Source organism: Enterobacter cloacae complex sp. S3 (genome assembly GCF_014930495.1).
Lineage (GTDB): Bacteria > Pseudomonadota > Gammaproteobacteria > Enterobacterales > Enterobacteriaceae > Enterobacter > Enterobacter asburiae_B.
In genome coordinates this window covers 1-57,671 of the sequence record NZ_JADBRD010000007.1, presented here as the reverse complement: position 1 = coordinate 57,671, position 57,671 = coordinate 1, and the positions used below count along the sequence as shown (strand labels likewise).

General features: G+C 55.1%; 50 protein-coding genes, 1 tRNA gene and 1 rRNA gene (1 of these 52 running past the window's edge). 30 read left to right on the top strand and 22 right to left on the bottom strand.

All coding sequences use genetic code 11. The features are described 5' to 3' along the window. Together gltB and gltD are read left to right on the top strand one after the other, a co-directional pair. Window positions 1–3,946, top strand: the 3' portion of a protein-coding gene (gene gltB / locus IM317_RS02335; protein ID WP_033146761.1) for a glutamate synthase large subunit. It extends 515 nt beyond the left edge of the window; 3,946 of the gene's 4,461 nt are visible here — the last part of the coding sequence; its start codon lies beyond the left edge, outside the window; its stop codon occupies window positions 3,944–3,946. 9 nt (window positions 3,947–3,955) lie between these two features. Continuing rightward, on the top strand, window positions 3,956–5,374 hold the full coding sequence (gltD, locus tag IM317_RS02330; RefSeq protein ID WP_033146762.1) for a glutamate synthase subunit GltD: 1,419 nt from the start codon (window positions 3,956–3,958) through the stop codon (window positions 5,372–5,374). Between the two features lie 29 nt (window positions 5,375–5,403). On the opposite strand, the gene sspB is transcribed toward gltD, so the two are convergent. The 5 genes from sspB to zapE form a co-directional block, all read right to left on the bottom strand. Beyond that, on the bottom strand, window positions 5,404–5,901 hold the full coding sequence (gene sspB / locus IM317_RS02325) for a ClpXP protease specificity-enhancing factor (RefSeq protein ID WP_029740078.1): 498 nt from the start codon (window positions 5,899–5,901) through the stop codon (window positions 5,404–5,406). Window positions 5,902–5,906: 5 nt separating this feature from the next. Continuing rightward, window positions 5,907–6,545: a stringent starvation protein SspA gene (gene sspA, locus IM317_RS02320; RefSeq protein WP_014885418.1), complete on the bottom strand. Its 639-nt coding sequence runs from the start codon at window positions 6,543–6,545 to the stop codon at window positions 5,907–5,909. A gap of 308 nt (window positions 6,546–6,853) precedes the next feature. Then, window positions 6,854–7,246, bottom strand: coding sequence for a 30S ribosomal protein S9 (gene rpsI, locus IM317_RS02315; protein WP_003860436.1), 393 nt, complete (start codon window positions 7,244–7,246; stop codon window positions 6,854–6,856). Window positions 7,247–7,261: 15 nt separating this feature from the next. After that, window positions 7,262–7,690 carry a 50S ribosomal protein L13 gene (rplM, locus tag IM317_RS02310; RefSeq protein ID WP_006178824.1) on the bottom strand — a complete coding sequence of 143 codons (429 nt, stop codon included), beginning with the start codon at window positions 7,688–7,690 and terminating at the stop codon, window positions 7,262–7,264. Window positions 7,691–7,981: 291 nt separating this feature from the next. Further along, window positions 7,982–9,106, bottom strand: a complete 1,125-nt coding sequence (zapE, locus tag IM317_RS02305; protein WP_033146763.1) for a cell division protein ZapE — start codon at window positions 9,104–9,106, stop codon at window positions 7,982–7,984. Between the two features lie 189 nt (window positions 9,107–9,295). Here zapE and zapG point away from each other — a divergent pair, with 189 nt between their 5' ends. The 3 genes from zapG (at window position 9,296) to degS (ending at window position 12,392) form a co-directional block, all read left to right on the top strand. Next, window positions 9,296–9,694: a Z-ring associated protein ZapG gene (gene zapG / locus IM317_RS02300; RefSeq protein WP_008502832.1), complete on the top strand. Its 399-nt coding sequence runs from the start codon at window positions 9,296–9,298 to the stop codon at window positions 9,692–9,694. A 171-nt stretch (window positions 9,695–9,865) separates the two neighbouring features. Beyond that, window positions 9,866–11,233 carry a serine endoprotease DegQ gene (gene degQ, locus IM317_RS02295; protein WP_023309385.1) on the top strand — a complete coding sequence of 456 codons (1,368 nt, stop codon included), beginning with the start codon at window positions 9,866–9,868 and terminating at the stop codon, window positions 11,231–11,233. 91 nt (window positions 11,234–11,324) lie between these two features. After that, the gene (gene degS / locus IM317_RS02290) at window positions 11,325–12,392 is read left to right on the top strand and encodes an outer membrane-stress sensor serine endopeptidase DegS (protein ID WP_023309386.1); all 1,068 of its coding nucleotides are present in this window, start codon (window positions 11,325–11,327) and stop codon (window positions 12,390–12,392) included. Window positions 12,393–12,449: 57 nt separating this feature from the next. On the opposite strand, the gene mdh is transcribed toward degS, so the two are convergent. Further along, a complete protein-coding gene (mdh, locus tag IM317_RS02285; RefSeq protein WP_023309387.1) occupies window positions 12,450–13,388 on the bottom strand; it encodes a malate dehydrogenase in 939 nt (312 codons plus the stop codon). Between the two features lie 397 nt (window positions 13,389–13,785). Between mdh and argR the strand changes: the two genes are divergently transcribed. From argR to yhcN (IM317_RS02270), 3 genes are all read left to right on the top strand, one after another. Then, window positions 13,786–14,256 carry a transcriptional regulator ArgR gene (argR, locus tag IM317_RS02280; protein ID WP_023309388.1) on the top strand — a complete coding sequence of 157 codons (471 nt, stop codon included), beginning with the start codon at window positions 13,786–13,788 and terminating at the stop codon, window positions 14,254–14,256. A gap of 375 nt (window positions 14,257–14,631) precedes the next feature. Next, window positions 14,632–14,895 carry a peroxide/acid stress response protein YhcN gene (gene yhcN / locus IM317_RS02275; protein WP_023309389.1) on the top strand — a complete coding sequence of 88 codons (264 nt, stop codon included), beginning with the start codon at window positions 14,632–14,634 and terminating at the stop codon, window positions 14,893–14,895. Between the two features lie 110 nt (window positions 14,896–15,005). Next, complete coding sequence (gene yhcN / locus IM317_RS02270) at window positions 15,006–15,272, top strand: peroxide/acid stress response protein YhcN (RefSeq protein ID WP_032659672.1); 267 nt, start codon at window positions 15,006–15,008, stop codon at window positions 15,270–15,272. 61 nt (window positions 15,273–15,333) lie between these two features. Here the strand turns inward: yhcN (IM317_RS02270) and IM317_RS02265 are convergent, their stop codons facing one another. The 5 genes from IM317_RS02265 to aaeX form a co-directional block, all read right to left on the bottom strand. After that, window positions 15,334–15,606, bottom strand: coding sequence for a barstar family protein (locus tag IM317_RS02265; RefSeq protein ID WP_023309391.1), 273 nt, complete (start codon window positions 15,604–15,606; stop codon window positions 15,334–15,336). 45 nt (window positions 15,607–15,651) lie between these two features. Next, on the bottom strand, window positions 15,652–17,106 hold the full coding sequence (locus tag IM317_RS02260) for an NAD-dependent succinate-semialdehyde dehydrogenase (RefSeq protein WP_032659670.1): 1,455 nt from the start codon (window positions 17,104–17,106) through the stop codon (window positions 15,652–15,654). 90 nt (window positions 17,107–17,196) lie between these two features. After that, complete coding sequence (gene aaeB / locus IM317_RS02255) at window positions 17,197–19,164, bottom strand: p-hydroxybenzoic acid efflux pump subunit AaeB (RefSeq protein WP_033146764.1); 1,968 nt, start codon at window positions 19,162–19,164, stop codon at window positions 17,197–17,199. 5 nt (window positions 19,165–19,169) lie between these two features. Beyond that, entirely contained in the window at window positions 19,170–20,102 is a 933-nt protein-coding gene (gene aaeA, locus IM317_RS02250) for a p-hydroxybenzoic acid efflux pump subunit AaeA (protein WP_023309394.1), read from the bottom strand. A 7-nt stretch (window positions 20,103–20,109) separates the two neighbouring features. After that, window positions 20,110–20,313, bottom strand: coding sequence for a p-hydroxybenzoic acid efflux pump operon protein AaeX (gene aaeX, locus IM317_RS02245; RefSeq protein ID WP_003860416.1), 204 nt, complete (start codon window positions 20,311–20,313; stop codon window positions 20,110–20,112). A gap of 179 nt (window positions 20,314–20,492) precedes the next feature. Here aaeX and aaeR point away from each other — a divergent pair, with 179 nt between their 5' ends. Next, window positions 20,493–21,419: an HTH-type transcriptional activator AaeR gene (gene aaeR / locus IM317_RS02240; protein ID WP_023616809.1), complete on the top strand. Its 927-nt coding sequence runs from the start codon at window positions 20,493–20,495 to the stop codon at window positions 21,417–21,419. Window positions 21,420–21,496: 77 nt separating this feature from the next. On the opposite strand, the gene tldD is transcribed toward aaeR, so the two are convergent. The 8 genes from tldD to csrD all read right to left on the bottom strand — a co-directional run bounded on the left by tldD (window position 21,497) and on the right by csrD (window position 33,768). Next, window positions 21,497–22,942, bottom strand: a complete 1,446-nt coding sequence (tldD, locus tag IM317_RS02235) for a metalloprotease TldD (RefSeq protein ID WP_033146765.1) — start codon at window positions 22,940–22,942, stop codon at window positions 21,497–21,499. 84 nt (window positions 22,943–23,026) lie between these two features. Beyond that, the gene (yhdP, locus tag IM317_RS02230) at window positions 23,027–26,830 is read right to left on the bottom strand and encodes an AsmA2 domain-containing protein YhdP (protein ID WP_033146766.1); all 3,804 of its coding nucleotides are present in this window, start codon (window positions 26,828–26,830) and stop codon (window positions 23,027–23,029) included. A gap of 42 nt (window positions 26,831–26,872) precedes the next feature. Continuing rightward, a complete protein-coding gene (gene rng, locus IM317_RS02225) occupies window positions 26,873–28,342 on the bottom strand; it encodes a ribonuclease G (protein WP_010436156.1) in 1,470 nt (489 codons plus the stop codon). After that, window positions 28,332–28,925, bottom strand: a complete 594-nt coding sequence (locus IM317_RS02220; RefSeq protein ID WP_023309398.1) for a nucleoside triphosphate pyrophosphatase — start codon at window positions 28,923–28,925, stop codon at window positions 28,332–28,334. Before IM317_RS02220 ends, rng begins: the two co-directional genes overlap by 11 nt. A gap of 9 nt (window positions 28,926–28,934) precedes the next feature. Next, on the bottom strand, window positions 28,935–29,423 hold the full coding sequence (gene mreD, locus IM317_RS02215; RefSeq protein ID WP_023309399.1) for a rod shape-determining protein MreD: 489 nt from the start codon (window positions 29,421–29,423) through the stop codon (window positions 28,935–28,937). Next, window positions 29,423–30,439 (bottom strand): rod shape-determining protein MreC, encoded by a 1,017-nt coding sequence (gene mreC / locus IM317_RS02210; RefSeq protein WP_033146767.1) that lies wholly within the window; start codon window positions 30,437–30,439, stop codon window positions 29,423–29,425. The genes mreD and mreC overlap by 1 nt, the downstream gene beginning before the upstream one ends. Window positions 30,440–30,501: 62 nt before the next feature. After that, window positions 30,502–31,545, bottom strand: a complete 1,044-nt coding sequence (gene mreB / locus IM317_RS02205) for a rod shape-determining protein MreB (RefSeq protein ID WP_000913396.1) — start codon at window positions 31,543–31,545, stop codon at window positions 30,502–30,504. Window positions 31,546–31,827: 282 nt separating this feature from the next. Then, the gene (gene csrD, locus IM317_RS02200) at window positions 31,828–33,768 is read right to left on the bottom strand and encodes an RNase E specificity factor CsrD (protein ID WP_033146768.1); all 1,941 of its coding nucleotides are present in this window, start codon (window positions 33,766–33,768) and stop codon (window positions 31,828–31,830) included. 182 nt (window positions 33,769–33,950) lie between these two features. On the opposite strand from csrD, the gene IM317_RS02195 reads away from it, so the two are divergent. The 14 genes from IM317_RS02195 (at window position 33,951) to IM317_RS02130 (ending at window position 46,867) form a co-directional block, all read left to right on the top strand. Continuing rightward, window positions 33,951–34,925, top strand: a complete 975-nt coding sequence (locus IM317_RS02195) for an MDR family oxidoreductase (protein ID WP_032659658.1) — start codon at window positions 33,951–33,953, stop codon at window positions 34,923–34,925. Between the two features lie 77 nt (window positions 34,926–35,002). Beyond that, window positions 35,003–36,004 carry a protein-methionine-sulfoxide reductase catalytic subunit MsrP gene (gene msrP / locus IM317_RS02190; RefSeq protein WP_029741739.1) on the top strand — a complete coding sequence of 334 codons (1,002 nt, stop codon included), beginning with the start codon at window positions 35,003–35,005 and terminating at the stop codon, window positions 36,002–36,004. After that, window positions 36,005–36,604, top strand: coding sequence for a protein-methionine-sulfoxide reductase heme-binding subunit MsrQ (gene msrQ, locus IM317_RS02185; protein WP_033146769.1), 600 nt, complete (start codon window positions 36,005–36,007; stop codon window positions 36,602–36,604). A 234-nt stretch (window positions 36,605–36,838) separates the two neighbouring features. Beyond that, the gene (aroQ, locus tag IM317_RS02180; RefSeq protein WP_023309405.1) at window positions 36,839–37,291 is read left to right on the top strand and encodes a type II 3-dehydroquinate dehydratase; all 453 of its coding nucleotides are present in this window, start codon (window positions 36,839–36,841) and stop codon (window positions 37,289–37,291) included. Window positions 37,292–37,312: 21 nt separating this feature from the next. Beyond that, window positions 37,313–37,774 (top strand): acetyl-CoA carboxylase biotin carboxyl carrier protein, encoded by a 462-nt coding sequence (accB, locus tag IM317_RS02175; protein WP_010436174.1) that lies wholly within the window; start codon window positions 37,313–37,315, stop codon window positions 37,772–37,774. A 10-nt stretch (window positions 37,775–37,784) separates the two neighbouring features. Further along, window positions 37,785–39,134 (top strand): acetyl-CoA carboxylase biotin carboxylase subunit, encoded by a 1,350-nt coding sequence (gene accC, locus IM317_RS02170; protein WP_023333644.1) that lies wholly within the window; start codon window positions 37,785–37,787, stop codon window positions 39,132–39,134. Window positions 39,135–39,242: 108 nt separating this feature from the next. Then, the gene (locus IM317_RS02165; protein ID WP_006178860.1) at window positions 39,243–39,485 is read left to right on the top strand and encodes a YhdT family protein; all 243 of its coding nucleotides are present in this window, start codon (window positions 39,243–39,245) and stop codon (window positions 39,483–39,485) included. Next, window positions 39,475–40,926, top strand: coding sequence for a sodium/pantothenate symporter (panF, locus tag IM317_RS02160; RefSeq protein WP_033146770.1), 1,452 nt, complete (start codon window positions 39,475–39,477; stop codon window positions 40,924–40,926). Before IM317_RS02165 ends, panF begins: the two co-directional genes overlap by 11 nt. An 11-nt stretch (window positions 40,927–40,937) precedes the next feature. Continuing rightward, the gene (gene prmA / locus IM317_RS02155; protein ID WP_033146771.1) at window positions 40,938–41,819 is read left to right on the top strand and encodes a 50S ribosomal protein L11 methyltransferase; all 882 of its coding nucleotides are present in this window, start codon (window positions 40,938–40,940) and stop codon (window positions 41,817–41,819) included. A gap of 128 nt (window positions 41,820–41,947) precedes the next feature. Beyond that, on the top strand, window positions 41,948–42,688 hold the full coding sequence (locus IM317_RS02150; protein WP_033146772.1) for a carbonic anhydrase: 741 nt from the start codon (window positions 41,948–41,950) through the stop codon (window positions 42,686–42,688). A 330-nt stretch (window positions 42,689–43,018) separates the two neighbouring features. Then, the gene (dusB, locus tag IM317_RS02145) at window positions 43,019–43,984 is read left to right on the top strand and encodes a tRNA dihydrouridine synthase DusB (RefSeq protein WP_023309409.1); all 966 of its coding nucleotides are present in this window, start codon (window positions 43,019–43,021) and stop codon (window positions 43,982–43,984) included. Window positions 43,985–44,007: 23 nt separating this feature from the next. Beyond that, on the top strand, window positions 44,008–44,304 hold the full coding sequence (gene fis / locus IM317_RS02140; RefSeq protein WP_000462905.1) for a DNA-binding transcriptional regulator Fis: 297 nt from the start codon (window positions 44,008–44,010) through the stop codon (window positions 44,302–44,304). A gap of 177 nt (window positions 44,305–44,481) precedes the next feature. Beyond that, window positions 44,482–44,646, top strand: a complete 165-nt coding sequence (locus IM317_RS02135) for a DUF2556 family protein (RefSeq protein WP_023309432.1) — start codon at window positions 44,482–44,484, stop codon at window positions 44,644–44,646. A 139-nt stretch (window positions 44,647–44,785) separates the two neighbouring features. After that, entirely contained in the window at window positions 44,786–46,867 is a 2,082-nt protein-coding gene (locus tag IM317_RS02130) for a bifunctional diguanylate cyclase/phosphodiesterase (protein WP_033146773.1), read from the top strand. On the opposite strand, the gene envR is transcribed toward IM317_RS02130, so the two are convergent. Next, the gene (gene envR / locus IM317_RS02125) at window positions 46,783–47,502 is read right to left on the bottom strand and encodes an acrEF/envCD operon transcriptional regulator (protein ID WP_060568791.1); all 720 of its coding nucleotides are present in this window, start codon (window positions 47,500–47,502) and stop codon (window positions 46,783–46,785) included. The genes IM317_RS02130 and envR overlap by 85 nt on opposite strands. Before the next feature lie 386 nt (window positions 47,503–47,888). Between envR and IM317_RS02120 the strand changes: the two genes are divergently transcribed. The 7 genes from IM317_RS02120 (at window position 47,889) to IM317_RS02090 (ending at window position 57,305) form a co-directional block, all read left to right on the top strand. Beyond that, window positions 47,889–49,028 carry an efflux RND transporter periplasmic adaptor subunit gene (locus IM317_RS02120; protein ID WP_033146774.1) on the top strand — a complete coding sequence of 380 codons (1,140 nt, stop codon included), beginning with the start codon at window positions 47,889–47,891 and terminating at the stop codon, window positions 49,026–49,028. Between the two features lie 11 nt (window positions 49,029–49,039). Continuing rightward, on the top strand, window positions 49,040–52,153 hold the full coding sequence (locus IM317_RS02115; protein ID WP_033146775.1) for an efflux RND transporter permease subunit: 3,114 nt from the start codon (window positions 49,040–49,042) through the stop codon (window positions 52,151–52,153). Window positions 52,154–52,456: 303 nt separating this feature from the next. Next, window positions 52,457–52,678 (top strand): lipoprotein, encoded by a 222-nt coding sequence (locus IM317_RS02110; protein WP_008502867.1) that lies wholly within the window; start codon window positions 52,457–52,459, stop codon window positions 52,676–52,678. A gap of 473 nt (window positions 52,679–53,151) precedes the next feature. After that, on the top strand, window positions 53,152–54,177 hold the full coding sequence (locus tag IM317_RS02105) for an amino acid ABC transporter substrate-binding protein (protein ID WP_033146776.1): 1,026 nt from the start codon (window positions 53,152–53,154) through the stop codon (window positions 54,175–54,177). Window positions 54,178–54,244: 67 nt separating this feature from the next. Continuing rightward, on the top strand, window positions 54,245–55,426 hold the full coding sequence (locus IM317_RS02100) for an amino acid ABC transporter permease (RefSeq protein WP_032639774.1): 1,182 nt from the start codon (window positions 54,245–54,247) through the stop codon (window positions 55,424–55,426). Between the two features lie 9 nt (window positions 55,427–55,435). Continuing rightward, a complete protein-coding gene (locus IM317_RS02095; RefSeq protein WP_033146777.1) occupies window positions 55,436–56,539 on the top strand; it encodes an amino acid ABC transporter permease in 1,104 nt (367 codons plus the stop codon). Window positions 56,540–56,546: 7 nt separating this feature from the next. Continuing rightward, complete coding sequence (locus tag IM317_RS02090) at window positions 56,547–57,305, top strand: amino acid ABC transporter ATP-binding protein (RefSeq protein WP_023309440.1); 759 nt, start codon at window positions 56,547–56,549, stop codon at window positions 57,303–57,305. 104 nt (window positions 57,306–57,409) lie between these two features. Here IM317_RS02090 and rrf read toward each other — a convergent pair. Both rrf and IM317_RS02080 read right to left on the bottom strand, forming a co-directional pair. Beyond that, window positions 57,410–57,525, bottom strand: a 5S ribosomal RNA gene (rrf, locus tag IM317_RS02085). A gap of 43 nt (window positions 57,526–57,568) precedes the next feature. Beyond that, window positions 57,569–57,644, bottom strand: a tRNA-Thr gene (locus tag IM317_RS02080). Window positions 57,645–57,671: the final 27 nt, after the last annotated feature.

Genomic DNA, 57,671 nt, shown 5'->3' with positions numbered 1-57,671 from the left:
AGAGTTCTACGTTTGTAGCCTCTCTAACCTGGTGAACATCTATAAGGGTCTGTGTATGCCGGCTGACCTGCCGCGCTTCTACCTGGACCTGGCGGACCTGCGTCTGGAATCGGCCATTTGCCTGTTCCACCAGCGCTTCTCCACCAACACCGTTCCACGCTGGCCGCTGGCTCAGCCGTTCCGCTACCTGGCGCACAACGGCGAGATCAACACCATCACCGGTAACCGCCAGTGGGCCCGCGCCCGTACCTATAAGTTCCAGACGCCGCTGATCCCCGATCTGCACGATGCCGCGCCGTTCGTGAACGAAACCGGCTCTGACTCCAGCTCCATGGATAACATGCTGGAACTGCTGCTGGCGGGCGGGATGGACATCGTGCGCGCCATGCGTCTGCTCGTGCCACCGGCCTGGCAGAACAACCCGGATATGGACCCTGAGCTGCGCGCGTTCTTCGACTTTAACTCCATGCACATGGAGCCGTGGGACGGCCCGGCGGGCATCGTCATGTCCGACGGCCGCTTCGCCGCCTGTAACCTGGACCGTAACGGTCTGCGTCCGGCGCGCTACGTTATCACCAAAGACAAGCTCATCACCTGCGCCTCTGAAGTCGGTATCTGGGATTACCAGCCTGACGAAGTGGTCGAGAAAGGCCGCGTCGGCCCGGGCGAGCTGATGGTGATCGACACCCGCGGCGGGCGCATTCTGCACTCTGCCGAAACCGATCACGACCTGAAAAGCCGCCATCCGTACAAAGAGTGGATGGAGAAAAACGTCCGTCGCCTCGTGCCGTTCGAAGATTTATCGGATGAAGAAGTGGGTCGCCGCGAACTGGACGACGATACGCTTGCAAGCTTCCAGAAACAGTTTAACTACAGCGCGGAAGAGCTGGACTCCGTTATTCGCGTGCTCGGTGAAAACGGCCAGGAAGCGGTCGGCTCCATGGGTGATGACACCCCGTTTGCCGTGCTCTCCAGCCAGCCGCGCATCATTTACGATTACTTCCGTCAGCAGTTCGCGCAGGTGACCAACCCGCCGATCGACCCGCTGCGCGAAGCGCATGTGATGTCGCTGGCCACCAGCATCGGTCGCGAGATGAATGTCTTCTGCGAGGCCGAAGGCCAGGCGCACCGTCTGACCTTTAAATCACCGATCCTGCTGTACTCCGATTTCAAACAGCTCACCACCATGAAAGAGGAGCACTACCGCGCCGACACGCTCGATATTACCTTCGACGTGACCGAAGCGAGCCTCGTAGAGACGGTGAATGCGCTGTGTGACAAAGCCGAACAGATGGTGCGTAACGGTACCGTTCTGCTGGTGCTGTCCGACCGCAATATTGCGAAAAACCGTCTGCCGGTGCCTGCCCCGATGGCGGTTGGCGCTATCCAGACGCGTCTGGTCGACAAGAGCCTGCGCTGCGACGCCAACATCATTGTTGAAACCGCCAGCGCCCGCGACCCGCACCACTTTGCCGTGCTGTTAGGCTTCGGCGCGACGGCGATCTACCCGTATCTGGCCTACGAAACGCTGGCACGCCTGGTGGATACCCGCGCGATCGACAAAGATTACCGCGCGGTGATGCTGAACTACCGTAACGGCATCAACAAAGGCCTGTACAAGATCATGTCCAAAATGGGCATCTCGACCATTGCCTCCTACCGCTGTTCGAAGCTGTTTGAAGCGGTCGGCCTGCATGACGAGGTCGCCAACCTCTGCTTCCAGGGCGTGGTCAGCCGCATCGGCGGCGCCGGTTTTGCTGACTTCCAGCAGGATCTGGTGAACCTGTCCAAACGCGCCTGGCTGGCACGTAAGCCGCTGGATCAGGGCGGTCTGCTGAAATACGTTCACGGCGGCGAATACCACGCCTATAACCCGGACGTGGTGCGCACGCTGCAGCAGGCGGTTCAGAGCGGTGAATACAGAGACTACCAGCAGTACGCTGAGCTGGTAAACAACCGTCCGGCGGCAACGCTGCGCGACCTCATTGCCCTCAATCCAGGCGATGAAGCGGTCAGCATTGACGACGTTGAGCCTGCATCGGAACTGTTCAAACGCTTCGATACCGCAGCGATGTCCATCGGCGCGCTGAGCCCGGAAGCCCACGAAGCGCTGGCGGAAGCCATGAACAGCATCGGCGGTAACTCCAACTCCGGCGAAGGCGGTGAAGATCCGGCGCGTTACGGCACCAACAAAGTGTCCCGTATCAAGCAGGTGGCATCCGGTCGCTTTGGCGTGACGCCTGCGTACCTGGTCAACGCCGACGTGATCCAGATTAAAGTCGCTCAGGGTGCTAAACCGGGCGAAGGCGGCCAGCTGCCGGGTGATAAAGTTACCCCGTACATCGCCAAACTGCGCTATTCCGTGCCGGGCGTGACGCTGATCTCCCCGCCGCCGCACCACGATATCTACTCTATCGAGGACTTAGCGCAGCTGATTTTCGACCTGAAGCAGGTCAACCCGAAGGCGATGATCTCCGTGAAGCTGGTTTCCGAACCGGGCGTCGGCACCATCGCTACTGGCGTGGCGAAAGCCTATGCGGATCTCATCACCATCGCCGGCTACGACGGCGGCACCGGCGCAAGCCCGCTCTCCTCCGTAAAATATGCGGGCTGTCCGTGGGAGCTTGGCCTGGTGGAAACCCAGCAGGCGCTGGTGGCTAACGGTCTGCGTCACAAGATCCGTCTGCAGGTGGACGGCGGCCTGAAAACCGGCCTCGACATTATCAAGGCGGCAATCCTCGGCGCGGAAAGCTTCGGCTTCGGTACCGGCCCAATGGTTGCGCTCGGCTGTAAATACCTGCGTATTTGCCACCTGAACAACTGCGCAACCGGCGTTGCTACCCAGGACGAGAAGCTGCGTAAGAACCACTATCACGGGCTGCCGTTCAAAGTGACCAACTACTTTGACTTCATCGCCCGCGAAACCCGCGAGCTGATGGCGCAGCTGGGCGTGAAGCGTCTGGTGGACCTGATTGGCCGCACTGACCTGCTGAAAGAGCTGGAAGGCTTCACGGCTAAGCAACAGAAGCTTGAGCTGTCTAAGCTGCTGGAAACCGCGCAGCCGCACCCTGGCAAAGCGGTCTACTGCACCGAGAACAACCCGCCGTTCGATAACGGCGTGCTGAACGCGCAGCTGCTGCAGCAGGCGAAACCGTACGTGGACGACAAGCAGAGCAAAACGTTCTGGTTTGATATCCGCAACACCGACCGCTCCGTGGGTGCCTCCCTCTCCGGCTACATCGCGCAGACGCACGGTGACCAGGGTCTGGCAGCGGATCCGATTACCGCGCACTTCAGCGGTACCGCGGGTCAGAGCTTCGGCGTATGGAACGCAGGCGGCGTTGAGCTGTATCTGACCGGCGATGCCAACGACTACGTCGGTAAAGGCATGGCGGGCGGTCTGCTGGCGGTGCGTCCTCCGGTCGGCTCAGCCTTCCGCAGCCATGAGGCCAGCATCATCGGTAACACCTGCCTGTACGGCGCGACCGGCGGTCGTCTGTTTGCAGCAGGCCGTGCGGGCGAGCGTTTTGCGGTGCGTAACTCCGGTGCTATCACCGTGGTGGAAGGCATTGGCGATAACGGTTGTGAATACATGACGGGCGGGATTGTTTGCGTTCTGGGTAAAACCGGCGTGAACTTCGGCGCGGGCATGACGGGCGGTTTTGCGTACGTCCTGGATGAAGACGGTGAGTTCCGCAAACGCGTGAACCCGGAGCTGGTGGAAGTGCTGGACGTTGATACGCTGGCTATCCATGAAGAACACCTGCGCGGTTTGATTACCGAACACGTGCAGCATACCGGTTCTTCGCGCGGCGAAGAGATCCTGGCGAACTGGCCAGCGTTCTCTGCGAAATTCGCGCTGGTTAAGCCGAAGTCCAGCGATGTTAAAGCCCTGTTGGGTCACCGTAGTCGTAGCGCAGCAGAGCTGCGCGTGCAGGCGCAGTAAGGAATTTAGATGAGCCAGAACGTATACCAGTTTATCGACCTGCAGCGTGTTGATCCGCCAAAGAAACCGCTGAAGATCCGCAAAATTGAATTTGTTGAAATCTACGAGCCGTTTTCAGAAGGCCAGGCCAAAGCACAGGCAGACCGCTGCCTGTCCTGCGGTAACCCTTACTGCGAATGGAAATGCCCGGTACACAACTACATCCCGAACTGGCTGAAGCTGGCCAACGAAGGGCGTATATTTGAAGCCGCCGAGCTGTCTCACCAGACCAACACCCTGCCGGAAGTGTGCGGCCGCGTGTGCCCTCAGGACCGTCTGTGCGAAGGCTCCTGTACGCTGAACGACGAGTTCGGCGCGGTGACCATCGGCAACATTGAGCGCTATATCAATGATAAAGCGTTCGAGATGGGCTGGCGTCCGGATATGACCGGCGTGAAGCAAACCGACAAGCGCGTGGCGATCATCGGCGCGGGCCCGGCGGGCCTGGCCTGTGCGGACGTGCTGACCCGCAACGGCGTGAAGGCGGTGGTCTTTGACCGTCATCCGGAAATCGGCGGCCTGCTGACCTTCGGTATCCCGGCCTTCAAGCTGGAAAAAGAGGTCATGACCCGTCGCCGTGAAATCTTCACCGGCATGGGCATTGAGTTCAAACTGAACGTGGAAGTGGGCCGCGACGTGCAGCTCGACGACCTGCTGAAGGATTACGACGCCGTGTTCCTTGGCGTGGGCACCTATCAGTCCATGAGCGGCGGTCTGGAGAACGAAGACGCGCCGGGCGTGTACGACGCGCTGCCGTTCCTGATTGCCAACACCAAGCAGTTCATGGGCTACGGTGAAACCGCCGATGAGCCGTTCGTCAGCATGGAAGGCAAACGCGTGGTTGTGCTGGGCGGCGGTGATACCGCGATGGACTGCGTGCGTACCTCCATTCGTCAGAATGCGGCACACGTGATCTGCGCCTACCGTCGTGACGAAGAGAACATGCCGGGCTCTAAACGCGAAGTGAAAAACGCGCGTGAAGAGGGCGTGGAGTTCCAGTTCAACATCCAGCCTCTGGGTATTGAAGTGAATGCCAACGGTAAAGTGAGCGGTGTGAAGATGGCGCGCACTGAGATGGGCGCACCGGATGCGAAAGGCCGTCGTCGCGCCGAGATCGTCGCCGGTTCTGAGCACGTGATCCCGGCCGATGCCGTGGTGATGGCGTTCGGCTTCCGTCCTCACAGCATGGAATGGCTGGCGAAGCACAGCGTTGAGCTGGATTCGCAGGGCCGCGTGATTGCGCCAGAAGGCAGCGACAACGCATTCCAGACCAGCAACCCGAAAATCTTCGCCGGTGGCGATATTGTTCGCGGTTCTGACCTGGTGGTAACGGCGATTGCCGAAGGTCGTAAAGCGGCTGACGGGATCCTGAACTACCTGGAAGTGTAAAAAAAAACAGGCCCGATTGGGCCTGTTTTTTATTTCACGACGCGAAGAGCCGGACGACCACCGCGCGGAGGCGGATCGTCATCAGGGTCATTGTCGTCGTGACGATCGGGTTTATCACCATCGATAAGTGACATCACCGTGTCGCTTTCGCGCTCATCGGATGCGTTGTCATCATTCAGGCTGGCAACATCTTCATCATACGCCGCTTCCGGCTCGAACATGGTACCCGCACCGTTTTCACGCGCGTAGATAGCCAGCACGGCTGCCAGAGGTACGGAAACCTGACGCGGCACGCCGCCGAAACGCGCGTTGAAGCGCACTTCATCGTTTGCCAGCTCCAGGTTACCCACCGCACGCGGCGCAATGTTCAGTACGATCTGCCCGTCACGCGCATATTCCATAGGAACCAGCACGCCCGGCAACGTCACATCCACAACCAGGTGCGGCGTGAGCTGGTTATCCAGCAGCCATTCATAGAAGGCGCGCAGCAGATAAGGACGGCGTGGGGTAAGTTGTGACATTTCCACAGTCATTAGCCTCGGCCGAGACGCATTTCACGTTCCGGTTCAGTTAAGGATGCCAGGAAAGAGTCGCGTTCAAATACGCGAGTCATATAGCCCTTCAGCTCTTTCGCGCCAGGACCGCTGAACTCTACGCCCAGGGTTGGCAGACGCCACAGCAGTGGTGCCAGGTAGCAATCCACCAGGCTGAACTCATCGCTCAGGAAGAATGGTTTCTGACCAAACACAGGAGCGATCGCCAGCAGCTCTTCACGCAGTTGTTTACGTGCAGCGTCAGCTTCAGAAGCAGAACCGCTGGTAATCACGTTCATCAGCGAGTACCAGTCTTTTTCGATACGCTGCATGTACAGGCGGCTTTCACCACGCGCGACAGGGTAAACAGGCATCAGTGGCGGATGCGGGAAACGCTCATCCAGATATTCCATAATGATACGGGATTCCCACAGGGTCAGCTCGCGATCCACCAGCGTCGGTACGCTTTGGCTCGGGTTGAGATCGATCAGATCCTGAGGCGGGTTATCCTTTTCCACATGCTCGATCTCAAAACTGACACCCTTCTCGGCCAGCACGATACGAACCTGATGGCTATAAATGTCAGTAGGACCAGAAAACAGCGTCATTACCGAACGTTTGTTGGCAGCGACAGCCATGAAAACCTCCAGGTATATTCAGAATTTTTACTGCTACCAGCCCAACAGGGGCCAGCCAGATGTTGTATCGCCCATCCCAGAGAAAACACATTGTTCAAGAAACGAACAAAAATCGAGTATTCACCGATATTTGGGCAGAAAATTGGATGATAGTTTACCAGATTTTGATGGCTTTGTGGTGAGGGGATTCTGGAAATGTGGAAAAAGAGAAGATATATGCATGGATATTGTGGATAACCTGCGCATTATCCATAAAAAAACCCGCCGAAGCGGGTTTTTCGCCAATCGTTCTGCGTAAGCAGAATGGATTAACGTTTGGAGAACTGTGGACGACGACGTGCTTTACGCAGACCCACTTTCTTACGTTCAACCTGACGCGCGTCACGAGTAACGAAGCCAGCTTTACGCAGTTCAGAACGCAGGGATTCGTCGTACTCCATCAGAGCGCGGGTGATACCGTGACGGATCGCACCTGCCTGACCGGAGATACCACCACCTTTAACGGTGATGTACAGATCCAGTTTTTCTACCATATCAACCAGTTCCAGCGGCTGGCGAACTACCATGCGGGCAGTTTCGCGACCGAAGTATTGTTCCAGAGAACGCTGGTTGATTACGATTTTACCACTGCCCGGTTTGATGAAAACGCGAGCTGCGGAACTTTTGCGGCGACCAGTGCCGTAGTATTGATTTTCAGCCATTGCCTATAATCCCGATTAGATGTCAAGAACTTGCGGTTGCTGTGCCGCGTGGTTGTGCTCGTTGCCTGCGTAAACTTTCAGTTTACGGAACATAGCACGACCCAGCGGGCCTTTTGGCAGCATGCCTTTAACCGCGATTTCAATCACACGCTCAGGACGGCGGGCAATCATCTCTTCAAAGGTCGCTTCTTTGATACCACCGATGTGGCCGGTGTGGTGATAGTACACTTTGTCAGTACGCTTGTTGCCGGTTACAGCAACTTTATCAGCGTTCAGAACGATGATGTAATCACCGGTATCAACGTGCGGAGTGTATTCCGCTTTATGCTTACCGCGCAGGCGACGAGCCAGTTCAGTAGCCAGACGGCCCAGAGTTTTACCGGTCGCGTCAACAACATACCAGTCGCGCTGTACGGTTTCTGGTTTAGCTGTAAAAGTTTTCATTAAAAGCTTACCCAAATAATAAGTTACACGTTGGTGAACACCCAAACGTTTAGTCAGTTGAGGTTCACACGACAAAGTCCGGCAAACCTACCCCTTCGAATAGCACATGCCGACACATAGAAAGTTTCGGGAAAAAAACCTTCTCGTAACGTGGGGTCGCAAGATTATAGAGAAGTTGAGGTCAAAGATCGACCCTTAAATGTGATTTGGAATGGGTTTTTCGAGGGTGGGTATTGTGCGGTCTGGTGCCCTCACCCCCAGCCCCTCTCCCACGGGAGAGGGGGGCATTTGTTACGGCATATGCTCCAGCTTCAGGTATTCTTCGCTCTGCATCTCCTGCAGGCGCGACAGGCAGCGCTGGAACTCAAACTTCAGCCGCTCGCCCTGGTAAATCTCATATAAAGGTACCTCAGCGCTGACCACCAGCTTGACGTGGCGCTCATAAAACTCGTCCACCAGCGCAATGAAGCGCCGTGCTTCGCTCTCCATCAGCCGCGTCATCACCGGTACGCCCAGCACCATCACGGTGTGGAACAGACGCGAAAGCGCAATGTAGTCGTGCTGGCTGCGGGCATCCACGCAGAGCGTCGTAAAGGAGACCGCCAGCGTTTGGTTTTCGACGCCAAGGGTGGGTAGCGGGCGATGGTTAATCTCGAGTTCCGGGGCGTGCTCGCGTTTTGCTCCCGCCAGCGCCAGCCAGAGTGTATCCATCTCGCGGGTGGTCTCTGCATTTAACGGCGAAAGCCACAGGTGCGCCTGGGTCAGCGTGCGCAGACGATAATCGACACCGGCATCGACGTTCATGATATCGCAGTGCTGCTTGATGGCATCGATGGCGGGCAGGAAGCGTGCGCGCTGCAGGCCGTTACGATAGAGTTCATCCGGCGGGATATTCGACGTGGCCACCAGCGTGATCCCGCGGGCAAATAGCGCCTTCATCAGGCCGCCTAGCAGCATGGCATCGGTGATGTCAGACACAAAAAACTCGTCGAAGCAGAGCACGTCCGTTTCCGCCTTGAACCTGTCGGCCACAATCTCCAGCGGATCGCTTTTGCCCTGCAGTGCGGTCAACTCTTCATGCACCCGCAGCATAAAACGATGGAAGTGCAGACGCTGTTTACGTGCGCCAGGCAGGCTTAGATAAAACAGGTCCATCAGCCAGGTTTTTCCGCGACCGACCCCGCCCCACATATATAAACCGCGCACCGGCGCGTGAGCCTGTGGCGCTTTTTTACCGAGCAAGCGCCCAAACGCCGCCTTTAGCCCACTGTTCTGTTCGACTTCAGCGGGTTTTGCCGTGAGCTCCTGATAAATCATCTCCAGGCGGTTTACCGCCTCACGTTGAACGTCATCAGGCTGATGAGTGCCCTCGTTAAGGGCCAGTTGATATCGCGATGCAGGGGACAGGTTTTGCATAATCTTATTGTTATTCCTTCAATTAACGCTCACCAGCAGACGTGACTGATGAAAAAAAGGCCGTTCTACACTACGCGATGATACGTCAGGATTCCACTTCTGCAGAAATAGCGGTTATAGTGGCATTATCAGGCACAGGCAGGAGCCGAGCCAACACCCTACGGAACAACAAGACAACGGGAGAAGTTCATGACCTGGGAATATGCGCTAATCGGTTTAGTCGTCGGCATCGTCATCGGTGCTGTGGCCATGCGTTTCGGTAATCGCAAATTGCGTCAGCAGCAGTCACTGCAGTACGAACTGGAAAAGAACAAAGCCGAGCTGGAAGAGTATCGTGAAGAGCTGGTCAGCCACTTTGCCCGTAGCGCCGAGCTGCTGGACAACATGGCAACCGACTATCGTCAGCTTTATCAACATATGGCAAAAAGCTCCAGCAGCCTGCTGCCGGAAATGACCGCGGAAACCAACCCATTCCGCAACCGTCTGGCTGACTCTGAAGCCGGTAACGATCAGGCGCCCGTTCAGATGCCTCGCGACTATTCCGATGGCGCGTCCGGCCTGCTGCGCGGCGGTGTAAAACGCGATTAATCGCACAACCTGAATATATTTTACGGGCGCAGCGATTGCGCCCGTCCTTTCCTGATGACCCCAGCTATCATTTAGTTAAACACCTCATTGTTCAGCAGTTTAAAATTCAATAACATCAACGTGTTTTTAGGGCCGTTTTTCCTTTATTCCAGGTTACGAGAGTCAACATCGATGAAGAAAAAAAACCAGCTGTTGAGCGCTATCGCGTTAAGTGTCGGGTTATCTCTCTCGGCGTCCGTTCCTGTATTTGCCGCCATTCCCTCCCAGGTGCCTGGCCAGGCGGCCATTCCAAGCCTCGCGCCTATGCTGGAAAAAGTGTTGCCGGCGGTCGTCAGCGTTCAGGTTGAGGGCACCGCAGTACAAAGCCAACGCGTCCCTGAAGAACTGAAAAAATATTTTGGCGATGAGTCTCCCGACCAGCAGGCTCAGCCTTTTGAAGGCCTGGGTTCTGGCGTCATTATTGATGCGGCAAAAGGCTATATCCTGACCAACAACCACGTCATCAGCCAGGCCGATAAGATCAGCGTCCAGCTGAACGATGGCCGCGAATTTGATGCCAAACTGATCGGCGGCGATGACCAGAGCGACATCGCGCTGCTGCAGGTGCAAAACCCAAGCAACCTGACCCAGATTGCCATCGCGGATTCCGACAAACTGCGCGTCGGCGATTTTGCCGTCGCCGTAGGCAACCCCTTTGGCTTAGGGCAGACCGCCACCTCCGGGATCGTCTCGGCGCTCGGGCGCAGCGGCCTCAATCTGGAAGGGCTGGAAAACTTTATCCAGACCGATGCCTCAATCAACCGGGGTAACTCCGGCGGAGCGTTGCTCAACCTTAACGGCGAGCTGATTGGGATTAACACGGCGATTCTGGCCCCGGGCGGCGGCAGCATCGGGATCGGTTTTGCTATCCCCAGCAATATGGCCAAAACCCTGGCGCAGCAATTGATCCAGTTCGGTGAAATCAAACGCGGGCTGCTGGGTATTAAAGGTATGGAGATGAGCGCGGATATCGCAAAAGCGTTCAATATCAACGTACAGCGCGGGGCGTTTGTCAGTGAAGTGCTGCCAAACTCCGGCTCGGCAAAAGCGGGCGTGAAATCGGGGGATGTGATCGTCAGCCTGAACGACAAACCGCTGAACAGCTTTGCAGAACTGCGCTCACGGATTGCCACGACGGAACCTGGCGCCAAAGTGAAGCTGGGCCTGATACGTGACGGTAAGCCGCTTGACGTTGAAGTGACGCTGGATAAGAGCACTTCATCCTCGGCCAGTGCGGAGCTTATCGCCCCGGCGCTACAGGGGGCTACGTTGAGCGACGGGCAGCTGAAGGACGGTACGAAAGGCATCAGCATCGACACCGTCGAGAAGAGCAGCCCTGCCGCACAGGCCGGATTGCATCAGGATGACGTGATTATCGGTGTAAACCGCAACCGCGTGCAGTCTATTGCCGAACTGCGCAAGGTGCTGGAAAGCAAACCAGCGGTTATTGCCCTGCAGGTCATGCGTGGCAATGAGTCCATCTATATTCTGTTGCGCTAAGCATTTGCGACCCGGACATCACCGCTGCGTGTGATGTCCGGATAACTCATGTTATGCTGCAAATCGTTCCTTTTTTAACGACACGCGCATCATGCTTTTAAAGCTCTTACGTTCTACTGTCATCGGTTTGATTGTCGCTGGCCTGCTGCTGCTGGCGCTGCCGTCTTTACGTCAGTTCAATAAACTGTCGGCTCCCCAGTTCGATAGCACGGATGAAACGCCGGCCACCTATAACCAGGCCGTCCGCCGTGCCGCACCTGCCGTGGTTAACGTCTATAACCGTGGTCTGAATACCTCAGCCCATAACCAGCTGGAGATCCGTACCCTCGGCTCCGGCGTAATCATGGACGAGCGCGGCTACATTATTACCAACAAGCACGTGATTAACGATGCTGACCAGATCATCGTCGCCCTGCAGGATGGCCGCGTGTTTGAGGCGTTGCTCGTTGGGTCTGACAGCCTGACCGACCTGGCCGTTCTGAAAATTAACGCCACGGGCGGTTTGCCGGTCATCCCGATCAACCGTAAACGAACCCCGCATATTGGTGACGTCGTACTGGCTATCGGTAACCCTTACAACCTGGGCCAGACCATCACCCAGGGGATTATCAGCGCGACCGGTCGTATCGGTTTGAACCCCTCCGGGCGGCAGAACTTCCTGCAAACCGATGCCTCCATCAACCACGGTAACTCCGGCGGGGCGCTGGTCAACTCGCTGGGCGAGCTGATGGGCATCAACACCCTCTCGTTCGATAAGAGTAACGACGGTGAGACGCCGGAAGGGATCGGCTTCGCCATTCCGTTCCAGCTGGCGACCAAAATCATGGATAAACTGATCCGCGACGGACGCGTGATCCGCGGCTATATCGGTATCGGCGGGCGCGAAATTGCACCGATGCATACCCAGGGCGGCGGTATCGATCAGATTCAGGGTATTGTGGTTAACGAGGTGGCACCGGGTGGTCCGGCGGCTAACGCAGGGATTCAGGTAAACGATGTCATTGTGTCGGTCAACGGCACGCCAGCGGTCTCTGCGCTGGAGACGATGGATCAGGTGGCAGAAATTCGCCCGGGTTCTATCATCCCTGTTGAGGTCATGCGCAACGATAAGAAACTGACGCTGCACGTGACGATTCAGGAATACCCGGCCACTAACTGACAGGCATAAAAAAACGGAGCGATAAGCTCCGTTTTTTTTACCGGGAGACGGTTCGTATTACTTGTTAACGAACTCTTCGCCCAGGGTGATATCTTTCTTCAGCGTATCCAGCATGCCTTCCATCGCGTGTTGTTCAAACGCGCTCAGCGTACCAATGGATTTACGCTCTTCGATACCGTTTTTACCCAGCAGCAGCGGCTGAGAGAAGAAGCGAGCGTGTTCGCCATCGCCTTCAACGTAAGCGCATTCAACAACGCCTTTCTCGCCCTGCAGAGCGCGAACCAGTGACAGACCAAAACGCGCAGCCGCCTGGCCCATAGACAGGGTTGCAGAACCGCCACCCGCCTTCGCTTCCACCACTTCGGTGCCCGCGTTCTGGATGCGTTTAGTCAGGTCAGCCACTTCCTGCTCGGTGAAGCTCACGCCTGGGATCTGCGACAGCAGAGGCAGGATGGTGACGCCAGAGTGACCGCCGATTACCGGTACTTCCACTTCTGTTGGCTGCTTGCCTTTCAGCTCAGCAACAAAGGTGTTGGAACGGATGATATCCAGCGTGGTTACGCCGAACAGTTTGTTTTTGTCGTAAACACCCGCTTTCTTCAGCACTTCTGCCGCGATAGCCACGGTGGTGTTCACCGGGTTAGTGATGATCCCGATGCATGCTTTCGGGCAGATTTCTGCAATCTGCTGCACCAGGTTTTTCACGATGCCCGCGTTGACGTTGAACAGGTCTGAACGATCCATGCCTGGCTTACGCGCCACGCCTGCAGAAATCAGCACCACGTCGGCACCCTGCAGCGCAGGACGTGCATCTTCACCGGAGAAGCCTTTGATTTTTACAGCAGTCGGGATGTGGCTCAGGTCAACCGCCACACCTGGGGTTACCGGAGCAATATCGTACAGGGAGAGTTCTGAGCCTGAAGGCAGTTGGGTTTTCAGTAGTAGGGCAAGCGCCTGGCCGATACCACCAGCAGCGCCGAGGACTGCGACTTTCATCCTAAACTCCTTATTATGGTTAACTTAAGTATCTGTAAATCCGTTGCGGCGACCATAATTCAGCAAGTAAATAATTACAATTTTCGTAGCTAAAGAATTTGAGGTCACGCGACTTTATCTCTCACCAGAAGACTATCTGACGACAGAGGGCAACGCATTAAGAGGTGGTTACAATACACCCTGCCCCGCCACCAAAACAACATCATTTTGATAACATTTAATTTACTTTTAAGCTTATTTGCGCGGCGTGACCCAGGCATGTTTTCTGATAACGAAATCTGATAAAATCACTCCCTTTCATAACATTATTTCAGCCTGGCGCTGAGTAGATAATTTGCATAAAAATTCATCCACATGCATAATAATGTTGTTTCTATCGTCATATTCCGGGTGACTTATGCGAAGCTCGTCTAAGCAAGAAGAATTAGTAAAGGCGTTTAAGGCGCTACTCAAAGAAGAGAAATTCAGTTCTCAGGGAGAAATTGTTCAGGCGCTGCAGGAACAAGGCTTCGATAACATCAACCAGTCGAAAGTCTCCCGCATGTTAACGAAATTTGGCGCGGTGCGTACGCGTAACGCCAAGATGGAGATGGTCTATTGCCTGCCGGCAGAACTTGGCGTGCCGACCACCTCCAGCCCGCTCAAAAACCTGGTTCTGGATATCGATCATAACGATGCCGTCGTGGTGATCCACACAAGCCCGGGTGCCGCGCAGCTCATTGCCCGCATGCTGGACTCGCTGGGTAAAACGGAAGGTATCCTCGGGACTATCGCCGGTGATGACACCATCTTTACCACACCGGCTAGCGGTTTCTCTGTGAAAGATCTCCACGAAGCCATTCTGGTACTGTTCGAACAGGAACTCTAATCCCCTCTCCCCGTAGCGCCGCTGCGGGGATCGTTCTGCTTCCGCTGCGTTCTCCCCTCTTTTCTACTGCCCTTCACTTTGACAAATAGTGCTTTTTACCACCTATTAACATTCATCTGGTGAATGCTAAATCAAAAAATCGCACAAAAAATCAAAAGCTGATATCCATATGATTTTATTAGATATAAACAACCAAAATGAACAAAAAACGCCCAATATTATGCGATTTGGTTATAAAAAACAGACTGGTTAACACGTAATAACAATAGAAACCATTAGCCTGGTATTAATTTTTACCGTTATTAGTGTATACTTGATTTTGTGATGAGGGTCACGAAACAAGACCCCACTAAAAAATTCGACGAGGTAAAAATCATGAAAATCAAATCAACTGTAGCGGCGCTCAGCGTCCTGTCCGTCCTGTCATTCGGTGCTTTCGCAGCTGACTCTATCAATGCTGACCAGGCGCAATCCCGTCAGGCCATCGGTACGGTTTCTGTCGGCGCGGTCGGCACATCGCCAATGGACATGCATGAGATGCTGAACAAAAAAGCGGAAGAACAGGGTGCGTCATCCTATCGCATCATCGAAGCGCGTTCCGGTGACCACTGGCACGCCACCGCTGAGCTGTACAAATAAGTTTTAGTAATAACTGAAGACGTAAATCTCCACTCAACGGCACCAGGCATAAAAATAGCGGTTCAACCCTTCTCGCCGTTGAGTAAAAACCCTATTCAGGAGTAAAGACTATGAAAACCAAATTGATCATCGCAACCCTCGGTCTGGCATCCGTTCTCTCTTTCGGCGCGAGCGCAGCCGTACAGCAGGTAAATGCCGACCAGGCACAAAATCTACAGCGTATGGGCAGCGTCTCCGTAACGTCTGTCACCGGCTCACCGATGGATATTCGTCACGAACTTGCCGCCAAAGCTGAAAAAGCAGGCGCCAGCAGCTATCGCGTCACCGAACTGAATCAGGGTGACCACTGGCATGCAACGGCAGAACTGTATAAATAAACCCTCGTCGTATCTCATCATACGACTTGCCCCTGGCCTTATGGTCAGGGGCTTTTTTCATTCAATGCCGCGCGTTAAAGCGCAGCTGCCCTTCAAGCTCTTCTTCCGCTTCATCGAACAGCAATATCAGTGCGCCAAAACGTCTTCGCAGCTTATCGGGCAAATGGATGAACTCAATTTCCAGCGGTAGCGGCAACTGACTGCCGGTGACCACGTCCCACAGCGTATCCAGATTCGTCACGCTTTCCCGTTCAAGATCAAACGCCCGGATAAATTCACGGTAGAAGTCTTCCTGACTGTCGATCTCGTCAAAATCAAACGTATAGGTTTTCATTGCCAGCCACCCAGTCCAGGCGAGCGGCAGATGCCGCCCTGTCTATTATAATCCCCCAATATGCAGGGTTTTAACTTCCAGATACTCTTCCAGTCCCAGCACGGAGCCCTCTCGTCCAAGACCTGACTCTTTTACGCCGCCAAAGGGCCCAAGCTCCGTGGAGACGGCGCACTCGTTGATGCCGATCATCCCGCTCTCGATGGCCTGTGAAACGCGGAAGACCCTTGAGAGATTCTGGGTGTAGAAGTAAGCCGCCAGCCCATAGGGCGTGTTGTTGGCGCGCTGGATGACTTCATCTTCCGAGGTGAAACGGAAGCACGCCGCCACCGGGCCAAACGTCTCTTCTTCTGCCAGCTTCATGCCTTCATGGCAGTCGCCCAGCACGGTTGGCATCCAGAAATTTCCGCCAAGCGGATGGGGCTTACCCCCAGCCAGTACGGTTGCGCCCCGGGCAACGGCGTCGTCGACATGCTCACGCACCTTGTTGACCGCCGAAGGTTCAATCAGCGGCCCGACGACCACCCCCTCTTCGAGACCATTACCCACCTTCAGCGCCTTCACCGCATCGGCAAGTTTATTCACAAATTTGTCGTAGACGGTTTCCTGAATATAAAAACGGTTCACGCTGACGCAGACCTGCCCGGCATTGCGGAACTTGTTGGCGATCGCGCCCTTAACCGCTGCGTCGATGTCCGCATCCTCAAAAACGATATACGGGGCATTTCCCCCCAGCTCCATCGAGACTTTTTTCATGGTTTCTGCGGCGTTACGCACCAGCGTTTTGCCGACGGAGGTTGAGCCGGTAAAGGAGATTTTACGCACGTCGCGGCTTGCCATGATCGCATCGCTGATTTCATGCGTATTCCCGGCGACGGCGTTGAGAACACCGTCGGGCACACCGGCCTGTTTCGCCAGCGTAAGCAGCGCAAATGCGCTGAGCGGCGTGTTATTGGCCGGTTTAATGACCCCGGTGCATCCTGCTGCCAGCGCCGGGCCTAACTTGCGGGTGAGCATGGCCATCGGGAAGTTCCACGGCGTAATCGCCGCGACCACGCCAATGGGTTCACGGGTCGCCAGAATGCGTGAGCCGGGTTTTATCGGCGGAATAATTTCACCGTTCGCGCGTTTGGCCTCTTCGGCAAACCACTGGATAAAGCTGGCGGCGTACTCGACTTCTCCCTCCGCTTCTTTCAGGGGTTTGCCCTGTTCGGTGGTCATCAACCGCCCGAGCCAGCTTTTATTCTCAATAATCAGTTCGTACCAGCGGTAGAGAATCGCCGAGCGTTCTTTCGCGGTTTTGGCACGCCATGCCGGGAAGGCCTGGGTAGCCGCTGCAATAGCGTCTTCGGTTTGCGCTTTACCCGCTTTTGCGACTTTAGCAATGACCTCGCCGGTCGCGGGATTCAGCACATCAAAGGTTGTATCCAGCGTTTTCCAGATTCCGTTGACCAGATAACCGGTCTGAAAAAGGATGTGGTCCTGAAGCGCCTGGGTCGTCATGTGTTCTCCCTTTCTGAAATGTAAGAACGTGCTGGAATAAGTATAGCCACAAAAAAACCGACGCTTTTGGCGTCGGTTTTTTTACTTCAGTCAGTTATCCGTGAGGGCATTCTGGTAGCGATGCAGCATAAACACCAGCCGTCCTACCGGCTCGGTCACCTGAGGCGGCGCCTCCCAGTGCTTGAGCTTTTCCTGATAGGTATCGAGCTCTTCAAGCAGCTGTGTAAAGTAGCGACGCCGTTTGTCATCGCTGCTGGCAGAAAGCACGTGATCGGCGGTACGACGCAGCTGGCGGTGGTATGCCGACAAATCGTCGTTGATCGGCACGGGCGCGTTACGCAAACGCTGGTGCGCAATGATCATGGTTAACGCCAGGCGGAACTTCGCGATATCGCCCGGGAACTTGTTCAGCAGCAAAAACAGCTGCTGGTAGAGCGCGGGCAGGTGGTTCTCTTTACGGCGCGCGGTATTGGTTGTCAAAGATGACACGGCAGCCGACACGAACTGGTTCAGCAGCACGCGGCCCGTTCTTGCCTGCGAGTTATCCCGCACCAGCAGTATCACCATCATGGCCAGGAAGCAGCCCACCAGCTGGCCTAACGCGCTGTCGAGGAACTGGCTGAAATGGAAGGTCATCGGGTTATCGAGCACGATGATGTTAATCGTACTCGCCAGCGCCCCCAGCGATCCCAGACGCCGCTTTTGCACTTCAATGCCGATAAAGAACGCCATTACCGCCAGGCTAATACAGAGCAGCAGCATACTCTGTTGCGTCGACGGGATGATGACCAGGAAATAGAGCGCGCCTATCGGCAACGCGGCAATCGTGCCGTAAAGGAAATCAATGGCGACCATACGCGGATTAGGCAGACGCATCGCCAGTGCGGTCACAACGGCAATCATCACCATCGCGCCGCTGCCGGACGTCCAGCCCGTCCACAGCCAGAACAGCGTGCCGAGCATGCAGGCAAGCGTCGTACGCCAGAAATTGACCATGGCGTGATGGCGCTCGGCGGATTCCGCCTTGATCACCACTTCCCCCTGCAGCACCTCTTCTTCCGCCGCGCTGATTTTGGTGTTACCAATCACGCCGCGCTTCAGAAGCAGATAGCGCGTCGCGGCGCCGACCCAGGTGTAGATGGTTACCGGCGTGTCGCGCTCCCCGGTCCAGGCAATCACCCGGCGCATGCGCTTAAGCTGCTTATGCACGTCCTGTACGGTTTCCACCGGCTCGGCAAACAGTTCGCGGAACGTATCGGTGACCGCTTCCGGCCGGGTGTTCTGAATCAGATAGGTTTCACATGCCTGGGTAATCAGCGTCAGAGAGACGGTGTTGAGGGCTTTCAGGCGTCGATTCGCGCGGGCCCAGCGCGACGACTCCATATTAAGGTTGCTGCGCATTCCTTCCAGCGCCTGCGTACGACGTACCAGCCCGCTCCAGGCTTTATCCACCTCTTCGCTGTCGCCATGCTTAATGCACAGCTGCATCAGCTGATACTGGGCAACAATCAGCGCGTCGAGCTCACGGTCGACTTCCTGCTTGATGGAGCGCGGAGAGAAAAGCAGGTCAGCGACGATCGCGCTGACAATACCAATCACAATCTCGCTGCAGCGCTCAACCGCAAACTGCGGGGCGAGCAGCGGTTCGCTTTGGATAGTGATGACAATAATCAGCGCGGTATAGCCCGCCAGTCCCCAGGCGTAGGAGTTCTCCACTTTCACCAGAGACGAGATCCAGGTGCAGAAACCCGCCCAGATACAGCACACCATCAGCATCAGCAGCGGGGTGCGGATCATCAAAATAATAATGGTCAGCGCCGCGAAACAGCCGATAAACGTCCCGATGATACGCAGCATCCCGCGATAGCGGATCGCGCCAGAATAGGGCTCCCCGCCCGCGGCAAAGGCAGGGCCCGCCGCGACAATCGCAGCCGTCAGCACTGCCCAGCGAGGGGTTTCAAGCTGGAAGTGAAAGCCAACAAACAGCGCCAGCACGATGGCGCACGCCAGCTTCACGGCGAAGCGAATGTGCTGGCTGGCGATGGAAAAGATACCCATGGCGATTAACCAAACTCGCGCAGGCGGTGGGCAATTTTACGGAAGAACGAGTCCTGGCTGGCATCCCGGTCCTTTTCACCGGTGATCACCACCGTCGCCGTGGTACCCGCAGGCCACAGATTTCCCTGCTGTTCATCCAGATGAATACGTACCGGCACGCGCTGTGCCAAACGCACCCACTCCAGGTTGGAATCGACCGTCGCCATCCCTTTGGCATCGTTAGAACTGCTGGAGTTAGTCACCCCTGCGGCAACGCTGTCGACGGTGCCTTTAAAGACGCGGTTGCTGCCGAGCGGCGTGATTTCCGCCCGATAACCCGGACGCACGCCTTCCAGCTTGGTCTCTTCCATATAGGCGAGCACGTAGAAGGAGTTCTGTTTAACCAGCGCCACGGCGGTTGAGCCACGGGTAATGAATTCCCCGGCATAGACGTTAAGGTTGGTGACCCAGCCATCGGATGGCGCGCGGATCACGGTGCGCTCGAGATCGAGCTTCGCCAGATCGCGCGTTGCCTGCGCTTTCGCCAGCTGGTGCAGCACGGTTTGCAGCACGTTGTTGGACTGGTCAATCTCTTCACGGGACATTGCCTGAACGCCCAGCTGGTTACGCCGCCCTGCCTCGCGGCGTTTCTCCGCAGCGAGCGCCTGATAATAGGCCACGTCCGCTTCCGCCTCTTCCAGCGCTTTCTGGTAACGAGGCTGGTCGATGGTGAACAGGACCTGATCTTTCTTCACCAGCTGATTATCGTGGACGTTGACCGCAGTGATAAGGCCGGCCACGTCAGGGGCTATTGCCACCACATCGGCGCTGAAGCGTGCATCACGCGTCCACGGTGATTCGGTGTAATAAACCCAGGCGCGGAAAATAGCGATGAAGGCGAGGATAACCAGCGCCATTGTGATGGCAGTGCGGGAGATTTTTCTTGTTAGCGTTTTCACATCAACCTCAGACAAACATGCGCGATATCAGATAAAACAGGCAGCAATACAGCGCGGTATTGAACAATGCAGGGTGCCAGACGAAATCGTAGATCCCGGTAGGGACCAGCACCTTGCGCACCAGCCAGAAGATCGCCAGTGATAAAAGAAGCTCGAAAAATATCGGTGGGAACGACAGACCGAACACCACGATAACGGGAAACAGACTCATGTTGACCTTGATAAGAGAGAGTGCAGGCTTCAGAATTTTTTAGCGCACGCCACCGCAGGAGAGCAAGAAACGCCGGGCGAGAATGGCGCAGCCATTATGTAATTAATAATATATTAACGTAACTGTTATGCTGTTATCTATAATATGTGATCTAAATCACTTTTAAGCCAGAGTGAACAATGGAACGTTTAAAACGCATGTCGGTCTTCGCCAAAGTGGTTGAGCTGGGCTCTTTTACCGCCGCTGCACGCCAGCTTCAGATGAGCGTCTCATCCATCAGCCAGACGGTGTCCAAACTGGAAGATGAGCTTCAGGTCAAGCTGCTCAACCGCAGTACCCGCAGCATTGGGCTGACGGAAGCGGGTAAAATTTACTATCAGGGCTGTCGCCGTATGCTGCTTGAAGTGCAGGATGTTCACGAACAGCTCTATGCCTTCAACAACACCCCCATCGGCACGCTGCGCATCGGGTGTTCTTCAACTATGGCACAAAATGTTCTCGCTGCCATGACGGCGGATATGCTGAAAGAGTACCCCGGTCTTACGGTCAATCTGGTGACGGGTATCCCGGCGCCGGATCTGATTGCCGACGGGCTGGACGTGGTGATCCGCGTCGGCGCGTTGCAGGATTCCAGCCTGTTCTCGCGACGGCTGGGCAGCATGCCGATGGTGGTCTGCGCCTCGAAAAGCTATCTGGCGCAGTACGGCGTTCCGGAGAAGCCCGCCGATCTCACCAACCACTCGTGGCTGGAGTACAGCGTGCGGCCCGATAATGAATTTGAGCTGATTGCCCCGGAAGGGATTTCTACCAAACTGCTGCCGGAAGGGCGGTTTGTCACTAACGATCCGATGACGATTTCACGCTGGCTGGTGGCCGGCGCCGGGATCGCCTACGTGCCGTTAATGTGGGTGATCAACGAGATCAACAGCGGCGTGCTGGAGATCCTCTTCCCGCGCTACCAGTCCGATCCGCGACCGGTGTACGCCCTGTATACCGAAAAAGACAAACTCCCGCTCAAGGTTCAGGTGTGTATTAACTATCTGACCGAATATTTTGTGGACGTGGCGGAGCTGTTTCAGGGGATGCGGGGGAGAAGGAAAGAGTAGGCCTTTTTCCAAAAGGAGGAGGGAGAAAAGAAAGCGTGGAGCAGTTCCCTCTCCCCTTTGGGGAGAGGGTCAGGAAATTACGCCGTGCCGCCCACCGTCAGGTTGTCCACCTTCAGCGTTGGCTGGCCCACGCCAACCGGCAGGCTCTGGCCCTCTTTACCGCAGACGCCCACGCCGTTATCCAGCTTCAGATCGTTACCGACCATTGAGATCTGCTGCATGGCTTCAATGCCGGAGCCAATCAGCGTCGCACCCTTCACCGCTTTGGTCACTTTGCCTTTCTCGATCAGATACGCTTCTGACGTGGAGAAAACAAACTTACCGGAGGTAATGTCCACCTGGCCGCCGCCAAAGTTTGGCGCAAAGATACCGTAATCAACGGATTCGATAATCTCCTGCGGCGTGGATTTGCCCGGCAGCATGTACGTGTTGGTCATGCGCGGCATCGGCAGATGCGCGTAAGATTCACGGCGTCCGTTGCCCGTCGGCGCGACGCCCATCAGGCGCGCGTTGAGTTTGTCCTGCATGTAGCCTTTCAGCACGCCGTTTTCGATCAGCACATTGTACTGCCCTGGCGTACCTTCATCGTCGATAGCCACCGAGCCGCGACGATCGCACATGGTGCCGTCATCCACCACGGTGCACAGCTCAGAGGAGACAAGCTGCCCGATTTGACCGCTGAACACGGACGTCCCGCGACGGTTAAAGTCGCCTTCCAGGCCGTGGCCTACGGCTTCGTGTAACAGCACGCCCGGCCAGCCGGCGCCCAGCACCACCGGGAATGAGCCCGCCGGCGCCGCGACGGCATTAAGATTCACCAGCGCCATGCGCACGGCTTCTTTCGCCCACGCGTCGGCGCGTGCTTCACCGTCAACGTCGCCCAGGAACCAGTCATAGCCGAAACGACCGCCGCCGCCGCTTGAGCCGCGCTCGCGTTTGCCGTCGTCATCGACCTGCACGCTGATAGAGAGGCGCACCAGCGGGCGAACGTCTGCCGCAAGGGTACCGTCCGTTGCCGCAACCAGAATCAACTCATACACGCCGCTCAGGCTGGCAGAAACTTCCTGCACGCGTTTGTCCGCCGCGCGGGCGACTTTGTCCACGCGACGCAGGATATCCAGCTTCTCTTCACGGCTCATGCTCTGCAGCGGATCGATGCTGGTATAGAGCGCAGAGTGCTGCACTTCTCCCAGGGTTTTCACGCGACCATCACCGGTATCACGCACAATGGTACGCGCGGCCTGCGCGCTCTGCTCGAGTGCGGCAAGGCTAATCTGATCGGCATAGGCAAACCCGGTTTTCTCGCCGCTGACGGCACGGACGCCGACGCCCTGGTCAATGTTGTAGGAGCCATCTTTGATGATGCTGTCTTCTAAAACCCAGGATTCGTGATAGCTCGACTGGAAATAAAGGTCGCCGTAGTCGAGACGGCGTTCGGTCAGTTGACCAAGAATGGAGAACAGGTCCTGATGGCTCAGGCCGTTCGCTGCGAGCAAATGTTCACTTACCAGGTTCAGACTCATCGTATTGCTACTCGTTCGTTGCCGCCCGTGGCGGTATAAAGATCGTATTTATTGAGAGTGAGGCAATTACCTGCCCACGTCAAATCATTGCTGTGCATCTTTGCGCGGCTGGCGCAGCACCTCGTTAATCTGCGGTTTATCTACCGGACCGGTAATGCGGTAGCGCAGAATGGAGACCTTGCTCCACAGCGGCCCCAGCACTTTGCTGGCGGCAAACACTGCCGCACCGACAATCGGGTTCACCACAAAGGCCGCCGCCACGCCCACGCTCGCGGAAATTTCCGGCGCCACCACGGCTTCCATATCCAGCTCGCGTCGCACGAGGTTAACGGAGCCTTTCATGGCGATATCCGCTTCCAGGCCATCCACCAACGTGTCGTCCGTATGCAGAACACCGTCCTTGATCCACGCCGTGCTGCGGATGGAATCGTAGTAGAAACCTTCGCTGAAGGTATCGCTGAAATCGAAGCGCAGCTTGCGCAGCAGCGCATCAAAACTCAGCAGGCGCAGGATCTGCCCGGCGCGCCCCGTGCTCACGTCGGCAATTTCACCTTTGCCGAAGCGGGTTTTCAGAATGCCGTTCAGCGAGGCCTCATCCGGCTTCCACGGAGCGTCACGCCAGTGAAGATCGTAATCGACGTCAAACGACGAGCCGCGCAGCGGCGTGCTGATTCCAAAGAAATTGGCTGCCGCATCCAGCTTGTTGCCTTTAATGTCGCCCTTCAGGGAAGTTCGCTGCTCGCCCGGGTTATTCACCCATTCCCCTGCGGCCGTCATGCGGCCAAAACCGGTATCAACCAGGCCGCCGGAGAGCGTAAGCGTGTTGGCCTGAATAGTGAAATCACCGTCAATACGGCCATATTTCTGCCCCCACAGCCAGCACTCCGCGCAGCGCAGCTGGAGATCGGGCCAGCCGCTAAAATCGACGCGGGAGACATTACTCAGCGGCGACGCCTCTGCCGGTTTATCTTTCCCGCTCGCGGCGCTTGCCGGGTTGTAGTAGAGGTAGCGGATCGCCGCCTGCCACGGCGCGTGATTGCGCATGGTCAGCGTACCGTTGATCTCTCTGCCCTGGGCCTCCACCTTCGTGCCGTTAGCGCCAGGCTGCGAGACAATGCTCAGGTTGTTCCACTGCTGCCCGCCCAGCATCAGCGACGGCGTGCGTACGGTAATGGCCTGCGGGAACTGGGCGGTTTCATCAACGTTTTGCCCAACACCTTTCTGGAACAGCGCCAGCCACTCTGCACCGTCCATCGGCGGGAGATTCAGCTCAATGCCCGACTGCTCCGGCAGAGGCGGCGTGGAGCGGCTATCCGTTGTCCAGATGGCTTTGTCGAGGGTGAGCTTGCGGTTAAGCAGCCAGCGGCTGTTGAAGTGGTTTGTCCCGCCCGCGCTTCCGGTCAGCGCGAAGCTGTTCAGGTTGCCATCGACGTTCAGCTTTACCGGCAGCGGCTGTCCGGCCTGTTTATCCAGCGGCGCAGGCAGCTGGCTCTGAAGGTTTTTCAGATCGCCCGTGATGTCGACCTTATACTGGGCGCCCGCGTGATAAGGCAGGTCAATTGCCACTTTACCCTGCCAGGCGACTGCGCCCTGCACTGACGCCTCAATGGGTTTCGGCAGGACCTCCATGCGCGCTGGCTGCCAGTTACCGTCCAGATTGACGGCTACCTGATAAGCCTTTTCACCCTCGGTGGTCGTGAAGTCGATATTAACGGGCTGATTAAACCAGCTGGCCGTAAGCGGCTCGCTCTTCAGGTTTCCGTTGTCAAAGCTGAACTGCCCGCTGAGATTTTTCAGCGTGCTCTCAAGGGGTTTGATGAACAGGCTGTTGTTCTTAAGGCGGACGTCGCCTTTGGCGGTGGTCATCTCGCCGTCCAGCGGGATATCAAGATGTAAGCGAGCATTCACATCGCCATCAAGCTGTAGCTGCTGGAGCGTCGCCGCCAGCGAATCTTTCAGGGGCGTCTCCTCAAAGTACGGCCCCACCGCTTTGCCCGGGCCATTGATGTCGGCATCAATCAGCAGCTTCTCTTTGGAGTAATCCGGGATGTTGGCCGTCAGGTTGCTGGCCGTCACGCCGCCCAGCGCCACGCTGTCGGACTTCATCCATAGTCCGTCATTGAGGAAGTTGAGCTCGATATCCAGATCTTTCAGCGCGGGCCAGCCGGGCTGGAACGCAAATGTCGCGTTATGCAGCGGCACCAGCACCTGGAACTGGCCTTCATTATGTTTGTACGGGAAAAGATGCGGGTTACCGCCGTACACCAGCGTGGCATTGTCCGCCTGACCGCCCTGAATCGCGCCGCTGAGATAGTCCACCAGGGCTTTTCCCATCAGGTTTTCCGGGAAGTAGCGCCAGGCCTGAGAGCCGTCATCGGTGCTGATCCCGGCCAGAATGCCCAGCCACGGCTCATCGCCTTCAGGCTGCAGATAGCGGAAATCGCCGCGCGCGTGCACCGCTTTGGCTTTCACATCGATATGGCGGCCATCAAGCTGGAAACCCTTGTCGTTACGGAGCCAGTTAAGCACCGCGCTGCCCTGTTCGATTTCCAGCGGCGCGCGGAAGACCGTCTCGTAAGGCATTTTGGCATCGTGCATATCAACCGTTAGCCTGCCGTTTTCCACGCTGCCTTCCAGCTTGCCGCTAAAGTGCTCCGCCCCCGGCAGCAGCTTCCACTGCTTCCAGGCAAGATCTTTCCATGTTGCCTGGAAGCGGGTTTTTTCCGTCGCCTGGAGCGGGATATCCAGAGCCAGAGCGTCTATTTTCCCGCTCGGCTGCGTTGCCAGCCAGATCTCGCCCAGGTCCGGAGAGAGCTTTGCCGCCATCGAGCGCAGGCCTTCAATGGCCGCCAAATCGAGGTTGCTGGCGCGGATGCGCAGCTCGTCGCTGCGTTTACTGGCCGTGCCGCCGACGTCCTGCTCCGGCATCCAGGCCAGCGTCAGCGCACCGCGCGGCCACGGCTTGCCGTCCATGGTGATGCGCGTATCCGGAATGGCAAACTGCCAGCCCTCTTTCTCCTGGGTCACGTGCGCGGTGAGGTTATCGACGGAAAGCTGATGCTGCTGTTTTTCGCCTTTCCAGCTGGCGCCCCCCTGCTTGAGCCAGATATCGCCGCTGGCAAATTCGCCTTTGGTCAGGGTCAGCCAGCCTTCAAGGCTGAAACGGGCAGTCTCCAGCTGCATATTTTGCTGGAGCCAGTCGCCCAGCCACGGCTTTACGTCAACATCGTCGGCCTGCAGCCAGACTTTGCCGTTGTTTAACAGGCCGTCATCGTCCCGCAGATCCATGCGCACCTGCATCACGCCGTGCTGGCCGTTCAGGCTTGAGAGATTGACCTGCCCCTCAGCGCGGTGACGTTCTTTACCGTTGAGCCAGCTCAGCTGAGGGATCGCCAGTTCGGCGCGCTGGCCGGAAAGGGTAATGAAGCTCACTTCACTGTCGCGCAGATCGAAGTGATCGAACTGACGGAGGAAAAGATCGCTGAAGCGGTTGGCTTCCAGACCCTGACCGCTATCGCCGCCGGACAGAGGCGTATTGGTCAGGAACTGGAGTTGATAAAAGGTGAGATCGCGAAACTGCCAGCGCAGATGCAGCAGGCTTTGCCAGACGTCCAGCGCCAGGGTCACGCGTTTGATTTTCAGGTGGCCGCCATCTTTGAGGCTGGCGTTGATATCCCGGACATCGAGCGTCGGGCCAAAATTCTGCCAGTTAGCGCTAATCTGGCTTACGTTCACCGGCACGCCGGTGGTGGATTCGATTTTAGCCAGCAGCTGCGGACGCCAGCTGTCCAGATGCGGTAATACGAGGCGTAGCCCGCTCACGAGCAACGCGACAATCACGACCAGCGTTGCCCCTGTAAGCAATAAAATCCCCGGCAATCGCCTCACGCATCTCTCCTTGTCAGCTTTCGTCACGCAGCGTACTGCGTCTTACATCATCACGACGTCAAACTGCTCCTGGTTATAGAGCGGTTCAATTTGTACTTTTACCTGTTTGCCGACAAAGATTTCCACTTCCGCCAGCGCGTGTGACTCTTCGCCTTTCAGCGCTTCAGCCACCGCAGGGGAAGCATAGACCAGAAAACGATCGGAGTCGTAGGCATGATGAACACGGACGATTTCGCGCATAATTTCATAGCAGACGGTCTCAACCGTCTTTACCGTTCCGCGCCCATGGCAGGTTGGGCATTCATTACACAGCACATGCTCAACGCTCTCGCGGGTACGCTTACGCGTCATTTCCACCAGCCCCAGCTGCGAGAAGCCGTTAATGCTGGTTTTCACGCGGTCTTTGCTCAGCGCCTGCTCAAGCGAGTGCAGCACGCGGCGACGATGGTCTTCATTACTCATATCGATGAAGTCGATGATGATAATGCCGCCCAGATTGCGCAAACGAAGCTGGCGCGCAATCGCCTGCGTGGCTTCGATGTTGGTGTTGAAGATGGTGTCATCGAGGTTGCGATGGCCGACAAACGCGCCGGTGTTGATATCGACGGTGGTCATCGCTTCGGTCTGATCGATGATCAGATAGCCGCCGGACTTCAGCTCGACCTTACGCTCCAGCGCGCGCTGGATCTCGTTTTCGACATCATAGAGATCGAAGATCGGCTGACGCCCTGAATAATGCTCCAGCAGGCCAGGCATCTCCGGGATGTACTCAGCGGTAAATTCCAGCAGCGCTTCATAGGTCAGACGCGAGTCCACGCGAATGCGGTCGAGCTGGGCATCAGCAAAGTCGCGCAGAACGCGCTGAGCAAGGGCCAGCTCACCGTAGAGCTGGTAGCGGGTCTGGTTGCGTTTTTTACGCTCCATCACCTTTGTCCAGACGCGCTTCAGGTAAGCCGCATCCGACGCCAGGTCTTCTTCGCTGATCCCTTCCGCAGCGGTACGGATGATAAACCCACCCTGTTCATCGCAGTAGGCGCTGACCACTTTCTTCAGACGCTCGCGCTCGGTTTCGCTCTCAATACGCTGCGAAACGCCCACGTGCGACGCGCCGGGCATAAAGACCAGATAGCGGGAAGGTAAGGTGATGTCGGTGGTCAGACGGGCGCCTTTGGTACCGAGGGGGTCTTTCACCACCTGCACCATCAGATCCTGTCCCTGACGTACCAGTTCAGAAATATCGCGCACGGCAAACTGCTTTTGCTCTTCGCCCGCGACGCACTCGGTGTGCGGCATGATATCGGAGGCATGTAAAAATGCCGCCTTATCCAGTCCAATATCTACAAAAGCCGCCTGCATACCCGGTAGTACACGACTGACACGACCTTTGTAGATATTGCCTACTATTCCGCGCCGCGCTTCACGCTCAATATGAATTTCCTGAAGAATGCCACCATCAATATAGGCCACACGGGTTTCCGATGGCGTTACGTTTACCAACAATTCAGCCGTCATAATTATCCCTTCCCTCACGCAGTGAGTTAAAATTGCTCAGCAACTCATACGTTTCCACCAGCGGTAAGCCGACTACGGCGTGATAGCTGCCATTAATCTTCCTGACAAAACAGCCACCCAGCCCCTGAATACCGTATGCACCTGCTTTATCCATTGGTTCACCGCTGGCAATATAAGCGGCGATGTCGTCGTCGGTAAGTACTCTGAACGTCACTTCGGTCACCACCAGGCAATCCAGCACGTGCTGGCGGTCAGCCAGGGCGACGGCCGTCATCACCTGATGCGTTTGTCCGGACATTTTGTGCAGCATGCGCGCCGCATGATCGGCATCGCGCGGTTTCTCAAGCACTTCACCGTTCAGAATAACGATGGTATCTGCTCCCAGCACGGGAAGATCGCGTGGCACACTGGCCACGCCCGCCTGCGCTTTCTCGCGCGCCAGGCGAGACACGTACTGTTGAGCGCTTTCGCCCTCAGCACGTTTTTCTTCAATGCCGGTAACGATGCGTTCAAAAGAGACGCCTAGCTGCGTCAGGAGTTCCTGACGGCGCGGGGAGCCGGAAGCGAGATACAAAGACGTCATAGAAACCTTTTATTGCACAGCAAACTGCTGGCGAACCTTACGCATCAGCAGGAATAACCAAGGCCAGAGCACACCGTTTACTACACTACTCCAGAACACTTCCGGTCGGAAAGAGACGTTGATCACTAAAAACTCTGCCCAGAAAACAACGATATCCGCAGCGAGCGACAATAGCATCACTACCAGGGCCTGTTGCCAGAGCGCAAGGTTACGAAAGAGCTGGAATTTGAGTGCGACGAGGTACGCAATAATGCTCATGGACAAGGCGCGCACGCCAAGCGTAGAGCCGCTAATGAGATCCAGTATGGCACCCATCACGAAACCTGTGCCGACATTTACGCGATGCGGCAGGGCAAGGATCCAGTACAGTAAAATGAGTAATACCCAGTTTGGCCGGAAAACGAGAATGTCATCCGGCCAGGGCATCACTTGCAGTAACAGTGCAATGAGAAACGAGAGCCAGATGACCCAGCGTCCCTGGCTACGATAGCTTGCCACTACTGCCCTCCCGAAGAGAGTTTAGGCGGTGGCGGCGCATCCGGCAGCGGCTGCGTTAACCCGGTTGCCGGCGCCGGTACTGGCGCAGGCGGCCCCATGGAATCCGCAGGTGGGAGAACCTGCGGCATCATCTGCATCAGGCGCTCGTTCGCCACGCGATGCACCTCTTCAGGCGTCATCGGATTAGAACCGTTACGATCGGCGCCCCACAGCAGCAGCAGATAGCGCAGACGCTGCAAACCGGCGGTTGGACGGGCCTGAATCACGGTATAGGCACGCTGGGTGTCCAGCTTGACCGAAGAGACCACCGCAACCGGATAACCTTCAGGGAAGCGTCCACCCAGGCCGGACGTCACCAGCACGTCGCCCACGCGGATATCCGTGTTAGCCGGCAGGTGTTCCAGCTGCAGGTCGTCCGTACAGCCGTTACCGGCCGCAATCACGCGGATGTCGTTGCGCAGAACCTGGATCGGCAGCGCATGCGTGGCATCGCAAATCAGCAGCACGCGGCTGGTCAGTTTAGCCACGGCAACAACCTGGCCCACAACGCCTTTATCGCTGATAACAGGCTGACCTTCATACACCCCGTTCACGCTCCCTTTGTCGATCACAACCTGATCGCTGTAGGGGTCGTTCACGGTGGAAATCACCTGCGTGACCATTTTCTGCTCATCCTGACGCAGCGGCGAGCCGAGCAGTTCACGCAGACGCGCGTTCTCCTGCTTGTATTGCCCCAGCATCAGCAGTTCGCTGTTTTTCAGCAGCAGTTCCTGACGTAATGCCCGGTTTTCGAGTTCGAGTTGGTCGCGCGAAGACAGCGTTTGAGAAACGGAGTCGAGCAGTTCACGGGGACCATTTGAAACAAAGTAGAAAGGACTGACGGCGGTATCCATGTACGTTCTGATCTGGCTGAACGTACCGAGGCGGCTATCGGCAATAATGACCCCAAGCGCAACCAGAACCGCCAGAATAAGGCGAAACTGTAGCGATGGGCCACGGCTAAAAATTGGCTTCATAGGCTATGCGTATTCTCGCGTCAGAGAGAAAGGGTAGCAAATTGCTACCCTCTCAAACTCGACTACTCTTCGCTGAACAAATCGCCGCCGTGCATGTCGATCATTTCCAGCGCCTTGCCACCACCACGGGCGACGCAAGTCAGTGGATCTTCTGCAACTACGACAGGAATACCTGTCTCTTCCATTAACAGGCGGTCGAGGTTACGCAGCAGCGCACCACCACCGGTCAGAACCATACCGCGCTCGGAGATATCGGATGCCAGCTCTGGTGGACACTGTTCCAGCGCAACCATTACCGCGCTCACGATGCCCGTCAGTGGTTCCTGCAGAGCTTCCAGAATTTCGTTGGAGTTCAGGGTGAAACCGCGTGGAACACCTTCAGCCAGGTTACGGCCACGCACTTCGATCTCACGCACTTCATCGCCCGGATACGCAGAGCCGATTTCGTGTTTGATACGCTCTGCGGTGGCTTCACCAATCAGAGAGCCGTAGTTACGGCGCACATAATTAATGATGGCTTCATCGAAGCGGTCACCACCGATACGTACGGAAGAGGAGTACACCACGCCGTTCAGAGAGATAACGGCCACTTCAGTGGTACCACCACCGATATCCACCACCATAGAACCGGTAGCTTCGGAAACAGGCAGGCCCGCACCGATGGCCGCAGCCATTGGCTCTTCAATCAGGAACACTTCACGTGCACCTGCACCCTGGGCAGATTCACGGATTGCGCGACGCTCTACCTGGGTTGCGCCAACCGGCACACACACCAGAACACGCGGGCTTGGACGCATGAAGCTGTTGCTGTGAACCTGCTTGATGAAGTGCTGAAGCATTTTTTCAGTCACGAAGAAGTCGGCGATAACGCCGTCTTTCATTGGGCGAATGGCGGCGATGTTGCCAGGGGTACGACCCAGCATCTGCTTCGCGTCATGACCCACTGCGGCCACGCTTTTCGGCGAGCCTGCACGATCCTGACGAATGGCCACAACGGAAGGCTCATTCAATACGATGCCTTGTCCTTTTACATAAATAAGGGTATTCGCGGTACCCAGGTCAATGGACAGGTCATTGGAAAACATGCCACGAAATTTTTTCAACATACTAAGGGATAATCCTGAAAGCTGGGGCGGAAAACAAAATCCGCTTACTTTACCAACCACACGCAGCAGCGACAAGGCGCAAAAATCATCTGCAACGGTGAAAATTTGTGCAGTACGTTTCCTGATGTTACAAAATCATCCCCTGATTCCCTCAGGGCTGAGTAAACAGTAGCGTTCCCCACTGACGTTTGTAACCCGTTACAGGTCGTTCACTGGCTTTTTGCTCGACATACTCAAAGCTACAGGCGCGATATTCTACGTGAAAACAGCGTAAACGGCAGGTCAAACAGAGTATCTTTGCAAATATTTTTTCACGTTGGTGTCAAGCGGTTGAGAGGCAGCAAAAAAATCCCCCTGACCGCCCATCACGCCGCGCGCTGTTAACATCTGCCATTCGCTTCTGGAGCGCACGCCCGTGGCGAATACTTGTGTTCGCGTACCCTTGCACGCTTCTACCAGACTCTGTACCAGCAGCTGGTTTTCCGTACGCTTCTCAATATTCCTTACCAGCCCCGGATGTAGCTTTAATAACTCCACATCCAGCTCCTTGATCCAGCTGGTGCTGACCAGCGTTAAACCTGCCTGCGTCACAGCGATACGAGCACCGAGCGCATTGATCAAACGTACCACCGGACGTAACCGGCTGATGTGTTGACCTACATCGGCCTCAGCAAGTTCAAAAATAATGTGTTTACGTTGCGATTTTTCGCATTGCATTAACGTATCACGTAGCCAGCGCTGAAAACGTGGGCGTATTAACGACTCCACGGTGACCTGTAACGCCAGGTTTTCTTCAGGCCAGAAGGATAAAAACGGAATCAGCCGGGTAATTTGCTGGCGGTCATACTCTTCGGACAGGCCAAATTGCAGCACCATCGGCAGATATTCCGCAGAGATGACCTCTTCGGTACCGTCAAAAATACGACACATCAGTTCACGGTGATGAACGTTGCCGTTTTTCATGACCGCGGGTTTTTGATAAATACGTGGCCCGCCGCGGCTGAGCATTTGCTCAATCAGCGTGCGCCAGCGCACGTTGCCGCGCCCTTTTTCCGGCAGCGAGTCATCGTAAACCGCCCATCCGTTGGCTCCCTGCAACACGGCGTTGCGGGTAGCGGCTTCCGCATGCTCCATCACCTGTTCAGTCGATTGTCCGCCACGCCAGGCGCAGATCCCCATGTGGACCATATCGTCCCTGTCGAGCATTTTGCTCTGCGGCAGCGCATCTACCGCCTTCAGCAGCTGGCTGGCGATGCTTTCGGATTCCTTCAGCGTACGGTGAGGCAACAGCACGGCAAAGTCGCTGCGGTGATAGCGGGCCAGCAGCGCGCCCGGGTAGCGCATAATAAAGGTGGAGAGCAGGTTGATCAGCGTAAAGAGGTTTTCTTCCGCGGCACGCTGTCCCCAGGTGTCGCGCAGGAGATCGAAATCGGGCAGACGAATCATCATCACCACCCCGTGAGTCCCCACTTTTTCTGAATCGTCGAGCAGCGTGGCGAGCTGATTATCAAAGAAAAGACGGTTGTTAAGGCCAGTTTTATTATCCTGCGCCGCATAAGAGCGGATCAGCGTATCCATACGGCTGCGCTGGTCGCTGGCAAACTGGATTTCGGAGAGCAGGGTATCGAGCGCGCTGCTGGCGCGTGACGGCCACTCGTGAACAGAGCCACGCACCTGCGGGCCGCGTTCACCGTTCAGGATCCGCACGGAGCGCATCTCCAGCAGCTCCTGACCGGAAAGCTGGCGGCGCAGCCAGCGGACCGCGAGAAAGATCAGCAGGACGATAAACGCAACAGCGACGGTGAGCGGCGCGGTGGTCATCATGGAACGGAAATAGCTGGCCATCGGATCGAGGTAGACCATGTGTATGGTCATCCCCGGATTTTTAAGGGAATGCACCGTCACTTCCCGATACTGGCTTACCACGCCCGCGGGGCGATAGCTTCCCGGTCGTTCGTGGCTTAAAACACGATGCTTTCCCTGCAGAATGTCGATCTGAACGATATCAACAGGTACCATCAACTCATCAAGCTCACGGGAGAGCGCCGGTAGGGGCGTCGTCAGCAGACGCGTATCAATCACCGAGGCAACAGACTGTACCCGGTTGACCAGCTTGTCCTGAATGGCGGTGTAAAAACTCAGGGAACAGCCCAGAAGCGTGACAAAAATGGTAAGCCCCGTCAGCAAGGTGATAAAAGCTGAGAACTTCGTCGTTAATCGCATCCTTGAGATTACTCCGTGGGTTGATGGGGTAGCGAGTAAGCGCTAACTTGCATTTCAAATGCGGCATACTACCAAATCGGGCGTATCTGGCAATTTATTGCGTTAAATCGGCACTGCGTTTCCCTGAGCGAGTATAGTCTTCAGAAATTATTTTCCAATCATCTGAGTCGTGAGGACCCCGTATGCAGGCTTTGATCTTAGAACAGCAGGACGGCAAAACGCTTGCCTCAGTGCAGGCGGTTGAAGAGAGTCGCCTGCCGGAAGGCGACGTAACCGTCGACATCGACTGGTCCAGTTTAAATTATAAAGATGCGCTGGCTATTACCGGTAAGGGTAAAATCATCCGAAATTTCCCTATGGTGCCGGGGATCGATTTCGCTGGGCGGGTTCATACCAGCGAGGATCCGCGCTTCCATCCGGGCCAGCATGTGCTGCTCACCGGCTGGGGCGTGGGTGAAAATCACTGGGGCGGGCTGGCAACGCAGGCGCGCGTGAAGGGCGACTGGCTGGTGCCTGTGCCGAAAGGCATGGATGGCCGCAAGGCGATGATCGTCGGCACGGCAGGCTTTACCGCCATGCTGTGCGTGATGGCGCTGGAAGATGCGGGTATTCGCCCTGAGTCAGGGGAAATTGTCGTCACCGGCGCCAGCGGTGGCGTGGGCAGCACGGCAGTCACGCTGCTCCACAAGCTGGGCTATCAGGTCGCTGCGGTTTCCGGCCGAGAAAGCACCCATGACTATCTGCGCCAGCTCGGTGCAAGCCGCATTCTCAGCCGCGACGAATTTGCAGAAACCCGTCCGCTGGAAAAACAGGTTTGGGCTGGGGCGGTGGATACCGTCGGTGATAAGGTGCTGGCAAAAGTCCTGGCGCAGATGAACTACGGCGGCTGCGTGGCAGCCTGCGGTCTGGCGGGCGGATTTGCCCTGCCAACCACCGTGATGCCATTTATTCTGCGTAACGTACGCCTGCAGGGTGTGGATTCCGTGATGACCCCGCCGGCCCGTCGTCATGAAGCCTGGGAACGGCTGGTGCGCGATCTGCCGGAATCTTTCTATACCCAGAGCGCAACGGAGATAACCCTCAGCCAGGCGCCGGAATACGCCAGTAAGATCATGGACAACCAATTCCACGGCCGCGCGCTGGTGAAAATCGCCTAATCTTCAAATTTTCGTGACATATTCGCGCGAATCCCTCTCCTCCGTCATGCTTAGAAAAACGCATGACGGAGGATGCCATGAAAAACCGAAAACTGACGGAAGCTGACGTAACGTCTGAGTCTGTCTTTATGTTACAGCGCCGCCAGATCCTGAAAATGCTTGGCATCAGCGCCACAGCCCTGACGCTCTCTCCCGCGGCACACGCCGACCTGCTCGACTGGTTTAAAGGCAACGATCGGCCAAAGGCCCCATCCGGCGCCCCGCTCACCTTTACGAAACCGGCCGAATGGCAAAACAAGCTGACGCTCACGCCGGAAGATAAAGTTACCGGCTACAACAACTTCTACGAATTTGGTCTCGATAAGGCCGATCCTGCCGCCAACGCGGGGAGCCTCAAAACCGATCCGTGGACGCTGAAAATTGATGGCGAAGTGGCGAAACCCCTGACGCTGGATCACCACGATCTTACTACCCGTTTCCCGCTCGAAGAGCGTATCTATCGCATGCGCTGCGTGGAGGCGTGGTCGATGGTGGTGCCCTGGATTGGCTTCCCGCTGCATAAACTGCTGGCAATGGTTGAGCCCACCAGCAACGCAAAATATGTCGCTTTCCAGACGCGCTATGCGCCGGACGAGATGCCCGGGCAGAAAGATCGGTTTATCGGCGGCGGGCTTGAATATCCGTATGTGGAAGGGCTACGTCTCGACGAAGCTATGCACCCCCTCACCCTGCTGACCGTTGGCGTATATGGCAAAGCGCTTCCGCCGCAGAACGGTGCCCCTATCCGTTTAACCGTACCGTGGAAATATGGTTTCAAAGGGATTAAATCTATCGTCAGCATTAAGCTTACCCGCGAACGTCCGCCAACCACCTGGAATCTGGCGGCTCCGGACGAATACGGCTTCTTCGCCAACGTTAACCCGCACGTGGATCATCCGCGCTGGTCGCAGGCAACCGAGCGGTTTATCGGTTCCGGCGGTGCGCTGGACGTGAAGCGCCAGCCGACGCTGCTGTTTAACGGCTATGCGGATGAAGTGGCCTCGCTTTACCGTGGTCTCAACTTACGGGAGAACTTCTGAGTGCGTTTAACGGCAAAACAGATTACCTGGCTGAAAGTGCTGCTGCACCTGGCCGGGCTGCTTCCTTTTATATGGCTGTTCTGGGCCGCCAGCCAGGGGCTCTTTAGCGCAGACCCGGCGAAGGATATCCAGCATTTTACCGGTCGGATGGCTCTGAAATTTTTGCTGGCCACCTTGTTCGTCTCGCCGCTGGCGCGCTACGCTAAACAGCCCTTATTGATACGCACCCGTCGCCTGTTAGGGCTATGGTGTTTTGCCTGGGCGACGCTGCACCTCACCAGCTACGCCCTGCTGGAACTGGGAATTAACAATCTGGCGCTGCTTGGCCGCGAACTGGTGACACGTCCTTATCTGACGCTGGGTATCGTGAGCTGGGTGGTTTTACTGGCGTTAGCGCTGACATCCACGCAATATGCGCAGCGAAAACTGGGCAGGCGCTGGCAGCTTCTGCATAACTTCGTCTATCTTGTCGCGATCCTCGCTCCCATTCATTACCTGTGGTCGGTGAAGATCCTCTCGCCGCAGCCAATCCTTTATGCACTGGCGGCCGTGGCGCTTTTGGCATGGCGTTACAAGAAGTTCCGCCAGTGGTTGCGATAGTTCGCGAAACTGTGCGTTTTCCCGCAGATTACCCGTCAACCGCAAATCTTTTTCGGATAGCGGTTGATAATCTTCCCTGATAAGACCAGTATTTAGCTGCTAAATGCTACGAAATCGTTATAATGTGCGACCTTGGTTCGCCTGACAGCGGTTTTAAGCCTCTGAAAAGGTGACATTTGCGTTTCGAAGGTATATTTTGTTTTTTACCCGAAAATCGCAGGAGATAGCGGCATAATGACTGATAAATTCCATATCTTAGTTTTGAACGGACCGAACCTGAACATGCTCGGCACCCGTGAGCCAGAGAAGTACGGCACGCTAACATTGAGTGAAATTGTTAACCGTCTGGGAACGGAAGCAGCGTCACTGAATGTGGATTTGGATCATTTTCAGTCGAATGCGGAGTACGCACTCATCGACCGTATTCATCAGGCTAAAGACAATGTGGACTATATCCTGATCAATCCGGCCGCGTTTACGCACACCAGTGTTGCTATCCGCGACGCACTGCTCGCGGTGAGTATCCCGTTTATCGAGATCCACCTGAGTAATGTGCACGCCCGAGAGCCGTTCCGTCACCATTCGTATCTGTCAGATATCGCTGCTGGCGTTATCTGTGGACTGGGCGCAGACGGCTATTCATACGCTTTACAGACAGCGGTAAAACGCTTGTCACAATCACACTAAACAAGAGTACGGAACCCACTCATGGATATTCGTAAGATTAAAAAACTGATCGAGCTGGTTGAAGAATCAGGCATCTCCGAACTGGAAATTTCTGAAGGCGAAGAGTCTGTACGCATCAGCCGTGCAGCCCCAGCCGCTAGCTTCCCGGTAATGCAGCAAGCTTATGCTGCGCCAGTGCAGCAGCCTGCGCTCTCCGCAGCCGTTGCGCCAGCAGCTGAAGCCGCACCTGCCGCTGCAGCAGAAATCAGTGGTCACATCGTACGTTCCCCAATGGTTGGTACTTTCTACCGCACCCCGAGCCCGGACGCGAAGGCGTTCATCGAAGTGGGTCAGAAAGTCAACGTAGGCGATACCCTGTGCATCGTTGAAGCGATGAAAATGATGAACCAGATCGAAGCAGACAAATCAGGTACTGTGAAAGCGATTCTGGTCGAAAGTGGTCAGCCGGTTGAATTTGACGAGCCGCTGGTCGTCATCGAGTAACGAGGCGTACATGCTGGATAAAATTGTTATCGCCAACCGCGGCGAGATCGCACTGCGTATTCTTCGTGCCTGTAAAGAACTGGGCATCAAGACCGTCGCTGTGCACTCAAGCGCGGATCGCGATTTAAAACACGTATTGCTGGCGGATGAGACGGTCTGTATTGGCCCGGCTCCGTCCGTAAAAAGCTATCTGAACATCCCGGCTATCATCAGTGCCGCTGAAATCACCGGCGCGGTGGCAATTCATCCGGGTTACGGCTTCCTCTCTGAGAACGCCAACTTTGCTGAGCAGGTTGAACGCTCTGGCTTCATCTTCATCGGCCCGAAAGCCGACACCATCCGCCTGATGGGCGACAAAGTGTCTGCAATCACCGCGATGAAAAAAGCCGGTGTTCCAACCGTACCAGGCTCTGACGGCCCTCTGACCGACGACATGGATGCTAACCGTGCTCATGCTAAACGCATTGGCTACCCGGTTATCATCAAGGCGTCCGGCGGCGGCGGCGGTCGCGGTATGCGCGTTGTGCGTAGCGATGCTGAACTGGCGCAGTCCATCTCCATGACCAAAGCAGAAGCGAAAGCCGCTTTCAGCAATGACATGGTGTACATGGAAAAATACCTGGAAAACCCACGCCACATCGAAATTCAGGTGCTGGCTGACGGTCAGGGTAACGCGATCTATCTGGCAGAACGTGACTGCTCCATGCAGCGTCGTCACCAGAAAGTGGTCGAAGAAGCACCAGCACCGGGCATTACCCCGGAACTGCGTCGCTACATCGGCGAGCGTTGCTCCAAAGCGTGTGTCGATATCGGCTATCGCGGTGCAGGTACCTTTGAGTTCCTGTTCGAAAACGGCGAGTTCTATTTCATCGAAATGAACACCCGTATTCAGGTTGAACACCCGGTTACCGAAATGATCACCGGCGTTGACCTGATCAAAGAACAGCTGCGTATCGCTGCAGGCCAGCCGCTGTCCATCAAGCAGGAAGAAGTTGTGGTGAAAGGCCATGCGGTAGAGTGCCGTATCAACGCCGAAGACCCGAACACCTTCCTGCCAAGCCCGGGTAAAATCACGCGTTTCCACGCGCCGGGTGGCTTTGGTGTGCGCTGGGAGTCTCATATCTACGCCGGTTACACCGTACCGCCGTACTATGACTCAATGATCGGCAAGCTTATCTGCTACGGCGAAAACCGTGACGTGGCGATTGCCCGCATGAAAAACGCCCTGCAGGAGCTGATCATCGACGGTATCAAAACCAACGTAGATCTGCAGATGCGTATCATGAGCGACGAGCACTTCCAGAATGGTGGAACTAATATCCACTATCTGGAGAAAAAACTCGGTCTGAACGAGAAGTAAGAGACCTGTGTTGCTAAAAGGCCGGATTATCCGGCCTTTTTTATTTCTGGGGATCGCCAGGCCCCATCATGTACAATCCCCGCTTTCTTCATCCACAAGGGACAAAAAATGGACAAACGTTTTGTTCAGGCCCATAAAGAAGCGCGCTGGGCGCTGTGGCTGACCCTTCTCTATCTCGCTGCATGGTTAGTAACTGCTTACTTACCTGACTCCGCTATTGGCATCACCGGCCTGCCGCACTGGTTCGAAATGGCGTGTCTGCTGGTACCGCTGGTCTTCATCCTGCTGTGCTGGGCAATGGTGAAATTCATTTATCGCGATATTCCGCTGGAGGACGATGATGCAGCTTGAAGTCATTCTGCCGCTTATCGCTTACTTGTTAGTGGTGTTTGGTTTATCCGTTTACGCCATGCGTAAAAGAACGACGGGCACCTTCCTGAACGAGTATTTTCTTGGCAGCCGCTCGATGGGCGGCGTCGTGCTGGCCATGACGCTGACCGCGACCTACATCAGCGCCAGTTCGTTTATCGGCGGACCCGGAGCAGCCTATAAATACGGGTTAGGCTGGGTGCTGCTGGCGATGATCCAGCTTCCTGCCGTCTGGCTCTCGCTGGGCATACTGGGTAAAAAATTTGCCATTCTGGCGCGCCGTTATAATGCCGTGACGCTCAACGATATGCTGTTTGCCCGCTATCAGAGCCGTTTACTGGTGTGGCTGGCCAGCTTAAGCCTGCTGGTGGCCTTTATTGGCGCAATGACGGTACAGTTTATCGGCGGGGCACGCCTGCTGGAAACGGCGGCGGGTATTCCCTACGAGACAGGCTTGATCATCTTCGGAGTCAGCATTGCGCTGTATACCGCGTTTGGCGGATTCCGCGCCAGCGTGCTGAACGATACGATGCAGGGCATGGTTATGCTTATCGGCACTATCGTCCTGCTGGTCGGCATTGTGCACGCCGCGGGCGGCCTGAGCCATGCGGTTGAAACGCTCGAGGCGATCGATCCAAAACTGGTTTCGCCGCAGGGCGCGGATGACATCCTTTCTCCAACCTTTATGACCTCGTTCTGGGTGTTGGTGTGCTTTGGGGTGATTGGCCTGCCGCATACCGCCGTCCGCTGTATCTCTTACAAAGACAGCAAAGCCGTGCACAGAGGTATCATTATCGGCACTATCGTTGTCGCAATCCTGATGTTTGGTATGCACCTGGCGGGCGCGTTAGGTCGGGCAGTTATTCCTGACCTTACCGTACCCGATCTGGTTATCCCAACCCTGATGGTTAAAGTACTGCCGCCATTTGCCGCCGGGATCTTCCTCGCCGCACCGATGGCCGCCATTATGTCGACCATCAACGCTCAGCTGCTGCAAAGTTCCGCTACGATCATAAAAGATCTCTATCTGAACCTGCGTCCTGAGCAGGCAGAGAATGAACGGCGCCTGAAGCGCATGTCGGCCGTTATTACTCTGGCGTTAGGGGCATTGCTGCTGTTAGCCGCGTGGCGCCCGCCGGAGATGATCATCTGGCTGAACCTGCTGGCATTTGGTGGGCTTGAAGCGGTATTCCTGTGGCCGCTGGTGTTAGGACTCTACTGGGAGCGCGCGAATGCCGCCGGTGCGCTGAGCGCGATGATTGTCGGCGGCGTGCTTTACGCCGTCCTCGCAACGTTTAAGATTCAGTACCTGGGCTTCCATCCGATTGTGCCTTCGTTACTGCTAAGTTTACTGGCGTTTGTGGTGGGGAACCGTTTCGGTCAACCCGTCCCACAACCCGCTATGATTTCTACTGATAAATAAAGAGTTTTGCCATGCCGTGGATCCAACTAAAACTGAACACAACCGGCGCTAACGCCGAAGAGCTGAGCGATGCGCTGATGGAGGCCGGTTCGGTCTCTATCACCTTCCAGGACACGCATGACACGCCGGTCTTTGAGCCGCTGCCGGGCGAAACCCGCCTGTGGGGTGATACCGACGTTATTGGCCTGTTTGATGCCGAAACCGATATGAAAGAGGTTGTCGCGATTCTGGAGAATCATCCTCTGCTGGGCGCGGGTTTCGTGCATAAAATCGAACAGCTGGAAGACAAAGACTGGGAACGCGAGTGGATGGATAACTTCCACCCGATGCAGTTCGGCAAACGTCTGTGGATCTGTCCGAGCTGGCGCGATGTCCCTGATGAAAGCGCAGTCAACGTGATGCTCGACCCGGGTCTGGCGTTTGGTACCGGTACTCACCCAACCACGTCTCTGTGCCTGCAGTGGCTGGATGGTCTGGATCTGGACGGTAAGACAGTGATCGACTTCGGCTGCGGATCCGGGATCCTCGCGATTGCAGCCCTGAAGCTGGGCGCGGCAAAAGCCATCGGGATCGATATCGATCCGCAGGCGATTCAGGCCAGCCGCGATAATGCCGAGCGTAACGGCGTCTCCGATCGTCTGGAGCTGTATCTGCCGGATGCTCAGCCAGAAGCCATGAAAGCCGATGTGGTGGTCGCAAACATTCTGGCGGGCCCACTGCGCGAACTGGCTCCGTTAATCAGCGTGCTGCCCGTTGAGGGCGGTCTGCTGGGGCTTTCCGGTATCCTGGCAAGCCAGGCCGACAGCGTGTGTGAAGCCTACGCCGATCTCTTTGCCCTCGACCCGGTGCTGGAAAAAGAAGAGTGGTGCCGCATCACCGGGCGTAAAAAATAAGAATCTGGCGTGGTCATCTGACCACGCCTCTCACCCTCTGATAATCCTCTCTCCCCCGTTCATTCTTCGGTAAAATAACCCTACAAATCATGTTGATTTGTATTACAAAAATTCACCGGAAGAATATGATGACACACGTTACAGGCAAGGCAGCGCTGCTGGCGCTGAGCATGATTTCGGCTTCAGCATTTGCATCACACTGGAGCTATGAAGGGGAAGGTTCACCGCAACACTGGGGCGAGATGGACGAGGCATACAAGACCTGTCAAAGCGGTATGAACCAGTCTCCTGTTAATATTGATTCGACCACTAACGCCCATCTCTCCCCGCTACAAACCCACTACGTTGATGGCCCTGTTACACTGACGAACAATGGCCATACCATTCAGGCAGGTGAACAGGCGAACACCCGCGATACCCTTACTCTCGATAAGCAAACCTGGACGTTACAGCAGTTCCATTTCCACGCGCCGAGCGAAAACACCGTACATGGCAAGAGGTACGCGATGGAAATGCATCTGGTTCATAAAAATGCCAGTGGGGAACTGACGGTGGTGGCGGTCATGTTTGATAAAGGGGCCGCAAACCCGGAGCTTGAAAAACTGTGGCGCGTTATGCCTCAGCAGGCCGAGCAGAACGTCTCCATCAAACAGGATCTCAACCTGAACAAACTGCTGCCAAAAAATAAAACGTACTGGCGCTTTAGCGGTTCACTGACCACTCCACCGTGTTCAGAAGGCGTTACCTGGATTGTACTTAAACAGCCCCTGACGGTTTCTGCAGAACAACTTGCCAGATTCACCCGGACAATGCATCACGATAATAACCGTCCGGTACAGTCGCTGCATGGGCGCGTCGTGGTCGAATAACACGCATTTTTCGCATGACGATCATGTTCTAAAATGCGACGCAGATCGCAAAGAAGAAGGGAAATCTGCTGTTAAAAACAGCAGATTATCCCGCTTCAGCGACGCATTTATTCAGAAATGATGAGAAGTTACGGGAAATTGTAAGCGCCCATAAAATAACCATTATCATATAACTTAATGATTTAAATAATGAATAATTTTTAACGGGAAGATTGGGCGGCGATTCCTTGATCTACAACAGTGGATTGTTCAAAGTTTGGCCTTTCATCTCGTGCAAAAAATGCGTAATATACGCCGCCTTGCAGTCACAGTATGGTCATTTCTTAACTCATGCGCATCGGACACCACCAGCTTAGAAATCGCCTGATCGCAGCCCCAATGGCAGGTATTACAGACCGGCCGTTCAGGACGCTGTGCTATGAGATGGGAGCCGGTTTAACCGTATCCGAGATGATGTCGTCTAACCCGCAGGTTTGGGAAAGCGATAAATCCCGCCTTCGGATGGTGCACGTTGATGAACCAGGTATTCGCACCGTGCAAATTGCCGGAAGCGTGCCTGAAGAGATGGCAGATGCCGCGCGGATTAACGTGGAAAGTGGTGCCCAGATTATTGATATCAATATGGGGTGCCCGGCCAAAAAGGTGAATCGCAAGCTTGCAGGTTCAGCCCTTCTGCAATACCCCGACCAGGTGAAAGCTATCCTGACGGCGGTTGTCAGCGCGGTGGACGTTCCTGTTACGTTGAAGATTCGCACGGGTTGGTCGCCGGAACACCGTAACTGTGTAGAGATTGCCCAACTGGCCGAAGACTGTGGCATTCAGGCCCTGACCATCCATGGACGCACTCGCGCCTGTTTGTTCAACGGTGAAGCTGAATACGACAGCATTCGGGCAGTTAAGCAGAAAGTTTCCATTCCGATTATCGCGAATGGCGACATAACTGACCCGCTTAAAGCCAGGGCTGTACTCGACTATACGGGAGCTGATGCTCTGATGATAGGACGTGCAGCTCAGGGAAGACCCTGGATCTTCCGGGAAATCCAGCATTATCTGGACACTGGGGAGCTGCTTGCCCCGCTGCCTCTGGCAGAGGTTAAGCGCTTGCTTTGTTCGCATGTTCGGGAACTGCATGACCACTACGGTCAGGCAAAAGGGTACCGAATTGCGCGTAAACACGTCTCCTGGTATCTCCAGGAGCACGCTCCAGATGACCAGTTTCGGCGCACATTCAACGCCATAGAGGATGCCAGCGTACAGCTGGAGGCGTTGGAGGCATACTTCGAAAATCTTGCGTAATGAAATAAAGAGCTGACAGAACTATGTTCGAACAACGCGTAAATTCTGACGTACTGACCGTTTCTACCGTTAACTCTCAGGACCAGGTAACTCAAAAGCCCCTGCGTGACTCGGTTAAACAGGCACTGAAGAACTATTTTGCTCAACTGAACGGTCAGGATGTTAATGACCTGTATGAGCTGGTACTGGCTGAAGTTGAACAGCCACTGTTGGACATGGTGATGCAATACACCCGCGGTAACCAAACCCGCGCTGCGCTGATGATGGGTATCAACCGTGGTACTCTGCGTAAGAAACTGAAAAAATACGGCATGAACTGATACTAATCAGTTAAATGCTTGTTTAAAAAGGCGCTCTTCGGCATGGGGAAGCGCCTTTTTTATTACCTGCGCTTCTCCGTCAACGCATTGTAAACCTTCGCCTCTCCTGCTTTTCAACCCCAGTTTTTCGTGTATATTTCCCCCACCTTACTGGCGATTTTCTCGCGGAATGACACAATGATTCGTAAATACTGGTGGCTGGTTGTCTTTGCAATCTCCGTTCTCATTTTTGATACACTCCTTATGCAGTGGATTGAACTGATGAGCACCGAAACCGATAAGTGTCGCAATATGAACTCCGTCAATCCGCTGAAACTCGTGAACTGCTCAGAGCTCGACTAACCGCCCGATTGCGCAAATCACCCCGTTATTACCCACTAAAAACGGGGATTTAAATCCCTTTGAGCCATTACCTGACGGTGATAATGTCTCGCCCTTCTCAACCGCTCTAGCGTAACCCCACACTCGAGTAGAACCGTCCATGCTGGTCAGCCAATACAACCATATCCTTGTCGTCCTCTCCTTTGTTGTTGCCATTCTTGCTGCGTATACCGCGCTGAACATGGCTGCACGCGTCGCCGGGAGTGAGGGCGTCGCTGCCCGCGTCTGGCTGGCTGGCGGCGGTATTGCTATGGGGATTGGCGTGTGGGCCATGCATTTTATCGGCATGCTGGCGATGGACCTCTCCATGAGCATGAGCTACAACGCCACCCTGACGGTATTATCTATGGTCATCGCCGTGGGTTCGTCGCTGTTTGCGCTATGGCTTGTGAGCTGCGAGCAACTACGCCTGCGCCGACTGCTGCCCGGCGCGCTGGTGATGGGGAGCGGTATTGTGGCCATGCATTACACCGGCATGGCGGCGCTGGAGGTGATGCCCGGGATAATCTGGGACAAGGTCTGGGTGGCCATTTCGGTCGTGATTGCGCTTGCCGCTTCACTCGCGGCATTATGGCTGACCTTCCGCCTGCGTCGCGAAGCCGCGCAGGTCGTGCTGATGCGCATGGGTGCCGCCATCACGATGGGAATTGCCATTGCCGGCATGCACTATGCCGGGATGAAAGCGGCGCAGTTTCCGATGTCCACAATGGTTCACCATGAGGGGATTAACGGGAGCTGGCTGGCGGTGCTGGTCAGCGTCGTCGCGCTCTCTATTCTTGGGATCACCCTGCTGGTGTCGATGCTGGATGCCCGCCTTCAGGCTCGTACCGCCCTTCTGGCCTCGTCGCTGGCAGAAGCTAACCGGGAACTCGCTCAGCTGGCGCTACACGATACCCTGACGCGTCTGCCCAACCGTATCCTGCTGGAAGACAGACTGGATCAGGCCATCAGCAAAGCCGATCGTGAAGGGAATCACTTTGCCCTGATGTTCATGGATCTTGACGGCTTTAAAGCTATCAATGACGCCTACGGCCATGATGTCGGTGACAGGCTGCTGGTCGCCGTTACGCAGCGTCTGCTGCTTCTCCTGAAAGGCCAGTTCACCCTTGCACGCATCGGCGGTGATGAATTTGTTCTGCTGGCAGAGGGAGAAGGTCCGGACGACGCGGCATCGCTGGCGAATTCGCTGGTGCGCGCGATCGATAGCCCCTTCAATCTCAGCCCCTATGAACTGGTGGTGACCCTCAGCATTGGTATCGCGCTGTACCCTCACGACGGCAAAACCGAGCGTGAGCTGATGTTTAACGCCGACGCGGCGATGTATCACACGAAGCATATGGGCCGTAACGGTTACCACTTCTTCCAGCCCTCCATGAACACCCTGGCGCAGACCCATCTCCAGTTAATGAACGATTTGTGGATGGCGATCGATCGCAATGAGCTGCGCCTGCTGTATCAGCCAAAATTTCACGCCCCGGCGGGCCCGGTCCTCGGATTCGAGGCGCTGTTGCGCTGGCAGCATCCTAAGCAAGGGTTGCTGACGCCGGACCTTTTTCTGCCGCTGGCGGAAAAAACGGGGCTGATCGTCCCGATTGGCAACTGGGTGATTAATGAAGCCTGTCGCCAGCTGCGGGAATGGCATCTTCAGGGACATCAAAGCTGGTCAATGGCGGTAAACCTGTCGACACTGCAGTTTGAGCAACCTTCGCTGGTTAAAACGGTTCTCGACTGCCTGGCACTTCACCAGGTGCCACCGGAAATGTTGATCCTCGAAGTGACGGAAACCACGGCGATGAGCAACCCGGATGAAAGCGTACGCGTGCTGACAGAGCTGACGGATGCAGGCGTGAAAGCCTCCATTGATGATTTTGGCACCGGATATTCGAGCCTGCTGTATCTCAAGCGCTTACCGGCCTGCGAATTGAAAATCGACAGGGCGTTTGTGAAAGAGCTCAGCGGCGAAAGCGAGGATGCCACTATTGTCTCAGCGATTGTGGCTCTCGCTAAAACACTTAACCTGAAAGTCGTGGCTGAAGGTGTGGAAACCGAAGCGCAGCAAGCCTTTTTAACCGAGCTGGGCTGTAACACCCTTCAGGGTTATCTGTTAGGTAAACCCGTCAGCGCGCAGACCATAGAGGCACTTTGTGCCCGAGGGGAAATGTTACCTGCCGCTGAACAGTAAGCACCCTCATCTGGCGACACGCGAATAACCGGGAGTGTCGCCAGTATGCTATCGACCAGAGCGGGAGCCTGCTGATAAAGATTAAAACTGTCGTTATTCATTAACCAGTTTTTAATTATTCCGCTAAAAAAACCGTGGAATACAATCAAGGTGAGATCAACATTCACCTGTGGCGAAATGATGTTTCGCGAAATACAGGTCTCCAGCGCGGCGCGTAGCGTGTCATCGTTGAATCCGATACGCTTTCTAATTTCACGTTCAGAAATCATATCGCTGCTAAATTCACACTTATGATACAGAATTTGTAAAAGCGCACATTGCCGGGGTTCATGGGCAATATACTGCAGCGCAGTAATAAATTGCTCACGAAGTTTTAACAATGGATCGTCACTATCGGAAAGGGAAAGCTTGTCGTGAATAATCTCGCGAAGCGGTAATTGCTGTTCCCAGATGGCATTAAATATTTCAGATTTACTGGTGAAGTGCCAGTAGATCGCGCCGCGCGTCACCTTAGCAGCATCAGCGATATCCGTCAGCGTCGTGCTGGCTACGCCCCGCGTCGCAAACTGTTCAATAGCCGCCTCAATCAGCTGCTGCCGGGTTTGTTGAGCCTCTTCTTTCTTTTTACGCGCCATAGGCAACTACTCGTTACTCACAAGGTTTAAAAGTAATATTGCGTTCATGCAAATGTAAGTATTCACTAAAATCCGTTTTAATTTTGCACAAAAAAAGTCACCCCTCTTAATTTATAATCAATATAAATATATCGCCCCAATTAAATTGGCGGAGTGAATAATTAAAAACATTAAACTCATTTACCTGATTAACATGCCTGAAGTATATCCCTGAATGGACCCGGTCTGATTCTGATTTTTTTCTACAAACACGGTTATTCGCACTTATAAATTAAAAAACATTAAATACCCTCATTATTATACGCAGCTACATTTTATTTTTATCCCTCTGCCCTTGCTACCGATTCGCGGCATATATCGGTGAATGGGTATTTAAAGGAACAGTAATGACGAATCATTTCAGACGTTTGCCCTTATCCGGTTTCATTGTCTGCGCGGTACTGCTCACTGGATGCGATGGTCAGGAAAATCAACAGCAACACCAGCAGGTGCCTCAGGTCAGCGTGCATATTGTTAAAAGCGCGCCTCTGGCGGTCACCACTGAACTCCCGGGCAGAACAGATGCATTTCGCGTTGCGGAGGTTCGTCCTCAGGTTAGCGGCATTATCCTGCGCCGTAACTTCGCGGAGGGTAGCGATGTAAAAGCGGGCGAGTCACTTTACCAGATTGATCCTGCGCCCTATCAGGCAGCCTATGACAGCGCGAAAGGCGAACTGGCGAAGGCTCAGGCGGCGGCCAATATTGCGCACCTGACGGTGAAACGTTATCTCCCGCTGGTAGGCACCCAGTATGTCAGTAAGCAGGAGTATGACCAGGCCGTGGCGACGGCTCAGCAGGCAGATGCCAGCGTGGTTGCCGCAAAAGCGGGTGTTGAAAGCGCACGTATCAACCTTGCCTACACCAAAGTGACCTCTCCGGTTGATGGTCGTATCGGAAAATCCAGCGTGACCGAAGGGGCGCTGGTGACGAACGGGCAAGCCGCAGCACTGGCAACGGTCCAGCTGCTCGATCCGATTTATGTTGATGTCACCCAGTCCAGTAATGATTTTATGCGCCTGAAACAGACAAGCCTGCAAAAAGGTGATATCGCCAGCAACGTTGAGCTGCTGATGGAGAACGGGCAGCCCTACCCGCTAAAAGGCACATTGCAGTTCTCTGACGTCACGGTCGATGAAAGTACCGGCTCGATTACCCTGCGCGCCATTTTCCGGAACCCTCAGCATCTGTTGTTACCCGGCATGTTCGTTCGCGCCCGCATTGATGAAGGCACCCAGCCGGAGGCGATTCTGGTACCACAGCAAGGCGTGACCCGTACACCGCGAGGCGATGCAACCGTCCTGGTGGTGAATGATAAAAATCAGGTTGAGCCGCGAACCGTCGTGGCCCCTCAGGCAATTGGCGATCGCTGGCTGGTGACGGAAGGGCTGAAAAACGGTGACCGCGTGATTGTCAGCGGGCTACAGAAAGTCAGACCCGGGGTAACCGTCGTCGCCACGCCTGATATCACCACGACGCCAGCCGGTTAAGGGACGACGAAATGGCTAATTTCTTTATTCAAAGACCGGTTTTCGCCTGGGTACTTGCCATCATTTTGATGATTGCAGGCGGGCTGGCCATTCTCAAACTTCCCGTCGCACAGTATCCGACCATTGCTCCTCCCGCCGTGGCGATATCCGCGACTTACCCGGGAGCGGACGCTCAAACGGTGCAGGATACCGTGACCCAGGTTATCGAACAGAACATGAACGGTATCGATAAGCTGATGTATATGTCCTCCACCAGCGATTCAGCGGGTAATGTCACCATCACCCTGACCTTCGAGTCAGGAACCGATCCGGACATCGCCCAGGTACAGGTGCAGAACAAGCTGCAGCTCGCCATGCCGCTGCTGCCGCAAGAGGTTCAGCAGCAAGGGATTGGCGTGGAGAAATCCAGCAGCAGCTTCCTGCTGGTCGCCGGCTTTGTTTCAGACAACAAAAATCTCACGCAGAATGACATCTCTGACTATGTCGCTTCGAACGTCAAAGATGCCATCAGCCGAACGTCTGGCGTCGGTGACGTTCAGCTGTTTGGCGCTCAGTATGCGATGCGCATCTGGCTCGACAGCAACGCGATGAACAAATACCAGCTGACGCCGCAGGATATTATCAACCAGCTGAAAACGCAGAACGACCAGATAGCAGCAGGCCAGCTGGGCGGAACGCCGTCCATTCCCGGGCAACAGCTGAATGCCTCAATCATCGCGCAAACCCGCCTGAAATCACCGGAGGAGTTTGGCCGCGTGACGCTCAAGGTGAATCAGGACGGCTCGATGGTTCATCTGAAGGACGTGGCTCGTATTGAGCTGGGTGGCGAAAACTACAACATGGTCACTAAAATTAACGGGCAGGCGGCAACCGGTCTGGGGATTAAGCTGGCAACCGGGGCAAATGCGCTGGACACCGCGGCAGCCATTAAGAGCAAGCTGGCGCAACTGCAGCAGTTCTTCCCGCAGGGGCTGAAAGTTGTCTATCCCTATGACACCACCCCTTTTGTGAAAATATCCATTCACGAAGTGGTGAAGACCCTGTTTGAAGCGATCGTTCTCGTCTTCCTGGTGATGTACCTGTTCCTGCAAAACCTGCGGGCGACGCTCATCCCGACTATCGCGGTGCCGGTCGTTCTGCTGGGTACCTTTGCGGTTCTGGCGGCATTCGGTTTCTCCATCAACACCCTGACGATGTTCGGTATGGTGCTGGCGATAGGTCTGCTGGTCGATGACGCTATCGTGGTCGTTGAGAACGTTGAACGCGTCATGGTCGAAGACAAACTGCCGCCGAAAGAGGCCACGCAGAAGTCGATGGAGCAGATCCAGGGTGCACTGGTGGGGATCGCAATGGTGCTATCGGCGGTCTTTATTCCGATGGCCTTTTTTGGCGGCTCGACGGGGGCGATCTATCGCCAGTTCTCGCTGACTATCGTTTCCGCGATGGCGTTGTCCGTACTGGTTGCGCTAATCCTGACGCCCGCACTCTGCGCAACGTTGCTTAAGCCCGTATCCGGCGACCATCATGAGAAGAAAGGCGGCTTCTTCGGCTGGTTTAATGCGCTCTTTGATAAAAGCGTGGAGCACTACAGCAACAGCGTGAGCGGTATTTTGCGTAAGACAGGGCGCTATCTGGCGGTGTACGTCATTATCGTCGGAGGGATGGCGGTGCTCTTCCTGCGCTTGCCTACCTCCTTCCTGCCCGAAGAGGATCAGGGGGTGTTTATGACGATGGTTCAACTCCCGGCGGGTGCAACCCAGACGCGTACTCAGCAGGTCCTCGATCAGGTTCAGGACTACTATCTGAACAACGAAAAGGCGAACGTGGAATCCGTCTTTACCGTAAACGGCTTTAGCTTTAGCGGCCAGGGTCAGAACGCCGGTATCGCCTTCGTCAGCCTGAAGCCCTGGGAGGAGCGCCCGGGGGCGGAAAACGGCGTCGAAGCCATTGTGAGCCGCGCGACAAAAGCCTTCAGTCAAATTACAGATGGCCTCGTGTTCCCGTTTAACCTGCCTGCAATTATCGAACTGGGTACCGCCACGGGCTTCGATTTTGAATTGATCGATCAGGCCAACCTGGGGCATACCCAGCTGACGCAGGCGCGTAACCAACTGCTCAGCATGGTGCATGAGCACACTGACCTGCTGGTTCGCGTGCGCCCTAACGGTCTTGAAGATACGCCTCAGTTCAAGCTGGATGTCGATCAGGAGAAAGCGCAGGCGCTGGGCGTCAGCCTTTCTGACGTCAATCAGACGATTTCGACGGCCTTAGGTGGCACCTATGTGAATGACTTTATCGATCATGGTCGCGTGAAAAAGGTCTACGTACAGGCCGACGCAAAATTCCGTATGTTGCCGGGAAATATTAATAACCTTTACGTGCGCAGCGCGAATGGGGAAATGGTCCCGTTCTCCGCCTTCAGCAACGCTCGCTGGGTGTATGGTTCACCTCGTCTGGAACGCTATAACGGGATGCCCTCTATGGAGATCCTGGGTGAATCAGCCCCGGGTAAAAGCACCGGTGAGGCCATGGCTATGATGGAAAGTCTCGCGGCAAAACTGCCTTCCGGCATCGGCTATGACTGGACGGGGATGTCTTATCAGGAGCGGCTCTCGGGTAACCAGGCGCCTGCCCTGTACGCCATTTCACTGATCGTGGTGTTCCTGTGCCTGGCTGCGCTGTATGAAAGCTGGTCCATTCCGTTCTCCGTTATGCTGGTTGTGCCGCTTGGGGTCATTGGGGCTCTTCTCGCAGCGTCGCTGCGCGGGTTAAACAATGACGTCTATTTCCAGGTCGGCCTGCTGACGACGATTGGTTTATCGGCGAAAAACGCCATCCTGATCGTCGAATTTGCTAAAGACCTGATGGATAAAGAAGGCAAAGGCATTATTGAAGCCACGCTGGAAGCTTCCAGGATGCGCCTTCGACCGATCCTGATGACGTCTCTGGCCTTTATTCTTGGCGTCATGCCGCTGGTGATCAGCACCGGGGCCGGGAGCGGCGCGCAAAACGCCGTCGGTACGGGCGTTATGGGGGGAATGCTTTCCGCAACGCTTCTGGCGATTTTCTTCGTGCCCGTTTTCTTTGTGGTTGTTCGGCGACGGTTTACTCACCATAAAGGTTAATGTTTCCCTGAAAAGGCACCTCTGGTGCCTTTTTATTTTTAACTTAAACAACGAATTAGGTTTTACATAAAGGAAGCATTAAGAATATGATGATTTGCATTAAGTAAAAACAGTCTCTTGCAACTCCATAATGTCTCCATTAATTCCTCCTGAAACCGACTTTTCTCCACGATTTTTACAAACTACATAATTTGAGATTATTCCTCGTGTAACGAGAACTTACCCCGGTGGTAAAATAACTTCCAGTTCGTTAATAGCCCTCCTGGCTTTATAGCGGATGAGAAATAATACTGAGGTAACATCATGAAAAGATTCATTTCCGTTGCACTTCTCGCTGCGCTGCTTGCTGGTTGCGCGCACGATTCTCCATGTGTACCGGTTTACGACGACCAGGGCCGACTGGTTCATACCAATACCTGTATGAAAGGCACCACCCAGGATAACTGGGAGACTGCGGGTGCTATCGCCGGCGGTGCTGCCGCAGTAGCGGGTTTAACACTGGGTATTGTTGCCCTCACGAAGTAACATCTGTTGAGAAAGCGCGGCTCTGGCCGCGCTTTTGCTTTTAATGAGTGCAATATTTTCAAATAAGTAAAAAAATAGCCCTGTAAATATTCACTAAATTAATCTAAGCCTGAAGTCAGTCACAACTTTTTCGCATATTCATTCAAATTACTTATTCTATCGTGATGATTTTCACACATTAAGATTATTGAATACCCTGCCAATATTCACGCTGAAAACTATCTCTTCTTTTTCCTGACCCAACTCGCAACTTTTGCTCCGATTTGTGGCACAGGTTGTAATTTCGCACCGTTCTGGGGCGCTCGTTTTATTTAAGCCTGTCTACACTCAGCATTAAGCGTTCACTCGTCTCTTATTTTGTCGAACGCAAAACTGGCATTACGTTTGCTTTATAAACGTTGGCCAAAGCCACAGACAGGTAAAGCGTTTAAAAACGCCTCTATAACGATAAATTTCGCCACACAGGATGCATTATGAAAAAGACGATGATAGCCAGCCTGGCCGCTGCAGGCATGTTGTTTGCCGTAGCCGGTCAAGCCCATGCGGGAACGACACTGGATGCCGTTAAAAAGAAAGGTTTTGTTCAATGTGGTATCAGTGACGGTTTGCCTGGCTTCTCTTATGCCGATGCGAACGGCAAATTTACCGGTATTGATGTGGATGTCTGCCGTGGCGTTGCAGCCGCCGTTTTTGGCGATGACAGCAAAGTAAAATATACCCCGCTGACGGCGAAAGAACGCTTTACGGCGCTGCAGTCCGGCGAGGTCGACATGCTTTCCCGTAACACCACCTGGACCTCCTCCCGTGATGCCGGCATGGGGATGTCATTTACGGGCGTGACCTATTATGACGGCATCGGCTTCCTGACCCACAATAAAGCGGGCCTGAAAAGCGCCAAGGAACTGGATGGCGCCACCGTTTGTATCCAGGCGGGCACCGATACCGAGCTGAACGTCGCGGATTATTTCAAAGCGAACAACATGAAATACACCCCGGTGACATTCGACCGCTCGGATGAATCGGCCAAAGCGCTGGAATCCGGCCGTTGCGACACGCTGGCCTCTGACCAGTCACAGCTGTATGCCTTACGCATTAAGCTGAGCAACCCGGCAGAGTGGATTGTCCTGCCTGAAGTCATCTCCAAAGAGCCTCTCGGCCCCGTCGTTCGTCGTGGCGATGAAGACTGGTTCTCCATCGTTCGCTGGACGCTGTTTGCCATGCTGAACGCAGAAGAGATGGGCATCAACTCTAAAAACGTTGATGAGAAAGCCGCTAAGCCATCCAACCCGGATATGGCACACCTGCTCGGTAAAGAAGGTGATTTCGGCAAGGATCTGAAGCTGGATAACAAGTGGGCTTACAACATCATCAAACAGGTGGGCAACTACTCTGAGATCTTTGAACACAACGTGGGATCGGAAAGCCCGCTGAAGATCAAACGCGGCCAGAACAATCTCTGGAACAACGGCGGTATTCAGTACGCACCACCAGTTCGTTAAGTCATAGCTGTAACGGGCACTGCTCCGGCAGTGCCCACTCCAGAGTCATGGTTACTGAGGTTTCTTTATGTCCCATCGCCGCTCAGCCGTAAAAGGATCGCTATCCTTTTCTCATCCCGCGGTCCGCGCCTGGCTATTCCAGATTATTGCTATTGTTGCGGTTGTTCTCATCGCCGTGTATCTCATCCATAACACCATCACCAACCTGAATAACCGCGGCATTACCTCCGGTTTCGCGTTTTTAGATCGCAGCGCGGGGTTTGGTATTGTTCAGCACCTTATTGATTACCAGGAAGGTGACACGTACGGACGCGTGTTCGTGGTCGGTTTACTGAATACGCTGTTGGTATCGGCGCTTTGTATCGTCTTCGCGTCGATACTGGGCTTCTTTATTGGCCTGGCGCGTCTTTCTGAAAACTGGCTTCTGCGGAAACTGTCGACTGTTTACATCGAGACGTTCCGCAATATCCCCCCGCTCCTGCAGATCTTCTTCTGGTATTTCGCCGTACTGCGTAACCTTCCCGGTCCCCGCCAGGCCGTCGACGCGTTTGAGCTGTTTTTCCTCAGTAACCGTGGGTTGTCCATTCCTTCTCCTCAACCGGGTGAAGGACTGTACGCTTTTATCGGCGCGATTGTGATAGCGCTTGCGCTCTCTGCGGGGGTATTCCGTTTTAACCGCAAGCATCAGATCAAAACCGGTCAGCTTCGTAGAACCTGGCCCACGGCAGTTGTTCTGATCGTTAGCCTGCCGCTAATTGCACACTGGCTGTTTGGGGCCGCTTTGCACTGGGATATTCCACATCTGCGTGGCTTTAACTTTCAGGGCGGGATGGTATTAATTCCCGAGCTGGCAGCCCTGACGCTGGCGCTGTCGATTTATACGTCCGCGTTTATCGCAGAAATCATCCGTGCAGGGATCCAGGCCGTACCTTATGGACAGCACGAGGCGGCACGCTCGCTGGGATTGCCCCATACCGTGACGCTTCGCCAGGTCATCATTCCGCAGGCTTTACGGGTCATCATTCCCCCCCTGACCAGCCAGTATCTCAATATTGTCAAAAACTCGTCGCTGGCCGCTGCCATTGGTTACCCGGATATGGTGTCACTCTTCGCCGGAACCGTGCTTAACCAGACCGGACAAGCCATTGAAACCATCGCCATCACGATGTCTGTCTATCTGATCATCAGCCTGGTGATTTCACTGCTGATGAACCTTTATAACCGCCGTATAGCACTGGTCGAGCGCTAAGGATCTATGATGACAAAAGCGATACTGTCGCACTCCTCGCGCCCTGCCAACTCGACAGGTGGACGTTTCATTCTGTGGGCGCGTAAGAATCTGTTCTCCAGCTGGAGTAACAGCCTGCTGACGATTGTCTGCCTGTGGCTCATGTGGGAATTGATTCCTCCCCTGCTGAACTGGGCATTTTTACAGGCCAACTGGGTCGGTTCAACCCGAGCTGACTGTACAAAAGCCGGCGCCTGCTGGGTGTTTATTCATGAGCGTTTCGGTCAGTTCATGTATGGATTGTATCCCCATGAACAGCGCTGGCGGATAAATCTGGCGCTGGTTATCGGCCTGCTCTCTGTCGCGGCTATGTTCTGGAAAAAGCTGCCTCAGCGTGGACGCTATATTGCTGCCTGGGCCGTAGTTTATCCGATTATTGTCTGGGTACTGTTGTATGGCGGTTTCCTGGGACTGGAACGCGTTGAAACACGCCAGTGGGGCGGGCTGACGCTGACGCTGATTATCGCTTCAGTGGGGATAGCTGGTGCTTTACCGTGGGGGATTTTACTGGCCCTGGGACGGCGTTCAAAAATGCCGATCGTCCGTGTGCTCTCCGTTATCTTCATTGAGTTCTGGCGCGGCGTACCGCTTATCACCGTGTTGTTTATGTCGTCGGTCATGCTGCCGCTGTTTATGGCAGAGGGAACAACCATCGACAAGCTGATCCGTGCCCTGGTGGGGGTGATTCTCTTCCAGTCCGCCTATGTCGCTGAAGTTGTACGTGGTGGTCTGCAAGCGTTGCCTAAGGGCCAGTACGAAGCTGCGGAATCACTGGCTCTCGGTTACTGGAAAACGCAGGGACTGGTCATTCTTCCACAAGCACTCAAGCTGGTCATTCCGGGTCTGGTCAACACGATCATTGCCCTCTTCAAGGATACCAGCCTGGTGATCATTATCGGATTGTTCGATCTCTTTAGCAGCGTGCAACAGGCAACCGTTGACCCTGTCTGGCTGGGTATGTCCACCGAAGGATATGTCTTTGCTGCCCTGATCTACTGGATCTTTTGTTTTAGCATGTCGCGCTACAGCCAGCATCTGGAAAAGCGCTTTAACACCGGGCGTACACCGCACTGAGGAAATTATGAGCCAAATAACTATGACACCCGCCGACGCGATGATTACGCTGGAAAATGTGAATAAATGGTACGGACAATTTCATGTCCTGAGGGACATTAATCTTAAGGTAAAGCAGGGAGAACGCATCGTCCTTTGCGGCCCTTCGGGCTCCGGAAAATCCACAACCATTCGCTGTATTAATCATCTTGAAGAACATCAGCAAGGACGCATTGTGGTTGATGGTATCGAGCTGAATGAAGATATCCGCAATATCGAACGCGTACGTCAGGAAGTAGGAATGGTATTTCAGCACTTTAATCTGTTTCCGCACCTGACCGTTCTGCAGAACTGTACGCTTGCGCCGATTTGGGTACGAAAGATGCCGAAAAAGGAAGCGGAGGCGTTGGCAATGCACTACCTGGAACGCGTACGTATCGCAGAGCATGCCAATAAGTTCCCTGGCCAGATATCGGGTGGCCAACAGCAGCGTGTGGCTATCGCCCGTTCGCTGTGTATGAAGCCGAAAATTATGCTGTTTGATGAACCGACATCTGCCCTCGATCCAGAAATGGTGAAAGAGGTTCTGGACACCATGATTGGGCTGGCACAATCCGGCATGACCATGCTGTGTGTGACGCATGAGATGGGGTTTGCGCGAACCGTGGCCGACCGGGTGATCTTTATGGACCGCGGTGAGATTGTCGAACAGGCGCCGCCGGATGAGTTCTTTGCCCATCCGAAGTCAGAACGTACGCGAGCATTCCTGTCACAGGTAATTCATTAGTTGTTTGCTCTGCCGGGTGGAGGCTTCGCCTTACCCGGCCTACCTTTTTTCGCGCATAAACGCAAAAAGGCCATCCTTTCGGATGGCCTTTTCACTTATTTGATGTCTGGCAGTTCCCTACTCTCACATGGGGAGACCCCACACTACCATCGGCGCTACGGCGTTTCACTTCTGAGTTCGGCATGGGGTCAGGTGGGACCACCGCGCTAAAGCCGCCAGACAAATTCTTTTACTTCTTGCCGAACTTTAACCTAAGTATAAAGTGGTGCTGATACCCAGAGTCGAACTGGGGACCTCACCCTTACCAAGGGTGCGCTCTACCAACTGAGCCATATCAGCACGCTAAATTTGATGCCTGGCAGTTCC

Excerpts from the sequence above, each read along its gene's own strand:
- gltD (WP_033146762.1), top strand. The coding sequence starts at position 3,956 with ATGAGCCAGAACGTATACCAGTTTATCGACCTGCAGCGTGTTGATCCG.
- sspA (WP_014885418.1), bottom strand. The coding sequence starts at position 6,545 with ATGGCTGTCGCTGCCAACAAACGTTCGGTAATGACGCTGTTTTCTGGT.
- rpsI (WP_003860436.1), bottom strand. The coding sequence starts at position 7,246 with ATGGCTGAAAATCAATACTACGGCACTGGTCGCCGCAAAAGTTCCGCA.
- rplM (WP_006178824.1), bottom strand. The coding sequence starts at position 7,690 with ATGAAAACTTTTACAGCTAAACCAGAAACCGTACAGCGCGACTGGTAT.
- zapE (WP_033146763.1), bottom strand. The coding sequence starts at position 9,106 with ATGCAAAACCTGTCCCCTGCATCGCGATATCAACTGGCCCTTAACGAG.
- zapG (WP_008502832.1), top strand. The coding sequence starts at position 9,296 with ATGACCTGGGAATATGCGCTAATCGGTTTAGTCGTCGGCATCGTCATC.
- degQ (WP_023309385.1), top strand. The coding sequence starts at position 9,866 with ATGAAGAAAAAAAACCAGCTGTTGAGCGCTATCGCGTTAAGTGTCGGG.
- degS (WP_023309386.1), top strand. The coding sequence starts at position 11,325 with ATGCTTTTAAAGCTCTTACGTTCTACTGTCATCGGTTTGATTGTCGCT.
- mdh (WP_023309387.1), bottom strand. The coding sequence starts at position 13,388 with ATGAAAGTCGCAGTCCTCGGCGCTGCTGGTGGTATCGGCCAGGCGCTT.
- argR (WP_023309388.1), top strand. The coding sequence starts at position 13,786 with ATGCGAAGCTCGTCTAAGCAAGAAGAATTAGTAAAGGCGTTTAAGGCG.
- yhcN (WP_023309389.1), top strand. The coding sequence starts at position 14,632 with ATGAAAATCAAATCAACTGTAGCGGCGCTCAGCGTCCTGTCCGTCCTG.
- yhcN (WP_032659672.1), top strand. The coding sequence starts at position 15,006 with ATGAAAACCAAATTGATCATCGCAACCCTCGGTCTGGCATCCGTTCTC.
- IM317_RS02265 (WP_023309391.1), bottom strand. The coding sequence starts at position 15,606 with ATGAAAACCTATACGTTTGATTTTGACGAGATCGACAGTCAGGAAGAC.
- IM317_RS02260 (WP_032659670.1), bottom strand. The coding sequence starts at position 17,106 with ATGACGACCCAGGCGCTTCAGGACCACATCCTTTTTCAGACCGGTTAT.
- aaeB (WP_033146764.1), bottom strand. The coding sequence starts at position 19,164 with ATGGGTATCTTTTCCATCGCCAGCCAGCACATTCGCTTCGCCGTGAAG.
- aaeX (WP_003860416.1), bottom strand. The coding sequence starts at position 20,313 with ATGAGTCTGTTTCCCGTTATCGTGGTGTTCGGTCTGTCGTTCCCACCG.
- aaeR (WP_023616809.1), top strand. The coding sequence starts at position 20,493 with ATGGAACGTTTAAAACGCATGTCGGTCTTCGCCAAAGTGGTTGAGCTG.
- tldD (WP_033146765.1), bottom strand. The coding sequence starts at position 22,942 with ATGAGTCTGAACCTGGTAAGTGAACATTTGCTCGCAGCGAACGGCCTG.
- rng (WP_010436156.1), bottom strand. The coding sequence starts at position 28,342 with ATGACGGCTGAATTGTTGGTAAACGTAACGCCATCGGAAACCCGTGTG.
- IM317_RS02220 (WP_023309398.1), bottom strand. The coding sequence starts at position 28,925 with ATGACGTCTTTGTATCTCGCTTCCGGCTCCCCGCGCCGTCAGGAACTC.
- mreC (WP_033146767.1), bottom strand. The coding sequence starts at position 30,439 with ATGAAGCCAATTTTTAGCCGTGGCCCATCGCTACAGTTTCGCCTTATT.
- mreB (WP_000913396.1), bottom strand. The coding sequence starts at position 31,545 with ATGTTGAAAAAATTTCGTGGCATGTTTTCCAATGACCTGTCCATTGAC.
- csrD (WP_033146768.1), bottom strand. The coding sequence starts at position 33,768 with ATGCGATTAACGACGAAGTTCTCAGCTTTTATCACCTTGCTGACGGGG.
- IM317_RS02195 (WP_032659658.1), top strand. The coding sequence starts at position 33,951 with ATGCAGGCTTTGATCTTAGAACAGCAGGACGGCAAAACGCTTGCCTCA.
- msrP (WP_029741739.1), top strand. The coding sequence starts at position 35,003 with ATGAAAAACCGAAAACTGACGGAAGCTGACGTAACGTCTGAGTCTGTC.
- aroQ (WP_023309405.1), top strand. The coding sequence starts at position 36,839 with ATGACTGATAAATTCCATATCTTAGTTTTGAACGGACCGAACCTGAAC.
- accB (WP_010436174.1), top strand. The coding sequence starts at position 37,313 with ATGGATATTCGTAAGATTAAAAAACTGATCGAGCTGGTTGAAGAATCA.
- accC (WP_023333644.1), top strand. The coding sequence starts at position 37,785 with ATGCTGGATAAAATTGTTATCGCCAACCGCGGCGAGATCGCACTGCGT.
- IM317_RS02165 (WP_006178860.1), top strand. The coding sequence starts at position 39,243 with ATGGACAAACGTTTTGTTCAGGCCCATAAAGAAGCGCGCTGGGCGCTG.
- panF (WP_033146770.1), top strand. The coding sequence starts at position 39,475 with ATGCAGCTTGAAGTCATTCTGCCGCTTATCGCTTACTTGTTAGTGGTG.
- prmA (WP_033146771.1), top strand. The coding sequence starts at position 40,938 with ATGCCGTGGATCCAACTAAAACTGAACACAACCGGCGCTAACGCCGAA.
- IM317_RS02150 (WP_033146772.1), top strand. The coding sequence starts at position 41,948 with ATGACACACGTTACAGGCAAGGCAGCGCTGCTGGCGCTGAGCATGATT.
- dusB (WP_023309409.1), top strand. The coding sequence starts at position 43,019 with ATGCGCATCGGACACCACCAGCTTAGAAATCGCCTGATCGCAGCCCCA.
- fis (WP_000462905.1), top strand. The coding sequence starts at position 44,008 with ATGTTCGAACAACGCGTAAATTCTGACGTACTGACCGTTTCTACCGTT.
- IM317_RS02135 (WP_023309432.1), top strand. The coding sequence starts at position 44,482 with ATGATTCGTAAATACTGGTGGCTGGTTGTCTTTGCAATCTCCGTTCTC.
- IM317_RS02130 (WP_033146773.1), top strand. The coding sequence starts at position 44,786 with ATGCTGGTCAGCCAATACAACCATATCCTTGTCGTCCTCTCCTTTGTT.
- envR (WP_060568791.1), bottom strand. The coding sequence starts at position 47,502 with ATGGCGCGTAAAAAGAAAGAAGAGGCTCAACAAACCCGGCAGCAGCTG.
- IM317_RS02120 (WP_033146774.1), top strand. The coding sequence starts at position 47,889 with ATGACGAATCATTTCAGACGTTTGCCCTTATCCGGTTTCATTGTCTGC.
- IM317_RS02115 (WP_033146775.1), top strand. The coding sequence starts at position 49,040 with ATGGCTAATTTCTTTATTCAAAGACCGGTTTTCGCCTGGGTACTTGCC.
- IM317_RS02110 (WP_008502867.1), top strand. The coding sequence starts at position 52,457 with ATGAAAAGATTCATTTCCGTTGCACTTCTCGCTGCGCTGCTTGCTGGT.
- IM317_RS02105 (WP_033146776.1), top strand. The coding sequence starts at position 53,152 with ATGAAAAAGACGATGATAGCCAGCCTGGCCGCTGCAGGCATGTTGTTT.
- IM317_RS02100 (WP_032639774.1), top strand. The coding sequence starts at position 54,245 with ATGTCCCATCGCCGCTCAGCCGTAAAAGGATCGCTATCCTTTTCTCAT.
- IM317_RS02095 (WP_033146777.1), top strand. The coding sequence starts at position 55,436 with ATGACAAAAGCGATACTGTCGCACTCCTCGCGCCCTGCCAACTCGACA.
- IM317_RS02090 (WP_023309440.1), top strand. The coding sequence starts at position 56,547 with ATGAGCCAAATAACTATGACACCCGCCGACGCGATGATTACGCTGGAA.